Annotated in this window: 58 protein-coding genes and 1 riboswitch (1 of these 59 running past the window's edge); of the genes, 38 read left to right on the top strand and 20 right to left on the bottom strand. The window is 32.4% G+C overall.

The features are described 5' to 3' along the window. From gatA to QZ143_RS02045, 4 genes are all read left to right on the top strand, one after another. Positions 1–1289, top strand: the 3' portion of a protein-coding gene (gene gatA, locus QZ143_RS02060) for an Asp-tRNA(Asn)/Glu-tRNA(Gln) amidotransferase subunit GatA (RefSeq protein ID WP_292880742.1). The gene continues 82 nt to the left of window position 1, outside the view; 1289 of the gene's 1371 nt are visible here — the last part of the coding sequence; the start codon falls outside the window, past its left edge; the stop codon is at positions 1287–1289. A 60-nt stretch (positions 1290–1349) separates the two neighbouring features. After that, complete coding sequence (locus QZ143_RS02055; protein WP_292880739.1) at positions 1350–1751, top strand: hypothetical protein; 402 nt, start codon at positions 1350–1352, stop codon at positions 1749–1751. A gap of 124 nt (positions 1752–1875) precedes the next feature. Next, the gene (locus QZ143_RS02050) at positions 1876–3369 is read left to right on the top strand and encodes a DJ-1/PfpI family protein (protein ID WP_292880736.1); all 1494 of its coding nucleotides are present in this window, start codon (positions 1876–1878) and stop codon (positions 3367–3369) included. After that, positions 3369–3785, top strand: coding sequence for a hypothetical protein (locus QZ143_RS02045; protein WP_292609662.1), 417 nt, complete (start codon positions 3369–3371; stop codon positions 3783–3785). The genes QZ143_RS02050 and QZ143_RS02045 overlap by 1 nt, the downstream gene beginning before the upstream one ends. On the opposite strand, the gene ribB is transcribed toward QZ143_RS02045, so the two are convergent. Next, complete coding sequence (gene ribB / locus QZ143_RS02040) at positions 3786–4469, bottom strand: 3,4-dihydroxy-2-butanone-4-phosphate synthase (protein ID WP_292609664.1); 684 nt, start codon at positions 4467–4469, stop codon at positions 3786–3788. 50 nt (positions 4470–4519) lie between these two features. Further along, positions 4520–4653: riboswitch (FMN riboswitch) on the bottom strand. Positions 4654–4723: 70 nt separating this feature from the next. Next, positions 4724–5098 (bottom strand): DUF120 domain-containing protein, encoded by a 375-nt coding sequence (locus tag QZ143_RS02035; RefSeq protein ID WP_292880718.1) that lies wholly within the window; start codon positions 5096–5098, stop codon positions 4724–4726. 222 nt (positions 5099–5320) lie between these two features. On the opposite strand from QZ143_RS02035, the gene tfrA reads away from it, so the two are divergent. After that, entirely contained in the window at positions 5321–6967 is a 1647-nt protein-coding gene (tfrA, locus tag QZ143_RS02030) for a fumarate reductase (CoM/CoB) subunit TfrA (protein WP_292880715.1), read from the top strand. On the opposite strand, the gene QZ143_RS02025 is transcribed toward tfrA, so the two are convergent. After that, the gene (locus QZ143_RS02025; RefSeq protein WP_292880712.1) at positions 6957–8273 is read right to left on the bottom strand and encodes an amidohydrolase family protein; all 1317 of its coding nucleotides are present in this window, start codon (positions 8271–8273) and stop codon (positions 6957–6959) included. The genes tfrA and QZ143_RS02025 overlap by 11 nt on opposite strands. Before the next feature lie 42 nt (positions 8274–8315). Further along, positions 8316–8525, bottom strand: coding sequence for a histone family protein (locus QZ143_RS02020; RefSeq protein WP_330048216.1), 210 nt, complete (start codon positions 8523–8525; stop codon positions 8316–8318). A gap of 240 nt (positions 8526–8765) precedes the next feature. Between QZ143_RS02020 and hisG the strand changes: the two genes are divergently transcribed. Both hisG and pyrB read left to right on the top strand, forming a co-directional pair. Next, a complete protein-coding gene (gene hisG / locus QZ143_RS02015; protein ID WP_292609672.1) occupies positions 8766–9626 on the top strand; it encodes an ATP phosphoribosyltransferase in 861 nt (286 codons plus the stop codon). Between the two features lie 5 nt (positions 9627–9631). Then, positions 9632–10567, top strand: a complete 936-nt coding sequence (pyrB, locus tag QZ143_RS02010) for an aspartate carbamoyltransferase (protein ID WP_292880709.1) — start codon at positions 9632–9634, stop codon at positions 10565–10567. On the opposite strand, the gene QZ143_RS02005 is transcribed toward pyrB, so the two are convergent. Together QZ143_RS02005 and QZ143_RS02000 are read right to left on the bottom strand one after the other, a co-directional pair. Next, positions 10560–11723, bottom strand: a complete 1164-nt coding sequence (locus tag QZ143_RS02005) for an orc1/cdc6 family replication initiation protein (RefSeq protein WP_292609676.1) — start codon at positions 11721–11723, stop codon at positions 10560–10562. The genes pyrB and QZ143_RS02005 overlap by 8 nt on opposite strands. 626 nt (positions 11724–12349) lie before the next feature. Beyond that, complete coding sequence (locus QZ143_RS02000; protein WP_292609678.1) at positions 12350–12832, bottom strand: DUF2299 domain-containing protein; 483 nt, start codon at positions 12830–12832, stop codon at positions 12350–12352. 62 nt (positions 12833–12894) lie between these two features. Here QZ143_RS02000 and QZ143_RS01995 point away from each other — a divergent pair, with 62 nt between their 5' ends. Then, positions 12895–13932, top strand: a complete 1038-nt coding sequence (locus tag QZ143_RS01995; RefSeq protein ID WP_292880705.1) for a cobalamin biosynthesis protein — start codon at positions 12895–12897, stop codon at positions 13930–13932. Next, positions 13929–14945, top strand: a complete 1017-nt coding sequence (locus tag QZ143_RS01990; RefSeq protein ID WP_292880702.1) for a cobalt-precorrin 5A hydrolase — start codon at positions 13929–13931, stop codon at positions 14943–14945. The genes QZ143_RS01995 and QZ143_RS01990 overlap by 4 nt, the downstream gene beginning before the upstream one ends. A 17-nt stretch (positions 14946–14962) precedes the next feature. Here QZ143_RS01990 and QZ143_RS01985 read toward each other — a convergent pair whose 3' ends face one another. Further along, positions 14963–15211, bottom strand: a complete 249-nt coding sequence (locus QZ143_RS01985) for a UPF0147 family protein (RefSeq protein ID WP_292472567.1) — start codon at positions 15209–15211, stop codon at positions 14963–14965. A 158-nt stretch (positions 15212–15369) separates the two neighbouring features. Between QZ143_RS01985 and QZ143_RS01980 the strand changes: the two genes are divergently transcribed. Then, positions 15370–15537, top strand: coding sequence for a Met repressor (locus tag QZ143_RS01980; protein WP_292472566.1), 168 nt, complete (start codon positions 15370–15372; stop codon positions 15535–15537). Here the strand turns inward: QZ143_RS01980 and QZ143_RS01975 are convergent. Both QZ143_RS01975 and QZ143_RS01970 read right to left on the bottom strand, forming a co-directional pair. Beyond that, on the bottom strand, positions 15534–16121 hold the full coding sequence (locus tag QZ143_RS01975) for a class II aldolase/adducin family protein (protein ID WP_292880699.1): 588 nt from the start codon (positions 16119–16121) through the stop codon (positions 15534–15536). The genes QZ143_RS01980 and QZ143_RS01975 overlap by 4 nt on opposite strands. 12 nt (positions 16122–16133) lie before the next feature. Continuing rightward, positions 16134–17861, bottom strand: coding sequence for a DNA-directed DNA polymerase II small subunit (locus QZ143_RS01970; protein WP_292880696.1), 1728 nt, complete (start codon positions 17859–17861; stop codon positions 16134–16136). Between the two features lie 149 nt (positions 17862–18010). Here QZ143_RS01970 and QZ143_RS01965 point away from each other — a divergent pair, with 149 nt between their 5' ends. Genes QZ143_RS01965 through QZ143_RS01950 form a run of 4 tightly spaced genes read left to right on the top strand, consistent with a single transcriptional unit; the run spans position 18011 to position 21689 of the window. Next, a complete protein-coding gene (locus QZ143_RS01965) occupies positions 18011–18685 on the top strand; it encodes a hypothetical protein (protein WP_292880694.1) in 675 nt (224 codons plus the stop codon). Between the two features lie 18 nt (positions 18686–18703). Then, the gene (cobJ, locus tag QZ143_RS01960) at positions 18704–19777 is read left to right on the top strand and encodes a precorrin-3B C(17)-methyltransferase (RefSeq protein ID WP_292880692.1); all 1074 of its coding nucleotides are present in this window, start codon (positions 18704–18706) and stop codon (positions 19775–19777) included. Positions 19778–19787: 10 nt separating this feature from the next. Then, positions 19788–20381 carry a potassium channel family protein gene (locus tag QZ143_RS01955; protein ID WP_292609693.1) on the top strand — a complete coding sequence of 198 codons (594 nt, stop codon included), beginning with the start codon at positions 19788–19790 and terminating at the stop codon, positions 20379–20381. A gap of 45 nt (positions 20382–20426) precedes the next feature. Continuing rightward, complete coding sequence (locus QZ143_RS01950) at positions 20427–21689, top strand: magnesium transporter (RefSeq protein ID WP_292880689.1); 1263 nt, start codon at positions 20427–20429, stop codon at positions 21687–21689. Positions 21690–21695: 6 nt separating this feature from the next. Here QZ143_RS01950 and QZ143_RS01945 read toward each other — a convergent pair whose 3' ends face one another. After that, positions 21696–22562: a hypothetical protein gene (locus QZ143_RS01945; RefSeq protein ID WP_292880686.1), complete on the bottom strand. Its 867-nt coding sequence runs from the start codon at positions 22560–22562 to the stop codon at positions 21696–21698. Next, positions 22555–23499 carry a hypothetical protein gene (locus QZ143_RS01940; protein WP_292609699.1) on the bottom strand — a complete coding sequence of 315 codons (945 nt, stop codon included), beginning with the start codon at positions 23497–23499 and terminating at the stop codon, positions 22555–22557. Before QZ143_RS01940 ends, QZ143_RS01945 begins: the two co-directional genes overlap by 8 nt. Before the next feature lie 172 nt (positions 23500–23671). On the opposite strand from QZ143_RS01940, the gene QZ143_RS01935 reads away from it, so the two are divergent. From QZ143_RS01935 to amrS, 5 genes are all read left to right on the top strand, one after another. Continuing rightward, positions 23672–24070, top strand: coding sequence for a Zn-ribbon domain-containing OB-fold protein (locus QZ143_RS01935; RefSeq protein ID WP_292880683.1), 399 nt, complete (start codon positions 23672–23674; stop codon positions 24068–24070). Next, positions 24042–24950 (top strand): sirohydrochlorin nickelochelatase, encoded by a 909-nt coding sequence (cfbA, locus tag QZ143_RS01930; protein ID WP_292880680.1) that lies wholly within the window; start codon positions 24042–24044, stop codon positions 24948–24950. The genes QZ143_RS01935 and cfbA (QZ143_RS01930) overlap by 29 nt, the downstream gene beginning before the upstream one ends. Before the next feature lie 83 nt (positions 24951–25033). After that, on the top strand, positions 25034–25519 hold the full coding sequence (gene cfbA, locus QZ143_RS01925) for a sirohydrochlorin nickelochelatase (RefSeq protein ID WP_292880754.1): 486 nt from the start codon (positions 25034–25036) through the stop codon (positions 25517–25519). A 65-nt stretch (positions 25520–25584) separates the two neighbouring features. Continuing rightward, positions 25585–26508 carry a thiamine-phosphate kinase gene (gene thiL / locus QZ143_RS01920; protein ID WP_292609705.1) on the top strand — a complete coding sequence of 308 codons (924 nt, stop codon included), beginning with the start codon at positions 25585–25587 and terminating at the stop codon, positions 26506–26508. Further along, the gene (gene amrS, locus QZ143_RS01915) at positions 26495–27367 is read left to right on the top strand and encodes an AmmeMemoRadiSam system radical SAM enzyme (RefSeq protein ID WP_292880677.1); all 873 of its coding nucleotides are present in this window, start codon (positions 26495–26497) and stop codon (positions 27365–27367) included. Before thiL ends, amrS begins: the two co-directional genes overlap by 14 nt. A gap of 35 nt (positions 27368–27402) precedes the next feature. Here amrS and QZ143_RS01910 read toward each other — a convergent pair whose 3' ends face one another. From QZ143_RS01910 to QZ143_RS01900, 3 genes are read right to left on the bottom strand one after another with little or no spacing between them, the layout of a single operon-like run. After that, positions 27403–28659, bottom strand: coding sequence for a UbiD family decarboxylase (locus tag QZ143_RS01910; RefSeq protein WP_292880674.1), 1257 nt, complete (start codon positions 28657–28659; stop codon positions 27403–27405). A gap of 7 nt (positions 28660–28666) precedes the next feature. Continuing rightward, a complete protein-coding gene (gene purE, locus QZ143_RS01905) occupies positions 28667–29692 on the bottom strand; it encodes a 5-(carboxyamino)imidazole ribonucleotide mutase (RefSeq protein ID WP_292609710.1) in 1026 nt (341 codons plus the stop codon). A 60-nt stretch (positions 29693–29752) separates the two neighbouring features. Then, positions 29753–31906 (bottom strand): Tex family protein, encoded by a 2154-nt coding sequence (locus tag QZ143_RS01900; protein ID WP_292880671.1) that lies wholly within the window; start codon positions 31904–31906, stop codon positions 29753–29755. 158 nt (positions 31907–32064) lie between these two features. On the opposite strand from QZ143_RS01900, the gene QZ143_RS01895 reads away from it, so the two are divergent. Beyond that, on the top strand, positions 32065–33759 hold the full coding sequence (locus tag QZ143_RS01895) for a glycosyltransferase (protein WP_342765204.1): 1695 nt from the start codon (positions 32065–32067) through the stop codon (positions 33757–33759). Between the two features lie 35 nt (positions 33760–33794). Here QZ143_RS01895 and mmp11 read toward each other — a convergent pair whose 3' ends face one another. The 5 genes from mmp11 to hacA all read right to left on the bottom strand — a co-directional run bounded on the left by mmp11 (position 33795) and on the right by hacA (position 38007). After that, positions 33795–34733 carry a methanogenesis marker protein 11 gene (mmp11, locus tag QZ143_RS01890; protein ID WP_292880665.1) on the bottom strand — a complete coding sequence of 313 codons (939 nt, stop codon included), beginning with the start codon at positions 34731–34733 and terminating at the stop codon, positions 33795–33797. 7 nt (positions 34734–34740) lie between these two features. Further along, positions 34741–35157: a 6,7-dimethyl-8-ribityllumazine synthase gene (ribH, locus tag QZ143_RS01885; RefSeq protein WP_292609720.1), complete on the bottom strand. Its 417-nt coding sequence runs from the start codon at positions 35155–35157 to the stop codon at positions 34741–34743. A gap of 138 nt (positions 35158–35295) precedes the next feature. Continuing rightward, positions 35296–36303 carry an isocitrate/isopropylmalate family dehydrogenase gene (locus tag QZ143_RS01880; protein WP_292880663.1) on the bottom strand — a complete coding sequence of 336 codons (1008 nt, stop codon included), beginning with the start codon at positions 36301–36303 and terminating at the stop codon, positions 35296–35298. Further along, complete coding sequence (locus tag QZ143_RS01875) at positions 36278–36757, bottom strand: 3-isopropylmalate dehydratase small subunit (protein WP_292880661.1); 480 nt, start codon at positions 36755–36757, stop codon at positions 36278–36280. Before QZ143_RS01875 ends, QZ143_RS01880 begins: the two co-directional genes overlap by 26 nt. Before the next feature lie 5 nt (positions 36758–36762). Further along, a complete protein-coding gene (gene hacA, locus QZ143_RS01870) occupies positions 36763–38007 on the bottom strand; it encodes a homoaconitase large subunit (protein WP_292880659.1) in 1245 nt (414 codons plus the stop codon). A gap of 97 nt (positions 38008–38104) precedes the next feature. On the opposite strand from hacA, the gene QZ143_RS01865 reads away from it, so the two are divergent. Next, entirely contained in the window at positions 38105–39328 is a 1224-nt protein-coding gene (locus QZ143_RS01865) for a DUF2264 domain-containing protein (RefSeq protein ID WP_292880656.1), read from the top strand. Here the strand turns inward: QZ143_RS01865 and QZ143_RS01860 are convergent. Beyond that, on the bottom strand, positions 39325–40566 hold the full coding sequence (locus QZ143_RS01860) for a nucleotide sugar dehydrogenase (protein ID WP_292880653.1): 1242 nt from the start codon (positions 40564–40566) through the stop codon (positions 39325–39327). The two genes, QZ143_RS01865 and QZ143_RS01860, sit on opposite strands and share 4 nt — an antisense overlap. Before the next feature lie 75 nt (positions 40567–40641). Here QZ143_RS01860 and rfbD point away from each other — a divergent pair, with 75 nt between their 5' ends. The 17 genes from rfbD to QZ143_RS01775 form a co-directional block, all read left to right on the top strand. Then, positions 40642–41481 (top strand): dTDP-4-dehydrorhamnose reductase, encoded by an 840-nt coding sequence (rfbD, locus tag QZ143_RS01855; RefSeq protein ID WP_292607799.1) that lies wholly within the window; start codon positions 40642–40644, stop codon positions 41479–41481. Beyond that, the gene (locus tag QZ143_RS01850; protein ID WP_292880650.1) at positions 41478–41930 is read left to right on the top strand and encodes a ribonuclease domain-containing protein; all 453 of its coding nucleotides are present in this window, start codon (positions 41478–41480) and stop codon (positions 41928–41930) included. Before rfbD ends, QZ143_RS01850 begins: the two co-directional genes overlap by 4 nt. Before the next feature lie 4 nt (positions 41931–41934). Beyond that, positions 41935–42168 (top strand): barstar family protein, encoded by a 234-nt coding sequence (locus QZ143_RS01845; RefSeq protein ID WP_292607795.1) that lies wholly within the window; start codon positions 41935–41937, stop codon positions 42166–42168. 48 nt (positions 42169–42216) lie between these two features. After that, a complete protein-coding gene (gene rfbA / locus QZ143_RS01840) occupies positions 42217–43089 on the top strand; it encodes a glucose-1-phosphate thymidylyltransferase RfbA (RefSeq protein WP_292607792.1) in 873 nt (290 codons plus the stop codon). A 1-nt stretch (position 43090) separates the two neighbouring features. After that, positions 43091–43648 (top strand): dTDP-4-dehydrorhamnose 3,5-epimerase, encoded by a 558-nt coding sequence (gene rfbC, locus QZ143_RS01835; RefSeq protein WP_292607789.1) that lies wholly within the window; start codon positions 43091–43093, stop codon positions 43646–43648. An 11-nt stretch (positions 43649–43659) separates the two neighbouring features. After that, on the top strand, positions 43660–44667 hold the full coding sequence (gene rfbB, locus QZ143_RS01830; protein ID WP_292880647.1) for a dTDP-glucose 4,6-dehydratase: 1008 nt from the start codon (positions 43660–43662) through the stop codon (positions 44665–44667). 352 nt (positions 44668–45019) lie between these two features. Next, complete coding sequence (locus QZ143_RS01825) at positions 45020–45286, top strand: hypothetical protein (RefSeq protein ID WP_292880644.1); 267 nt, start codon at positions 45020–45022, stop codon at positions 45284–45286. Between the two features lie 10 nt (positions 45287–45296). Further along, positions 45297–45578: a hypothetical protein gene (locus QZ143_RS01820; protein ID WP_292880641.1), complete on the top strand. Its 282-nt coding sequence runs from the start codon at positions 45297–45299 to the stop codon at positions 45576–45578. 17 nt (positions 45579–45595) lie between these two features. Further along, a complete protein-coding gene (locus tag QZ143_RS01815) occupies positions 45596–46687 on the top strand; it encodes a CDP-glycerol glycerophosphotransferase family protein (protein WP_292880638.1) in 1092 nt (363 codons plus the stop codon). Between the two features lies 1 nt (position 46688). Continuing rightward, the gene (locus QZ143_RS01810; protein ID WP_292880634.1) at positions 46689–47648 is read left to right on the top strand and encodes a glycosyltransferase family 2 protein; all 960 of its coding nucleotides are present in this window, start codon (positions 46689–46691) and stop codon (positions 47646–47648) included. Position 47649: 1 nt separating this feature from the next. Beyond that, positions 47650–48609, top strand: a complete 960-nt coding sequence (locus QZ143_RS01805) for a glycosyltransferase family 2 protein (protein WP_292607443.1) — start codon at positions 47650–47652, stop codon at positions 48607–48609. Between the two features lie 13 nt (positions 48610–48622). Then, positions 48623–49480 (top strand): glycosyltransferase family 2 protein, encoded by an 858-nt coding sequence (locus tag QZ143_RS01800; RefSeq protein ID WP_292880631.1) that lies wholly within the window; start codon positions 48623–48625, stop codon positions 49478–49480. Between the two features lie 49 nt (positions 49481–49529). Continuing rightward, complete coding sequence (locus tag QZ143_RS01795; RefSeq protein WP_292880628.1) at positions 49530–50933, top strand: undecaprenyl-phosphate glucose phosphotransferase; 1404 nt, start codon at positions 49530–49532, stop codon at positions 50931–50933. Positions 50934–51086: 153 nt separating this feature from the next. Then, positions 51087–53708, top strand: a complete 2622-nt coding sequence (locus QZ143_RS01790; protein WP_292880625.1) for an OB-fold nucleic acid binding domain-containing protein — start codon at positions 51087–51089, stop codon at positions 53706–53708. A 23-nt stretch (positions 53709–53731) separates the two neighbouring features. Further along, entirely contained in the window at positions 53732–54667 is a 936-nt protein-coding gene (radA, locus tag QZ143_RS01785) for a DNA repair and recombination protein RadA (protein WP_292607441.1), read from the top strand. A gap of 59 nt (positions 54668–54726) precedes the next feature. Beyond that, positions 54727–55632, top strand: a complete 906-nt coding sequence (locus QZ143_RS01780; RefSeq protein WP_292880623.1) for an AEC family transporter — start codon at positions 54727–54729, stop codon at positions 55630–55632. A gap of 300 nt (positions 55633–55932) precedes the next feature. Then, positions 55933–57671: CoB--CoM heterodisulfide reductase iron-sulfur subunit A family protein (locus QZ143_RS01775; protein WP_292880621.1), on the top strand; the 1739-nt coding region annotated here is incomplete at its 3' end.

Raw genomic sequence — 57671 nt, 5'->3', positions numbered from 1 at the left:
TCGATGAAAAAAACGAAAGCATTAATGCATTTATTGAATTAAATTATGAAAATGCATTAAAACAAGCGGAAGCTATTGATGCGAAAATAGCAGACGGTGAAGAAGTTGGTGCTTTAGCTGGTCTAGTATTTGGTATTAAAGCAAACATTAATGTAGAAGATTTGATTATTTCTGCAGCTTCCAAAACCCTGGAAGATTACATTGGAAGCTATAATGCAACAGTGGTTGAAGAAATCCTTGCCGAAGATGGAATAATCATCGGTATTTTAAATATGGATGAATTTGCAGCAGGAAGTTCAACTGAAACTTCATACTATGGACCTACCCAAAACCCAGCGGCAATGGGAAGAATCCCTGGAGGTTCCTCCGGAGGTTGTGCAGCAGCTATTGCAGCGGAAATGTGTGACATTTCAATCGGTTCAGATACTGGTGGATCCATAAGAAACCCTGCATCCCACTGTGGTGTTGTTGGATTTAAACCAACATACGGTGCCGTTTCAAGACAAGGTTTACTTGATTTGTCCATGAGTCTAGACCAAATTGGACCGTTAGCTAACGATGTAAGTGGAATTGCGCTAGCTTTAAATACAATTGCAAAATATGATGAAACTGAATGTACCACTCTCGACTGGGATAAACCTGATTTCACCGAAGTTTTAGAAGACACAAGTTTGGAAGGCATGAAAATAGCTGTATGTAAAGAATTCATTGATGTTACAGACGAAGAAATTAACAAAACCGTCAACAAAGCTATTGATAAATTGGTTAATGCCGGAGCAGAACTTGTTGAAGTCAGTTTCGATTACATTGATTTATGTTTACCAACATATTACTTGATTAACTATGTCGAATTCTTCTCTGCAACCAGAAAATACGATGGAAGAGACTATGGTTATAGAATTGAAGAAGTATGTGGTGAAGAAGTTTTAAGAAGAATTAAAATAGGTTCACACATTGCAGAAGCTGAATTCAGTGGAAAATACTACAAACAAGCTTTAAAAGCAAGGTCTGTAATCAGAGGGGAAATCACCGCAATGCTTGAAAATGTGGACTTGATTGTGGGACCAACCGTGCCTAAACTTCCTCACGAAATTGGTTCTGAAATAGAACCTATGGAAATGTATGCCTACGACATATTAACAGTAATAGCTAACCTTGCAGGTATTCCAGCAGGAAGCATTAAAGCTGGTGAAGTGGACAATATTCCAGTAGGACTACAAATTCAAGCTAAACCATTAGATGATGAAAAAATTATCAAAGCTATGAGTGTTTTTGAAAACACTCAATAAATTATTTTTTTACACTGATTTTTATTTTATTAAATTGAAAAAAGGTTTGGAGCAATTAATATGATATTGGATTCAAAAAGTTATAGAAAGGAATTTGAATATTCAAGCCTTGAAAAGGTTTTGCAAGAAAGGGACAGAATAATTAAATTCATGAAAGACTTTGAAAATGATGAATTGCCGGAAAAATATTATGAACGTGACCCAAGTCCTGAAACAGTATATCTTTTAAACATTGATTATTTAAAGGAAATTTGCGATTTGATAAAAATAAAAATGCAAAAGAAAGAAGATCCAAAACCGAAATTAGCTCCATTTCTTGCAATTGAAAAAATCCTATCAAAACTGGATGATGAAAAACAAAAGCATTTCCTGGAAGATTTAAAAATAAAAGATGAACAATTATATTATGAATATAAGGAATGGAAAGAAGGGGAAAACCCCCTGGATGAACAATCCATGTAAATTTGAAATTCAAACCATCCCATTAAATAGTTTTCAAAACATCATCATCAAATTTTACACTTGAAATACACCTCTAAATTTTATACACTATAAAAAACAATAGAATATAAGAGAGGTTATTTTTATGACAAAAATAGGACTTGCTTATTTAAATGGGTCTGTTCCAGGATTTGAAGATTTTGGAAATCTACCTACAGATATAGTAAAAGAAAATGGTCTTGTTAATGGTATTAAAGCTTCACAAGAACTGGATGCATTAATCATTCCAGGCGGAACATTAATCGAATCCAATGACATAAACATGGGATTAAATACTGAAATTAAAAAAATGGCCCGTGACGGAAAACCGATTATTGGAATTTGTGCCGGCTTTCAGCTGCTTTCAAACCAGATAGATATCGGAAGAAAATCACCAGTACCAATCGTTAAAGAAGGACTTGGTTTAATTGACGTGAATTTTTCTCCATTAATTACAAGCGACCGAGTTAAGGCAAAAGTATTTGACAACTCATTTTTAGTAAAAAACCAGACAGAAGATGTTGACGGTTTTCACACTCATACCTATGGTAAAGTTGAAGGAGATGCCAAACCATTATTCTATTCAAAAGTTCAAAGAATGAATTATGGCGATACAAACGAAAAAGGGGATTATAACATCTTTTCCGGAGCATGTAACGATGATGGTAATGTCATCGGTACCATGATTCATGGCATCCTAGATGAAAACCCAATTCTTGTAGAAAACCTAAGGGAACAAATAGATATACAAGACCTCGATGATATTTACAATAGAAATATACAAGTCAAAAAATTCCTACAGCATGAAGTAGGAATCAACACAAACATAAAAATACCTGAAATTAAACCTCTCAAAAAACCCAAATACTTAATGATTGGAAGTAATGGCTCAGACTCAGGTAAAACTTTCATATTAACAGGCCTTGCAGGTGCAATCAGAAAAAGAGGTTATAAGGTTGCACTGCTAAAAGTAGGTCCTGACGTTCGTGATATCATACCTGGATTGTACCTGACAAAAGGAAAGATGGAAGATTTCGCATCCATAAAAATCGGTCATCTTGGATGGTGTGATATCGAATCTACAGTCGCGAAACTCAACTCATCTGACTATGATATCGTGCTTATTGAAGGTGTTATGAGTGTGTTTACAGGTCTTTTAAATGAAAAAGTACCATTTTCAGCTGCTGAAATTGCAATGTCATCAAACATTCCTATGATTTTAGCTACAGGTGTAAACAAAGGTGGAATTGAATCTGCAGCTATAGACATTGTTTCACATGCCAATATGCTTGAAAAATTTGGAGTTTCAGTTGAGGCAGTTTTGCTCAATAAAGTATATAATGATGATATATTCGAAAATGTAGTACCATATATTAGGAATAATTCCAATGTCGAAAAAGTTCTAAAACTTCCTAAATTAAAAAATGCTGATATGAGAGGATTTATTCCTGAAGTTGAAATTAGATATGAATTATTTACATCATATGCAATGGAATTAATTGAGAATAATTTAAATATTGATGAAATAATCGCAATGGCCCGTGAAGTCGAATTCAATAAAATTTATACATTTGATGAAATTAAAAGTAAAGTGATATAATGGCTCTTAATTTAAGTCCCGAAACAGGCGTTAAACTTACAAAAAAAGATCGTGCACATGTACTGAAAAAAATGAAACAGGGATGGAAAGCAACTTGTCTTATTCCTGACTATATCTTTGATGAAAATGGAGATATTCAGATTGCATCCGACATTAACAGACGTGTGGTAAAGACAGTCAGATTCAAGGATGACGGAATCCATATTGAAAAGGCTTTGAAAACTAAGACATTAAGGATTCCTTGGATAAAAATAATAGCTATAAATCAATCAAAAGAAGTTAAGGACGGTTTGGAAATACAAATGAATGACGGAAGATATGTTGCATTCAGCATTTACAATTCCTATAAAATAAAACAGATTACAGAATTTATAGCTAATTATATTGTAGATAAAAAAAAGAATAATTTAAATTAATTATTCTTCTAAATATTTATTAATGATATCTTCGCCTCTAAGCAAGATTAATCCATTCTCTTCAGCATATTTGCGAGCATCAGCGATTGAAGTAGCCTGTCCGGTTTCACCATCCATCATTTCACAAACTACACAGACCGGAGTAACACCTGCAAGTTCACATAATGCAAGACCTATTTCAGTGTGTCCCCTTCTATTTTTTACAAGTCCGTCCGCTCCTCTTAAAAGACAAACATGCCCAGGAGATCTAAAAGTAGCTCCGAATTCATCAAATCTTTCATCTTTCATCATTAAAGCCATTTCACTAATGGTCATTGCTCTGTCATGATCTGTTACACCTGTGAAAGATTTTCTGTGATTGGTCCAAATTGAAAAGGAAGACCTTTCATCATATGGAATATCATTTGGTGCAAGTTCAGCAAGTTCTGGATATTTTTCACATGCAGCTTGCATAATATCAACCATAAACGGTAATTTAATTGCTTCACAAAAATCAGAATGTAGACAGTTACAAATTAAACCACCAGCATCATTTCTCATGGTTGCAATTGATTTAGGGGTTACGAATTCGGAAGCGATAATCATGTCAACTTCGCCTTCCCTATCATCATCATCAAAAACAAGTACGAATTCACCGTTTCTAATAGCTTCTAAAGCTTTATCTAAGTTTGTTTCTTGATTCATAGTAATATCTCCTTATTTACTAGAACCAGGGCTAAAAATAACTACAATCTATTACTTCTCTTCCATCCGGACTATCACCGTCGGTTTTGGAATTTCACCAAATCAACACTTAGTTTGTGCTCGTGGACTTATTTTATCAAAATCACCACCGGTGGGGAATTGCACCCCGCCCTGAGAACGTATTATCAAATATATTAGTCATATATAAAAAACTTTTTGGTAAATCTGTAAAAATATAAAATTAATTAAAAAAATTAGAACTCCAAAGATACAATGTCTCCATCGGCAAGATTGTACTCATCCCTTAACTTCTTTTCACAAATGAATTCCAGATAATTTTCTTCATGAGTGGTCTTGGCAGGAAAGACAATAGCTCCATTAACATTATCATTTAATATTGCTTCAATATATTTTACAGCTCCAAATTCAGTATCTGGCTTTATTAAATTTTCACACTCATTTTTGATTTTATTAATCTCGCCAAGATATTCTTCACTAACTATGACATTTAAAGTTCCGGGATATGGAATAAAACCCAAATTTTTTTCAAACTCTTTAGTGTAAAATTCCTGTGATAGAAAATATGATCCTTTCCCCAAACCAGTTGCAACTTCACCATCTATTTTCATGAAAAAACCTCTAATTAAATTACATTTACTAATTGTTAATGTTAAAATATTTAATCATTTTTTTAATTTAGTTGAAATGTAAAATATTTTATTAAAACTTAATCTAACAAATATAGATACATAACTATAATTAACTCATTTTTGTTATAAATATTTTAAAGAAATTTATTTTAACTATCATGAATATAAATACTATCACAAATTATTTTACAGGGTAATATAATGGAAATAAAAACTATCTCATCGGATGTATTAATAATAGGATCTGGAGGGGCAGGTTCCAGAGCAGCAATAGAAGTTGATGATGCTGGTTTAAAACCCCTCATAGTTTCTAAAGGTCTTTCATTTAGATCTGGTTGTACTGGAATGGCTGAAGGCGGTTATAATGCTGTTTTCAAAACTGTAGACAAAGACGATTCAATAGAAGCTCACATGCACGACACCCTTAAGGGAGGAAGTTACCTCAACGATGAAAAACTTGTTGAAATATTAGTCAATGAATCACCAAAAAGATTGATAGATTTGGAAAATTATGGAGCTCTATTTGACCGTCAGGAATCAGGTGAAATTGATCAAAGACCATTCGGTGGGCAATCTTTTAGAAGAACATGTTATCAAGGAGACAGAACAGGCGCAGAATTGTTAAATGCACTTAAAGAAGAAATCATTAGAAGAGATATTGAATGTATTGAAGAAGTAATGATAACATCACTTGTATGCGAAGGCACACAGGTAATAGGTGCATGCGGATTTGATTTAAAAGATTCCAGTTTAATATATTTCCAAGCAAAATCAACAATATTGGCCAGTGGAGGAGCTGGTCAATTATACCCTGTAACATCAAACACATTCCAGAAAAATGGAGACGGATATGCAATAGCATTTAGAGCCGGAGCCAATTTGATTGATATGGAACAAATTCAATTCCACCCGACAGGTATGGTAAAACCAAAAACCAAAAGGGGAATTTTAGTAACCGAAGCAGTAAGAGCTGAAGGTGGAATCCTCCTAAACAAAGATGGTGAAAGATTCATGTCCAAATATGCTCCTGAAAAAATGGAACTAGCCACACGTGATGTTGTTGCTCGCTCAATATATCAGGAAATAATTGAAGGAAAAGGAACAGATGACGGAGGAGTCTATTTAGATATTTCTCATTTAGATGACGATTATATTGATGAAAAACTCGAAACAATGGTTTTGCAGTTCGAAAATGTTGGTGTAGACATTAAACATGAGCCAATAGAAGTGGCTCCTACCGCACATCACTTTATGGGTGGTTTGAAAATCAATACTGATGCATCAACATCCCTTGAAAACCTATTTGGAGCAGGGGAAGTTTGCGGAGGAGTTCATGGAGCAAACCGTTTGGGAGGTAATGCACTGGCAGATACACAAGTGTTTGGAAAAATAGCCGGTGAAAGTGCATCCAAAGCCGCCAAACAAACCGATTTAAAAACCAATGAAGAAATGGTTGAAAATGAAGCTTCAAGAATTGAAGGAATTATCAAAAAAGGTACTATCAAACCACAGGACTTTAAGAACAGAATTAAAAACTTAATGTGGGAAAAAGTAGCTATTGTAAGAGAAGAAAAAACCTTAAACGAAGCTTTAGGCGAACTTCTAGAAATGCAAAAGGAACTGGATAGCCTTGACGTAAGTGAGAAAAAACAGTATAATACCGAATTGGTAACAGCTCTTGAAGTAATCAATATGGTTGAAATCTGTATTTTAACTGTAAAATCAGCAATACTTCGTAGAGAAAGTAGGGGTGCTCATTTCAGATCTGATTTCCCTGAAAGTCTAGACGAATGGAAAAAAAGTATTGTAATAAATAAAAATAAAATAGAATTTGAAGCTAGATATTAGCTTCTTTTAATTCTTTTAATTCTTTTATAGCCTTTCTAGCTTTGTCATAAATTTCTTGTTCATCCAAAACAACTAATTTTTTATTTTCCATTAATATTTTACCATCACAAATGGTAGTGTCAACATTAGAACCATTAGCTGAGTAAATAATGTTTGAACTCAAATTGGAACTGTTTGGAACCATATTAGCTGAATCAGTATCAATCAAAATAATATCTGCCTTTTTGCCTACTTCAATGGAACCTATCTCATCTTCAAGTCCTAAAGCTTCTGCACCTTTAATGGTTCCCATAGTTAAAGCTTCATCTGAAGATAAGACTTTAGGGTCAAGTGTGGATACTTTCTGAAGCAAGCTTGCAGTCTTAAGCTCTTCAATCAAATCAAGATTATTATTTGAAGAAGCGCCATCAGTACCTATACTTACGCAAACATCATTTTCAATCAATTTTGAAATCGGAGCGATACCTGAAGCCAATTTCATATTACTGCATGGATTATGTGAAACTTTGACATTATTTTTCTTTATAATATCTATTTCATTATCGCTTAACCATACACAATGAGCGGCAACAACATCTGGACCTAAAAATCCTATTTTATCCAAGTATTCAAAAGGTCTTAATCCTTTTTCTTGAGAAACATCATTAATTTCTTTTTCAGTTTCAGAAACATGTATATGAATTCCCATATTGTATTCGTCTGCTAGTTGGCGAACTTTAATCAACAATTCCTCTGAAGCTGTGTAAGGGGAATGAGGTCCAAAGAATACTTTGATTCTTCCATTAGCCATTCCATTACAATTTTCATATAATTTAATATTTTCCTTAATTTCATTTTCCCTTCTTTCAGCATCTCCAAAATCAATCATTCCATATGATAAGACTGCCCTGATACCAGCTTCATCTACTGCACGGGCAACATCCTCCATATAAAAATACATATCACTGAAAGTTGTTGTACCTGATTTGATTAATTCAACGGCACCCAATAATGCCCCAATATAACAATATTCTCCATTAAGATTTGCTTCCATAGGCCATATATGATCATTCAGCCAACTGTCCAAACTTAAGTCATCGGCTAAACCTCTAAACAATGCCATTGATAAATGAGTATGAGTATTAATGAATCCAGGAAGTAATATTTTTCCGGTTGCATCGATTACCTTGTCAACATTTCCTTCATCGATTACATCAGAAATTTCAGAAATAACATCATTTTTTATTAAAAGGGATTGTTCCTTATTTTCAAAGTTATTCGGATTTAAAATTAATGCATTTTTAATCAATATAGTATTATCCTTCATAATAACACCTAAAAAAAATAAAAAAAGTAGTTAAAAACTTAATTATAAGTTTTTAATAGCTAATTTAATATCATCAGCTTTAATAGTTTTACGTTTTGCGATTTTAGCAACTTGAGTAGCTTCTTTAGCAACGTTACGAGCAACTTCTTCAACGTATGCAGCTAATTCTGCTTTTGCATCTTCACTGACTCTTTCAGCACCAGCTTCTTTGATGATTCTTGCAATAGGAGCTTTTGGTATTTCAGACATAATTTTCACCTCGTAAATTTTATTAAAACTTAAGACTAATTCAATTAATCTTAAGTTAGATATACATTATAATATGACTTAATATTTAAATATTTTGCTTAAATAGTTGACAAAACAAAAAAATAAGAATAAATATTTAAAAGTAGTAAGATTTATAATGATTAATAATACTAAAACCTAAAAAAAAGTATTAAATAACACGATTACAAAAATATAAACATATAAAAAATTGGAAAGATTATAATGAAAATAAAAATTGCTGTTCCTTCCAAAGGACGAATAAGTGAACCTTCAATAAATATTTTAGAAAAGGCAGGATTAGGATTAAAGGATAGAGAAAGCAGAAAACTAATTTCTAAAACTTTTAATAAAGATATTGATGTTTTATTTGCAAGAGCATCAGATATTCCTGAATTTGTTCAAGATGGAATAGCAGATATTGGAATAACAGGCATAGATTTAATAAAAGAAAGCGAAGCTGATGTTATCGAATTGCTTGATTTGAAATTTGGAAAAACAAATTTGGTCTTGGCGGCCCCTGAAGATTCAAACATCAAATCAATTGATGACATTACATCCGAAATGACATTAGCTACCGAATTTCCAACATTAACAAAAAAATATCTTGAAAAAAATAATCTAAATTTAAAAATCGTTAAATTAAGCGGATCTACAGAAGCGGCTCCATTTATAGGTGTTGCCGATTTAATAACTGATTTAACCAGTACTGGAACAACATTAAAAATGAATCACCTGGAAATTGTAGATACATTACTTAAAAGTTCAATAGTTCTTATCGCAAATAAAAAAAGTGTTGAAACTAAAAAGGATTTAATTGATTCAGTCAGTACCAGTATCAAAGGTGTATTGGATGCTGCACGTAAAAAATTATTAATGATGAATGTAAAAACAAAAGATTTGGAGTGTGTAAAAGAAGTTATGCCATCAATGGGTGGTTTAACAATATCTGAAGTATTGTCAGAAGAAGAAACTGTTGCAGCACAAGCAGTAATAGATGAAGATGAAGTTTTTGATCTAGTGAATAAATTAAGGAATGCAGGTGCAAAAGATATACTTGTTGTGCCTATAGAAAGAATAATATAGAAAAGGTGATTAGAATTTTTAAATTAAAAAATATAATTTCCATAAAGGATTTCGATAGGGAAGATATAGATTATATTCTTGAAGAAGCAAGCAAGTTAGAGGATATTGCTAAATCAAAAGAAATTTCTGAAGAATTAAAAGGAAAAATATTAGGTTTAATGTTCTTTGAACCATCAACAAGAACAAGAATGTCTTTTGAAACTGCCATGAAACGTTTAAATGGTGAATGCATTGGATTTGAAACTAGTGGTTCAAGTTCCGTGTCAAAAGGTGAAAGCATTGCAGATACAGCAAAAATGTTTGAAGGATATAGTGATGCTTTGGTAATCAGACATGAACTTGAAGGAGTTTCAAAGTTCATATCAGATATTGTTGATGTTCCAGTCATTAATGCCGGAGATGGTGCAGGTCAACACCCAACACAAACATTGCTAGATTTGTATACCATAAAAAAGGAAATTGGTGAAATCGACAATTTAAAAATAGCATTGATAGGTGATTTGAAATTCGGTCGTACAGTACATTCATTATCAAATGCATTATGTTTATACAATAACGTTAAAATATATTTAGTATCACCGGATAAGCTTAAAATGCCTCAGGAAGTTCTTCACGATATAGATAAGACCAATATTGTTTATGAAGAAGTGAATAACATTGAAAGTATAATTGATGATGTTGACGTGTTATATGTTACAAGAATTCAAAAGGAGCGTTTTGGTGATATCAACGATTATTTAAAAATAAAAGGAGCTTATATAGTAAATAAAAAAATGCTTGAAGGTAAAGATGTTATTGTAATGCATCCATTGCCTAGAATTGATGAAATAGATACTGATGTCGATGATACAAGATACAATAAATATTTCACTCAAGCATTCAATGCCGTTCCTGTAAGAATGGCTATTCTAAAAACATTAATTAAAAACAACCCTAAATAGAGAAAAGGGTTGTTTCAAGTAAATTTTCATCACACTGCAACTTGATGATATTGGTTCTGCCTTTTCCACGACCACGAGAAATTGTATTGGTAGAAATTATTCCCAATAATTCAAGTTCGTTAATAAAGTCGAATATCCTTCTGTATGTAACAGCATCCTGCTTGGATAATTCCTTATATTCATCATATAATTTTCCAGAGCTGATTTCATCACCTTGTTTAGTCAAATTCAATATTGCTTCCAAAACCCTTTGCTGTTGTAAAGGCAATGTTTGAATAATTTCAGTGACCTTATTATGCTCTATTCTATCTTTTGCGATTCTAACATGTTCGCTAGTGACTTTTTCCGCATTTTCATCAAAAGCCAATTCACCAGCATTTTTAAGTAAGTCAAGAGCATATCTTGCATCACCTTCTTCTTTAGCAGCCATAGCAGAACATAATGGAATAACATCACTATCTAAAACATCATCATTGAATGACAATTGAGCCCTTTCAGACAATATATCACTTAATTGATCTGCTCCATAAGGAGGAAATACAATTTCCTTATCGTTCAAACTGCTGGTTACTCTGGATTTGATTAAATTTTTAAAATCAAGATAATTACTAATGGATAAAACGGAAACATTATCTGTCCTTGTTAAAGTGTATAATATTCCATCACCGTCTTTATCGAGCAGGATATCAATTTCATCCAAAATAACAATTAAAATTAATTTTTTACCGAAAGCATTAGTTTTGAAAATATCCCTAAAGGTATTTACGATTTCTCCTTTTGTCCAACCCCTGTTAGGAACATCCCTTCCAAGTTTTTGGCATAATTGAGCAATGACCTGATATTCAGTAGTGTAATCAGTACATCTGATATATTCAACCTTAACAAATACATTTTTATGGCTTGCTGCATCAATCAGTTGTTCACGGGCAAATTTGGATGCTGCAGTTTTACCAGTACCAGTTTTACCATATAATGTTACATTCGAAGGCGTTACTTGATTTAGTGCATCAACCCAATATTTAGCTATCTGCCTTATCTGTTCTTCCCTGTGAACTAATTTTTCAGGTAAAAATCTGTGATCTAAAGGTTTTTTATCTTTAAAAATGATATTTAAATCAGTTTCATTTTGTTCCATTTCATCGAAAATATTTGCCATTATTAACACCAGTATAAAAAATTATAAGTCAATGTAAAAATTAGAAAAAAACTATAAGTATTAATTCCAGTGTTAATTTATTAAGCAATATCATAAATAAATGTTTTTATTACAATAGTTATTATAAAATAATAAAATTGAAAATTAAAATTCCTTAAAATAAAAAATAGATAACTAATAAATCTTAATTTAGAAAAATAACAAAATTTATCAGCTTAATTAATTAAAACGCTTATGATAATAATCTAAAATATAAAACATGAAATAGTAAAATTTCAAATATAAAATAACTATTTCAAGTGTAAAAAAATGACAAAAACAAAAAATATCAAAAGAGAAATTCCATAAAAAAGAAAATTTTAAAAAATTCTAAGAGAGTGAGAGATATGTTTCAAGTGTATCATATTTCATGCGAAAATCAATTTTCAAGACATGGGTTTCAAGTGTAAAGAAAATGAAAAATTGATTCAATATCATTAAATATAAAACTAAAGGTTAAAATTGATTTAAATTAAAAATAACGAAAAAATAGAAAAGATAAATTTCAAGTGTTTACAGATGAAATATACCTCTTCAATCTTAATATACCCTCAAAAAGTTTATACTTGAAATGCACCTCTCCCTCATTAAACGAACATATCGTTTTGATTGGAGGATGATACGTTTGGTGAAACTCCACCAAATGCTTTGTCAATTAAGAAAATACAATGTAATTTTGCTTTAAAAACACGTTTAATAGTTTTCATTAATTCGTTTTTTGTTAAACCATCTTCAAAAATAGTATCTGTTACAACAAATTGCTGCAAGAGATCCTGATTGATACTAAGTTCAAAATCAACCAGATAGCTGTTAAGTCCAAATTGTAAATCTAAAATAAAGTTCCTTCTCACTTCAGGTCTTGAAGCAACCATCAAATTGACATGTTCTTGAGCAACCTGAGTAGCACAAGCAATAATAATACAATCTTTTCCTACAGGTTTGACAACATCCATTATATTATCCTTAGGAAATTCAATGATATAGTGAAAATCTGCATTTTCATCAAATTTCTTTTCTATAAGACATTCTTCGTCCATTAACCAGTTTTTAATGTTTTCTTCAAAATCCATAGTATCATCTTTAAAAATTTAATAATAAATTATATATTTTTTTATTATATATAATATAAAGTATGATTGAATATAATAAATTTATTAATGATATTGTTTTTTCTAATGGAGGAAATATTAATTCATTAAATTTATTTTTATTTATTATATTGGCTTTATTGTTTTCACTTGCAATTGATGTCATATATGGTGAACTTCCAGGAAGAATTCATCCTGTTGTGATTTATGGATCAATAATAAATTTCTTCAAAAATATTTTCATAAAAATTAAAAACAGATTATCCGGTCTGTTATTGATATTGTCCACAACATTGGTTTCAAGTGTAATAATATTTTTATTTTATTTTATTGGAAAAATCAATCTGATATTATTATTTATTATATTTACAATATTATTATCTTCTTCATTTTCTGTTAATATGCTATTACAAACAGCTGTTAATGTTAAAAATGATTTAAATGAAAGTTTAGATAAAGCTAGACAATCAGTATCTTATTTAGTTAGCAGAAACACAGATGAATTAACAGAAAGTTTTATCGTTTCAGCAACTATTGAAAGTTTAACTGAAAACATTACAGATTCATATGTTGCACCAATTTTTTACTATTTCATATTTGGCATTATAATATTATTTTATCAGATAAATGATTCTTTATACTGGTTACTGCTTGTTCCAATGTTATATCGTCTGTACAATACACTTGATGCAATGGTTGGTTATGAAACTGATGAATTAAAAGACATTGGGTATTTTCCAGCAAAGATTGATGATATTCTAAATTATATTCCATCCAGAATAGCTGGTTTGTATGTTGTTTTATCGGCTTATATTCTTAATTTAAATGGAAAAAACAGTTTCAGGATAATGATGAGAGATGCAAGAAATTGTCCAAGTCCAAACTCTGGCTATACAATGGCATCCACTGCTGGAGCCCTTGATATTAAGCTTGTTAAAAAAGACACCTATGTTTTAGGTGATGAAAATAAGGAAATTAATGTTGAAGATATTGAAAAAGCAGTAAAATTGTCTAAATTAACAATTATTTTATTTACATTTACAATAATCTTATTATTAATATTGATGAAAGTGATATTATGAAAATCGCAATAATTTCAGTGTCAGATAAAGGTCAAAAATTGGCAGTCACATTAAAAAATAAATTAGATGCTGATTCAACAGTCATAAAAACTGATTTATATCATAAAAATGTAAAAAAGTATTTTTCAATACTATTCTATGAATATGATGCAATAATAGCAATAATGGCATCTGGAATTTTGATTAGATCCATTGCACCATTAATAGAATCAAAAGTATCTGATCCAGCAGTTTTAAACATAGATGACAATGGAAATTTTGTAATATCCACATTGTCAGGCCACTTGGGTGGTGCAAATGAATTGACCAAAAAGGTATCCAAATTGATTAATGCAACACCTGTGATTACCACTTCCACTGATGTTAACAAAAGGTTGGGAATTGATGTTTTGGCAAGAGATCTTTACCTGTCTATCGATAATACAGATGAAATTTTATTTTTCAATAAGTCAATTTTAGAAGGAAGACAAATTTCATTTATTGTCAATTCTGAAAAAAATTTAGATTATTTATATAAATATTTGAAAAATAATACACATGAAATTGATGTCTCTATTAATTATTCATCAAAAATAAATACAGATGAAATCCATGTATTGTTGCAAAATCATAAGATTATTTTAAAGGAGAGAAAAATTGTTGTTGGATTAGGATGTAAACGTGGAAAAGAATGCAATGATTTATATTATGGATTGAAAAAGTCATTGAATGATTTAAAAATGGATATATCAAGAATAAACATGTTTGCATCTGCTGAAATTAAAAAAGATGAAAAAGGTATGTTAGAATTATCAGATAAATTAAATGTTCCAATCAATTTCGTTGATTTGGATAAATTAAAATTATTCGAGTCAAATGATATACAAAAATCTGAATTTGTAAAATCTAAATTTGGAATCTATGGCGTTTGTGAACCTTCAGCTTTAATTACAGCAGGTTTTGATTCAAAATTGATTTATAAAAAAACTTCTTATGATGGTGTTACAATAGCAGTTGCTATTTCAAAATATTAATAAAATAAAAAAAGAAATTAGATTGATTCTAATTTTGATAAAACTTCCCAAATTAAAGTTCTAGCATGAACTGGAATATTTGGATCGTTACTTATTTCATCTAATTTTCCTAAAACTGTACTTATTCTTACAGATTGGTCTTGCTCTTCATCGTGTAAAAGTTCATTAGAATCTTTAGCTGCCTCTCTAATATTACGTGGTACAGTATTATTCTCAGTAATGTACTCAAGAATCTCGGATACTTCATCGATTGTTTGATTGCTCATAACTACTCCTCCCAAAAATATTATTAAAAACAAGTCAAATGTGTATTAAATACTATATATTTTATCCTACACTTAAATAGTTTTTGGTGTTATGAATTAATTTTTTAATGCGATGATTATAGTAAAATTTATATTAAATTAAATATCAATTATTATACATGTCAGATATAAGTAAAACTACTATAAATCTACCCGTTGATTTAAAAAAAGAATTAAAAAAAATTGCAATCGATGAAGATACTTCATTATCCGGATTAATCCTTAAAATGATTGAAGAAGGAATGGATAATAGAAAAAAATCTAATGTTTTTTCAGGTGAAGATTAAATTCTATCTTCAACTGAATTTAACATCAATGTTATAAACTGACTTTTTGCAATTTCCTCAACAAAAACTGCAAGCAGTTCCGCTTCTTTTAGATTATCGCTTACACAAATTACTCCATGATTTTTCAATACTAAAACGTCTTCAGTTCCAAGACCTTCACTGGCACTTTTAGCCAATTCGTCGCTTCCTGGTTTTTCATAATCTATTTCAGCTAAATATGGAGTTTTTATTTCACCAAAACCCTCATACCTTTTGATTTTTTTAGATGAATGGGCAAATCCTGTAGCATATGGAGAATGTGTATGGACAATACCATTAACGTCAGGTCTTTTTTTATAGATTTCCAAATGCATGTTGACTTCTGAGGAAGGTTTTCCTTTAGTCAATACATTTCCATCAAGATCAACCAATACTATGTCTTCTTCATTTAGTTTAGACAGAGATTTTAATGTAGGGGTTATGGCAATTATATCACCAATTTCTCCTTTAAATCTCACACTAATGTTTCCAGCTTTTCCTGAAACTAATCCTTTATCATAAATCTCATTTGAAATTTTAATTATTTCATCAATATTCTTTTTCATTAAAAAACCTCATCATAAAAATTTAAAATGCTTATATTTTCCTTTATGAAGTACAGGAACTTCAGCAGGAGTTGGTTCAATGTTATAAATTTTCTGGAACTCTGTTTGAGTCTGGAAAGTACCTGAATTAATCATATGTATTCCTTTAAATCTTCTATATGTATTAATGTGAACATGTCCTGTATGGAATACATCAGGTACTTCGTCAATAACTAAATAATCTTCAAGTTCTGAAGCTAATGGTGTTCTTTCTCCATAAATTGGAGCTAAATGTCTTTTTTGTAATAATTCTTCCATCAATAGGTCATTTCTTTCGTGAGTAAATTCTTTTACAGCCATTACCAAATCATCAAAACTACGTCCGTGGTATATTAGGACATTGATTCCATCCAATGAAACTACACCAGGATTTGAAATAAATTCAACATTATCCAATTCATATAATGCTTTAGCATATTCTTCAGGTACAGCAGGCTGAGGTTCAGCGACTCTTGATGCATCGTGGTTTCCAGGAGCAATAATGATTTTGATATCGCTTCTGACATTTCCCAAGAATCTGGCTGCTTCGTTGTATTGCTCTGTAATGTCTTTAATTGCAAGCTCTTTTTCCTGGTTTGGATATACACCAATTCCATCTACAATATCCCCACCGATAATAAGATATTTAACATCTTCAGCCACTCTTCTTTGTTCTTCAGTACCATAATCACAGTTAATCCAATCAATGAACCTTGTGAATGCGTCTTCAAGGAATGTTAGACTGCCGATGTGAACATCAGATAAGAATACAATTCCAAAGTCCATTTCCTTTTCGGGAACTCTTAATACACCCGGATTGATTATTTGTTGGCCAAAAGCGAAGTTATTGTCGTCACTTTTGTTTGCAATTACTCCTATTACTTCGTCCCTAACTAATTTTTCAGCTTCAGCAAACAATTCATCATTGTTGTTGGAGAATAACACGGATATGCTTCCGGTATCATCCTCGAAATCAACGATTTTATGGCCGTTTTTACTTGATCTGATTTCTTTAACCATTAAAATCATGCTCAAACTGTCTTGAGAATCATCAATATCAGCTACTTTAATAGGCTTTCTAAGTTCAGGTCTTTTGGATAATATGTTATATAATTTTTCATATCTGCTTTTGAAATATGAAATTAGGTTTTCAAGTTCTCCGCTGGTGTATGATTTTTTACTGGTATCCTGAATGATTTCGAAATCATATTCAACATTAGATTTCTCTAAGTTTCTTTTAAATTTAATTTTTTCATCTTTAACAGTTTCTGAAGCTTCTAAAATGGCTTCATTTACATGTTTTTGCTTAACATCACTATCTTTTTTCAAATTTTCCATTGAAACAGGTTTTTCTACTTGTGGTGTTTGTTCTGTTTTTGGTTTGCTTTGATTTTCTATTGGTTTTATAGGAGTTTTTTCTACTTGTGGTGTTTGTTTTTCTATTGGTTTTTCTGGTGTTTGTTGTGTTTTTGGTTTGGTTTGGTTTTCAATTAGTGTTTCCTGATTATCTTTTTCAGTTATAGGATTACCTGTAATTTCATCAACTATTTCACCACTGACTGATACTAAATCTTTTGATGTAAATTTATCGCTTTTTAATTTGACTATCAGTGAAGATGCAAAATCAATAGGATTTTCTGCATTAATAACTTTATTATAAGCTTCAGGTGATAGGTTGATTCCCTTTTTTGCAAATTTTAATAGAATTTTATTAGTTGACATATTAGTTAAAATTTTTATTTTCTATATTAATAAACTTTGAGAATTTTTAATCCTAATGTTTATTTTCATTCGTTATATTTATTATATATTAAAAATAAAATTTAAATTATTATAATGTACTTATTATAAGTAAAATGATTGTGATAAAAATGGCAAGTAAGGTACTTAGAATTATTTTAATTGTTGTATTATTTATTATATTCTTTGAAGTGGGACTTGTTAGTTCATATACCATTGTAACTTCCGAAGCTCCTAATGTTCAAGGGCTGATAGATATGCAAATTTCAAAAATAGCTGGAATGTTTACTCCAGAAAAAGTAAATAATATGTTAATTAAAGATCCAAGTCCTGTTAACATTACTAATAAAAAAGATGTAGCCTTGAAGATGGAGTCAATGTCGCAGGTCGATGGTGTTAATGTTGATTCTATGAATGTTACAACTTACGATGACACTAGTAAAGGCAATTTTACAGTAACTATAGAAGCTTTAGGTTATGCATCTCCTAATTCAAACTCAGGACAAATTGTTATTAGTAAAGTCCCATCCTATAAGATTATAGCAAAAGGAAATGCATCCTACAAGGAAAATGGACTTACAGTTGATGAAAGGACAATAGTAATAAATTCAATCTTAAAATTGCATAATAAAACTGGTGATACATCATACACTAATTATAACAGCAGTAACAGTTATAATACTGCATACACTGATTACAGCGGCAGCAGTAACAGTTATAATACTGCATATACTGATTATAGTAGTAGCGGCAGTAGTAGCAGTAGTAGCAGTAGTAGTGGCGGCAGCAGTAACAATAGCTATTAGTTATATTAGGTTGATACAATGATTAATGTAATTGGAATTGGTCAGAATAGGGATAACATGACCTTGGGGGCTATTAAAGCCATCGAGGAATCTGATGTTATTATAGGTTATAAAAAATATATTAATCAGATTGAGGATTTAATTTCCGGTAAGGAAGTTATCAAAAAAGGAATGGGCGATGAGATAGCGAGAGCTGAATTTGCCATTCAAAAAAGTCTTGATGGCCAAACAGTTTCATTAATTAGTTCTGGAGACCCTGGTGTTTTTGGAATGGCCAACGTATTGTATCAGATTGTTAGTAAATATGATGATGTTGAAATTAAGGTTTATCCTGGAGTATCCGCTTTGAATTATGCTTCCAGTCACTTAGGAGCACCGTTGCATGATTTTGCAGCTATCAGCTTAAGCAATATATTGACTCCACTTTCTGAAATAGAAAAGAAATTAAGGTATGCACTTGAGGCTAACTTAATAGTTGCTATATATAATCCTATTAGTAAAACACGTAAAGAACCATTCAGAAGATTTAAACAATGTGTTTTAGATATTAAAGGTGAAAATGCATTAATTGGTATTATTGATAGTACTTATGAGCCTCCAAAAGCAACAATCGTTAAACTTAAAGATTTAACAGAAGACATTGTTAACATGTCTTGTACATTAATAGTCGGAAACGATTTAACTTATGAGCAGGATGGAAAACTTGTAACACCTAGAGGATATGTTATAAGGTCTAAAATTCATCCATTATCACAAAATCATTATGAAAAATTTTTAAATGGCGAAATTGCACATGGACCTAACCGTGAATGTGAGTTCTATCCATGTCACTATGAAGGTCAGTACTGTGATTTCTGTTATTGTCCATTTTATCCATGCGGAGATTCTTCAACTGGCGGGGAATGGATTAAAGGCAAAGGCGTTTGGAACTGTAAGGAATGTATGTGGTTACACGATAAAGAGACAGTTGAATGCTTAAGAGAACCTTTAGAAAACATTTTAGAAGAAGTTGAAGATTTGAAATCAAAGAAAAAAACATTATTGAAACTTAGAAAAGCATGTTTATTGCATGTCAATCCAAACGACTTATGAGGTAATTTAATTGTCAATCAAAAATCTTTTAATTGAAATGAAGAACATGTCGGAATTAATGGTTGATTTAGCTTATTCCGCTGTATTGTTCAACAGTAAGACTGCTGCTGAGGAAGTCATTACATTAGAAAATGAAGTCAATGCAATGAATTATGAAATTAAAAAAGAATCATTAGTTGCTGCCAGATCATATGAAGATGCTGAAAAATTAACAGCATTACTTGAAATTGCCGAAGCTACAGAAAGTATGGCAAATGCAGCAAAAGATTTAGCTGATTTAGTATTAACTGGTTTTAAACCACATCCAGTATTTAAAATGGTTATGGAAGAATCCGATAAAAGTATTGTTAGAGTTACTATAGATGACTCATCAGAATTAGCTAATAATACATTAGGTGATTTGCTTTTAGTGAATCGTACAGGTATGAGAGTAATTTCTATTAGACGTGGCGTATCCTGGATTTACGGTCCTGATAAGAATACAATGCTTTTAGCTGGTGACACATTAATTTTAAAAGGAACAGATGAGGGCGCTGATTTGCTTGAAAAATTAGCTGCAGGAACTTGTTCATTAGATGACATTCCAGATGAATTAGAAGAATAATTATAGAATATTGAGTGATAAAAATGATTAAGGGTAGTGATATTTGTGAAAAGCAAACAGAAGAAGATTCGCAGTTCACTATCTACTCAAGCGTTCTCTGATTTTTACGGAGAACATAAATCTATTTTAAAAGAAGGATTAATCGCTCTTTTAATTTGTGCTATTGGTGATTTAATAGCAGGTATTATTTTAGGTAAAATGACCTTTTTCCTTGAAACATTTCCGGGATTGTTAGTAATGATTCCTGGTGCTATTGGGATGAGGGGAAATATTTTTGGTTCTTTTGCTTCAAGATTATCAACCAACCTCCACATTGGTATAATATCACCTAAGTTTGAAAGGTCAGAAGAATTAAATCACAACATATTTTCTTCTTTTGTATTAACTTTAGTTCTATCTTTATTTTTGGGTATCGTTGCTAATTTAATGTGTTTGTTATTACATTATCCTGCAATGTCATTGATAGATTTCATTTTGATTAGCGTAATTGCAGGTGTTATTTCAAATTTAATAATGTTGCCGATAACCATGTTCATATCATTTAAAAGCTTTCAGCATGGTTGGGATCCGGACAACATTACAAGTCCAATAATTGCTGCATTCGGTGATTTGTTTACTTTGCCAGCTATTATTATGTCTCTTTTTATATTGCAGCTGTTAAGTGTCAATTGGATTATAAAAGATGCAGCACTTATCGTTATATTTTTAATTGTAATAGTATCATTTATTTACTGCTACAGATTATCATATGAGACTAAAACAATTCTATCACAATCCACTCCTGTTTTGCTTTTATGCTCCTTTTTAGGATGTTCTGCAGGAGGAATATTAAATGGTGCGGTTGAAACATTGCTCTCCAATCCAAGTCTGTTGACATTGATACCATTGTTTTCAGGAGAATGCGGAAGCTTAATTAGTATTTTGGGAGCAAGACTATCATCAGGAATTCATTCCGGTCTAGTTGAACCAATTAGAAAACCTGAAGGAGAGGCTTTGCATAACTTTGCAGTCTGTTTTATTTTAGCTATTGTCATTTTCCCATTTATAGGAATACTCGCTGAAGGTTCATCTTTGGTATTTGGCGTTACTGGAGTCGGATTTGAAAAAATAATTCCAATTTCTGCATTGTCCGGACTTATTTTAGTCACTATAATGGTATTTTTAGTCTATTATATTTCAATAACCTCCTACAATCATAATTTAGACCCGGATAATATTGTAATTCCAATTTCAACAAGCGTTACAGATTCAATTTCAAGTCTGATTTTGATTTCCGTGTCACTGATGTTGTTAAGCATTTTTATTTAATTAAATCTAATACCAGGCCTTTAAGATAAATTCGCAGTCATTTGTTCTAAAGTAATCATAATTTATATTGTTTTCATCAAATCTTTTTGGAAGTTGAACAAGCACGGCCTTTGCATTGGGCTTGTCAAAGTGAATGAAGATTATGGCACTCGTATCGTCATAGAACTCAATTTTATTGTTCAAATAGATTTCATCATATCTTACCGGTTCCCATGATTTATCTTTAACGAGCCTTGTTGAACCCATAAAATAGTTTAAATCATATTTTTCATCTTCATCAATGAGTAAATAGTAGTCAAATGCTCTTAAATTTCCTTTGAATACTTTAAAATAATCACAGCTATGGGAATTTTGGTCATGATTGCGATTGCATTTACCGTCATTTTGAAAATCCTTTAAAACATATTTTTTGAAAAAGTCACATTTTACCATCCTATTTACTGAATGAATGTTATTTGAAGATTCATCATTTCCAATTTTTACACTTGAAATACTACTCTCCTTTGGAATCAGTTCAATCGATGTTTTGATTTTGGAGTTGAAGAGGGTTTTCGTTACAAACTTGTTGTAGTCACTTCCCATTGCAAGTAATTTAGCATAAGAAACACTATTTGGAATAACCTGTCCTTCTTCATTAACAATTGCAAGACCGGGAGTTCCTTTTTTATTTACTTCCCAATTTGGAGGAGTTCCTGGATTGTTTATTAGATTGACTACAGATTCTTCAAGCAGTGTTTGAATATGTTCGTTTTCACTTTGACTTACTATTTTTTCTGTACTGATTTCATTCAGTGAAAGAACGATTCCCATCACCATTAAAAGGATTATTATAATGACTCCTATTTCAAGTGTAACATTTCCCTTATTATCCATTCTCTTCACTCCCAAGACCGTATTTTTTCTTATGGGATGAATCTAAAATCAGGCTGTTCCAATCATCCGGGTTTATTTTTTCACCATTATAATGATCTGAAAAGACTACATGGTCACTACAGGATAATGATTCGTTTTTAAGTGGCGTATGTGTTTGAATAAATACTTCCATACCATAATGAGGACATTTTCCTTTTCCTTCAAGTCTACATAAATAACAGCTTCCGTCAGCACTTTCATGGAAATATCCTTTGTCTAAACAATCTTTCAATACTCCTGGGTCTCCATGATGAATATAAGGGTCATATGGGCATTTTTTGATATACAATGGTGCAGTTGCTTCAATGTATGATTCAGGTGATTTCAAATGATGCAAGACCATATATCCTGCTATTGCATTTTTGTAGTGAATTTTATTGTCATATGTTAAAATTCCGGAAGCTATTGTTAATTTTGCAAGTGGCAGTGGATCTCTTAAACCCTCTATCGATGCATTTTTTTCTATGGTATTTGAGTATTTAATGTCATCCTTTTTCACGTTTAATTTTACTTTGAAGAGTATTTTCCAGGGAGTTTCTGTGTTTTCAACTGATAATACTTCTGATGAGATATCCACTCCATATTTTTTTTCTAATTCCTTATTTTTTTCTTTTAATATATTATTCAAATTTTTTTTAATCTGATTTTTGCTGTTGAAAACGGGCAAACCGTTGTATACCTTTTGTGTAGCTTCAGCTATTGCATCCCTTCCAAGAACTTCCAGGTTTCTCGAATAGTCGTCAATAATATATTTGAAATTATTATTTGATTTTAATTCGATATTTCCATTTTCAATGTAATTTATACTCGTTATTATAAAAATTGATATTAATAACAAGGATACAATTAAAATGGCTACACTACCTACTAACATATTGCCTTTAGAGTCAATTTTCATAATATTTAACTTGACAATGTTTTTATAAATTTATTTCTCAACTGCGACTCTATGATTCTGCATAAATGTGTATTACATTTTTTGAAATTAAGTGAAAATAGTAATAAAAAAAATACTTATTTATATTATTGATTAGAAACTATACTTATTAGAAAATATATGGAGGATTTACATGTCAGATACTGTAAGAACATGGCGTCATATACAACAAAGATACAATCTTATTGGTACCAAATGTACCACCTGTGGAGAATTATTCTTCCCATCTCGTGTAGTTTGTCCTAATTGTAGAAGAAAAGGAAATCTTGAACCTTTCCAATTTTCAGGAAAAGGTAAAATTCACACATTTTCAGTAATCAGATCCGCACCTGATAACTTTAAAAAATCAGCTCCTTATGCTGTAGCTGTTGTTGAACTTGAAGAAGGTGCTAAATTAACTTCACAACTTGTCGACTGTGATGTTGAAGATATTGAAATCGGTGACGATGTGGAAATGGTATTTAGAAGAATCAGAGAAGATGGAGAGGATGGAGTAATCTCCTATGGATACAAATTCAAAGTTATCAAATAATACTGCTGTTATTTTAGTAAGTCATGGAAGTACATTGCCTTACGCAGAAGAAGTATTTGTTGAAATTAAAGAGAAATTTATCAAAAAAACCGGTCTTGCAACTGAAATTGGTTATATGAAGGTTTCAGAACCTACAATTGCAGGAGCTGTTGAAATTTTAAAAGATGAAGTTGATGATTTAGATAAAATCATAGCTTTACCTGTGTTTTTAGCTCCAGGAATTCATACCAATATTGACATTCCACAATTGTTGGGTCTCGATCCTTTGGAAGAAGATCCAAGATGTCCGGATGGAAACTATCCTCCAGAACATTACTTGTCCATTGCTGATGATGTTGACTTTGATGGGGAAATTGAATTATTAAGTTCAATTGGGCCTCGTGATGAACTTTTGGATATTATTGATAAAAGAATCAATGAAGCATTAGCGGAATCCAAATTAGATGACAATGCTAAAACTGGAATTTTGCTTGTAACTCATGGATCAAGATTAAATTATAATAAGGAGTTTGCCACTGCATTATACGATAAGTTTGAAAAGACTTGTGATATGCCTTCAAGTTTCGGATTCATGGAATTATGCGGTCCAAGCATTCCTGAATCAATCAATAAATTAGTTGATGAAAACGGATTGGAAAGATTGGTTGTTGTACCTGTCTTTATAGCTCCTGGAATGCACACAACTCATGATATTCCTCATATTTTAGGATTCTTGGATGACCATGAACACTCACATTCACATTCCCACGACCATGGTCATGACCACAGTCATGATTTGACTCCTGTGGAATTTGACGGTGAAATTCTTTATCCTGAGCCAATTAAAGCGGATGATATTTTAATAGATATTTTAGTTGATATGGCAAATGAAAAATTATAATAATTTTTCATATATTTTTTTGAAAAATTTTTTATTCAAGATAACTTAACTGAATTTAACTTAAAACTTATAACGGATGATTAATTATGTCTGATAAAAAAACAGGAATTTTATTATTATCCCATGGGTCTAGATTAGACGATGGTGAAGAAGTAATTAAAGCTTATAAAGATATGTATGCTGAAGAATTTCCAGACATGCCTATAGAGTATGGATTTATGGAAATTAGAAAACCAGGTATTCCCGAAACTATTAATAAATTAACTTCTGAAAACGATTTGGAAAAAATTATTGTTGTACCGGTATTTGTTGCTCATGGACTTCATACTAAAAGGGACATACCTGAATTATTAGGTATTGAAAGCGATTTTGATGAAGAATCAGTATCCGGCGGTCATCATCACCACCATCACGGACATGGCCACGACCACGGACATCATCATCACCACCATCATGACCATGATGAAGAGACATTTGAATTTGATGGTGAAATCGTATTGACAGACCCATTAGGCATCGATACACGTTTATACGAAATAATTAAAGACAGAGTTTCAGATAATTTATAGTTCTGAAACATTTTTTTACTTTTTTTTCTTAAGATTTATTTATATTGAAATAAATATTAATATTCATGTCCCTAAAAGTCTCTGATATCGGTGAAAAGGAACTCGTTAGATACATTATTGCTAATTCAAGAAGCATTACTCCGGATGACACTGCAATAACTGCTTTTAATAATACTAATTTGATTTCAACATGTGACATGCTGATTCAATCAAGGCACTTTCCTGAAAACATGTCCTATTATGATATGGGTTTTAAAGCTGTCACTGTTAATGTAAGTGACCTTGCAGCAATGGGAGCTGAACCGTTGGGTTTTCTACTGGCAATTGCTCTTCCCAAAGATTTGGACATAGATTCATTTAAGGAAATTCTTGAAGGAGTTTTGAAAGCTTGCGATTATTATGAAATCCCTTTAATTGGTGGGGATACTAATGAATCTTCGGAAATTATCATTACAGGCACGGCATTAGGATTGACTGAAAAGCCGATAATGAAAGATACTTATCAAAAAGGTGATTTGATAGCCGTAACCGGTGATATTGGATTAGCCGCATTGGGTTTTGAATTAAGTGATTTAGACAATATCTATTCTAAACATGCTCTAAAACCAAAAGCCAAAATAAAAGAAGGGATAATTCTTAAAGATTTTGCAACTTCTGCAACCGATATTACCGATGGGCTTGCAAGTGAACTATATGAGATTAAAAAGGATAATTATGGATTTATGATTTATGAGGAAATGTTGGGCATTTCCGATGAATATAAAAGATTGGCAGACAATTTAAATCTGGATTACCTTGATTTGATATTGCATGTCGGCGAGGATTTTGAATTGCTTTTTACCATATCAAAAGATAATATCGAAAAATTGCCGTTTGACTATAAAGTAATTGGTGAAGTAACAGATTCTGATGTAGTTGAACTCACTTTGGAAAATGGATTTGTTGAAAGAATAGAAAATAGAGGTTATGAGCATTATGTTAGTGAGTAATGATTTATTTAAAAAAAGTTCCAAAACACAAAAGATTCGCTGTGAGATTTGTGCCAACTACTGTAAAATAGCTGATGGTAATGTTGGAATCTGTAGACAGCATAAAAACATTAACGGAGAGTTATTCGATGAATCATATGGAATTGTTTCATCACTTTCACCTGATCCTGTTGAAAAAAAGCCTTTGAATCAATTTTTACCCGGCACATTTACCTACTCGATTGGAGGTTTTGGGTGTAACATGACATGTTTGCATTGCCAGAACTATATGATATCTCAGGAATATGATAAAAATTCAAGGGGTATTAAAATAACACCAGAGGCAATTGTGGAAAATGCACTTAACTATAATTGTAAGTCAATTGCTTGGACCTATAATGAACCTACGATACACTTACCTTTCTCCAAAAAAACTTCACTGCTTGCAAGGCAAAAAAACTTGAAGGTAATCTATGTAAGCAACGGGTATTATTCAGATAAATCTATAGAAGAAGTTTTGACATTTGTCGATGCATTCAATATAGACTTGAAATCCATGTCCAGTGATTTTTACAAAAAGGTCTGTGGTGCAGACTTGGACGTCGTTTTAGATAATCTAAGAAGAATATATCTGGAAGGTAAACACTTGGAAATCACCAATTTAATAATTAATGATTATAATGACTCAATCGATGAAATTACCCAGCTATGTGATTTTGTAGTTGGTGAACTTGGTCCCGAAGTCCCACTTCATTTTTCAAGGGCTTTTCCTTATTATAAAATGAATGATATTTCACCTACAAGGCCGGAGATTTTGTATAAAGCAAAAGAAATTGCACAGGAAAAAGGAATAAAAAATGTCTATTTAGGCAATATTTAAGTTTTTTTTTAAAAAAAGTAAAATTAAAAGTTAGTTTATTCTCCAAAACTAACTCTTTCGAATTTTTCTATTGTTTTAAGTGATTTTGTTGCATCAACACCGATTTTTGTAGTTGTTCCATCACTTTCAGCTACAGGATCTAAAGAAGAACCGCGCACATTCGGAACGATCATGATGTCACGGTCACCTTTAACACGTGTAGCTATTGCATATTCAACATCTTCAGCATCAAATATGTTCACATCAGTATCCACTGCAACACAATGTTTTAGTGAAGGGTGTGCAGATAATGCAGCCATAATAGCGTTTTTACCGTCACCTTCAGTCTGCTTGTTGATGGATACTACGGCATGCAACCAGCAGCAGCCTCCTTCAGTCAAAACAACATTTTCAACTGTTGGAACAGCATTTTTAACTGCTTTATATATTCTTGGCTCTTGTGGAAGGCCTTGCAACAATTTATGCTCAAATCCTGCAGGGATAATTGCATGATAACAAGGATTGTCTTTTTTAATATGCATTTTTTCCAGATTGATTATTGGCTGGTCACGGATAATGTCATAAGTATCGGTCAAGTCTACAAATGGACCTTCAGCAACGGTTTCGGTTACTGATATTTTACCCTCTAAGATAATGTCGGCTTGAGGAACTTCCAAGTCTCCGCATTTGATTAATTCAAGTTCACCATCCTTAAATGCATTGGCCACTTCCATTTCGTTGTAGTCAATTGGTATTGAAGTGGTACTTGCAAGCAAAATTGCAGGATCCATTCCAATTGCTATTGCAATATCCAAATCTTTTCCCGCTTTTTGAGCATTTTGGAAGTAAGTGTAGAGGTTTCTAGGCACGATTCTGATGACTAGTCTTTTGTTGTCAAGCACCATCATACGGTGGATTGAAGCATTTTGAATTCCTGTTTCAGGATCACGTGCAAATACAACACCTGCAGTGATATATGCTCCTCCATCACGTTTGTAATGAGTTAAAATAGGAATTTTATCCAAATCTACATCTAAATTATCATATTCTGAAAAGTCTGTAAATTTATCTACCTTAATCGGCTTTTCCATGGCTTTGATAATTTTTTCAGTAATTTCAGATACTTCACAATTAATTGATTTGGCTATTTTATCTCTGGTATTACAAATTCCTGTAATAACAGGCATATCATATCCTTTGACATTTTTTACTATGACTGTATCTTTAGGATATTGTCTTAATACTTTTGAAACTTCAAATTCACTGGAAAGTTCATCTGTAATTTCAATAATGTTGTCTCCTTCAAGTTTCATGTTATCACTATAAGTTAATTTTTTTGTCTTTTAATTTTCCTAAAAGTTCTGTAATATATGGATTGTCAATAGCAAGAATTTCACCTGCAAGGACTGCTGCGTTTTTACCGTTGTTAATTCCAACAGTTGCAACAGGAACTCCCGGAGGCATACTTACAGTTGTAAGCATATAATCTTTATTATTTTCATTAGTACATGGAACTCCAATAACCGGCCTGTCTGTCAGTCCCACAAGTCCTCCTGTTACCTGTGAGGAGGTTGAACTTATTCCAATGAAAATTTTTGCATTTTTCATGCATTTGACATAATTTGTGAATTTTTTAGTGGACCTTATCGGACAGACTACTTTAATATCATGCTTGATTTTAAGTCGGTCTAATATGGTTCCAACTTTTTTTGCAGTTCCAACATCGGTTTGCCTTCCAGCAATAATTACGACTTCAGCGTCCTGATTTTTTATACATGCGTCAGTGGTTTCATCTATTTCAACATCGTTGATTTCAAGGTTTTTAATTCTTAAAAAATCATTTTGAAGATACTTTCTTTCAATCTTTTGAACAATATCTTCATTGCTCTGCTTGACTTTTTCAGCATAATCCTTTCTTAACTCTATTACCTTTTGGCGAACCTTTTCATCATGAAGTCCGATATACTGAGCAGCTAAAATTGCGGCATTGTCTCCTCTATCGATTCCAACAGTTGAAATAGGAGAAGGATAAGGCATTTGAACAATGGATTCGAGCGCATCTATTCCATTGGTTTTAACATCCACTGGAACTCCTATAACAGGTCTTGGTGTATAGGCGGCTATTGAACCCGGTAAATGCGCTGCCAAACCGGCAATACCAATAAATACTTCAATTCCTGCATCAGTACCCTGACTAACAATTTCTCTAACTAGGTTAGGTGTTCTGTGGGCTGAAGCTATTTTCAAGCTATATGGTATTTCAAGCTTATCTAAAATATCCATACTTTTTTCAGCAATAGCAATGTCTGACCCACTTCCAAGAATAATCATTATTTTTGGTGTCATTCAAAAATCCCTTCTAAAATAAAAATTTATTTATGTATTATAATATTGTCTTTTAAATATTTAAATTATCATTGATAGGTTAATCCTTTTTCTTTTAATATCTACATCCAGAACTTTAACATCAACTATATCTCCAACACTAACAATATCTAACGGGTGCTTTACATATTTATCAGCTACCAATTGTGATATATGAACCAATCCGTCCTGATGGACTCCAATATCTACAAACGCTCCAAAATCAACAATGTTTCTAACAGTTCCCTGAGTTATCATTCCTATCTCCAAATCTTCAAGTGTCAATACGTTTTTTCTAAGAATAGGTTTTGGCATGTCCTCACGAGGGTCTCTGCCGGGCTTTTTAAGTTCGCTTATAATGTCCTTTAATGTTTCCATTCCAATGTCCAACTCTTCTGAAATTTCTTTTAAGTCAATTTTGTCAAATTTTAGGGATTTTGAGCCGATATCACTTGTGGAATAGTTTAATTTTTTCAATAATTTAAAAGTGGCGTCATAGGATTCCGGATGTATTGTGGTGTTGTCCAATGGGTATTCTGGATTGTCTATTTTTACAAACCCGGCGCACTGTTCATAAGTTTTTTTACCAAGTTTTTTAACATTCAATAATTCTTTCCTGTTTTCAAAGCTTCCGTTTTCTTCCCTATAGCTGATAATATTTTTGGCGGTTGTATTACCGATTCCAGATACATAATTAAGTAGACTTACAGAAGCGGTATTCAGGTCGACTCCAACTTCATTCACTACCTTTTCCACAACACCGCTCAGGGATTCGGACAATTGCTTCTGGTTCATGTCATGCTGATATTGTCCTACACCGATTGATTTTGGATCAATTTTAACAAGTTCAGCCAGCGGGTCTTGAAGTCTTCTTGCAATTGAAACGGCACTGCGTTCCCCTTCTGAAAATTTAGGAAATTCCTCATCAGCCAATTTTGATGCGGAATATACGGAAGCTCCAGCTTCATTAACAATGATATATTCAACATTAGTTCCTTTGATAATGTCTGAAACAATTTGTTCGGATTCTCTTGAAGCTGTTCCATTTCCAATTGCTATTACATTAATGCTGTATTTGTCGATTAAATCACGAACGGTTTTAATTGATTCTTTAACTTTATTTTGAGGTTCAGTTGGATAAATCAGTGCAGTATCTAAAACTTTTCCGGTTTCATCAATGATGGCAAGTTTACATCCTGTTCTAAATGCAGGGTCCCATCCTAAAATTGTTTTCCCAACAAGAGGACTTTCCATCAATAGCTGATTTAGGTTTTTGGCAAACACTTCAATTGATTTTTCTTCAGCCTTTTGTGTTAAAAAATTCCTGATTTCCCTTTCGATTGCAGGAGAAATCAATCTTTTATAAGAATCTTCCACTGATTCCTTTATTATTGGGGTGGTGTATCTGTTATATTCTATTTTTTCCGGAATGCTTGAGATATTTTTCAGCATATGTCTGTTGAGATATTTTATTATTTCATCAACTTCACATACAACTTTTCCTTTAATTATTCCCTCTTTTTCAGCCCTGTTAATTGCTAAAATCCTATGTGGAGGGATTTTTCTTAAATCTTCACTGTAATTGTAATAAATCTCATATTCTGATGATGAATCCTTATCTTTGGCTTTTGTTTCTATTTGTCCGGTGTAGAATGTGTTTTGCCTGATTTTTTTTCTGAATTGGGAGTTGTCTGAAATTATCTCGGCAATAATATCCTTTGCACCATCTATTGCATCTTCGGCAGTATTGATTTCTTTTTCAGGGTCAATGTATTTTTTAGCTATTTTTTTAATGCTTTCTTTAACGTCCTGTGCTAGAATTATTTGAGCCAATGGTTCCAATCCTTTTTCACGGGCAATTGTTGCTCTTGTTCTTTTTTTGCTTTTGAATGGTCTGTATAAATCATCAAGTTCAACTAATGTATTTGCATTTAAAATACTGCTTTTTAAGTCATCATCAAGTTTTCCAAGCTCATCGATTCGTTTTATGATTTTTTCCTTTTTGTCTTCCAGGTTTCTGAGATATTTCAGCCTTTCGTCAAATTTTCTTAAAGTTTCGTCATTCAGCGAACCGGTAACATCTTTTCTATATCTTGCAATGAAAGGTATTGTATTGCCGTCATCGATTAATTTGATTACTTTTTCAACTTGCCAGTTAGCTAAATTTAATTCATTTTGAAGTGTTTCTACTATCATCAAATAACTACCTTTTAAATGTGTACATTAAGATTAACCTTTAAAATGTATAGATAACTTTTAGGTTTTCGTATTATTTTAAGGTATGGTGTAAAACTAATATATTTATAGTACTTAAATGACATATTTATAAATAATTAAACTTTCAGGTGAATTTATTGTATTGGTTTTTTGTAATTATTGCATTTTTGCTTGCTAGTATAAAAACTGAAAAACCTAAGAAATACCAAAAGGTTTCAGTAATTATTCCTGCATATAATGAGGAAGATACTGTAGCTAAAGTTGTAGAAGTAGTTAGAAACGTGTCGTTTGTTGATGAAATCATTGTTGTTAATGATGGTTCATCTGATAAGACCGAAGAGGAAGCTATTAAGGCTGGAGCTATAGTTATTAATCATGAAACCAATAAAGGTAAGGGTGAAGCTTTATACACTGGTTATAAGCAAGCTGAATGTGATGTTATTGCATTCATTGATGCGGATATTTATAACTTAACTTCCAAAAAAGTAGAATCAATGATTATGCCAATTTTGCTTGGAGATGCTGAGATTACTAAAACTAAATTTTCACGTGTTAGCGGACGTGTAACTGAACTTACGGCTAAACCGTTGCTCAATTTCTTTTTCCCTGAAATTTCTTTTGAACAACCATTGAGCGGTCAGTTTGCAGCACGTAAAAATACATTAAGAAAAATTAATTTTGAAAAGGATTACGGTGTGGATGTAGGTATTGTTATTGATGCTGATGTGCTTGGAATTTCTATCATGGAAATTGACATTGGTGAAATTGAACATGACATGTCTCCACTTTCAGATTTAAATCTGATGGCTAATGAAGTTGTTAGAACAATTATAAGTCGTGCTAATAAGTATGGTAGAGTTTTAATGATTGATGAAATTGGTTATTTCATCCGTATGTCTGTTGTGGGTCTGTCTTTAATTATTCTTGGTTTATTTACTCTATTCTTTGTAAAAATGGTTCCTCTTGCAATTGGGGTCATTATTTCTGTTGTAGGAATTATAATAGCAATCTATTACCTTATTAAAGTTATTGTAAAATCTATTGTAATATTTAGAAAAACTCCTGGATTTAGCTTATTAAAATCTTTTGTTAAAATTCACTTTCCTCTGATTATTTCAATAATTGTATTGCTGTTAATGATTTCAACATTTATTGGTGCAGCACACTTTGAGAATGGTGTATTGTCAATCGAACCGAATTCCAGAAATTTAATTATCTATGCTGACAATGCCCGTGCTGATAACTCCATATCTGTTAGAGGTCCATTTACTGTTGATGTAGCAATTGAAAATGAATCGGAACAAATACGTATGCCTTCAGAGGCAATGATGACATTGGGAATTAAAGTCAATGACACGATTCAAATTGGTGGGGCCGAGTATATAGTTAACGAATCAAGAGATGGTGATGATGATATTATCAGAATGCCTAATCAAGCTAGAAAGGTTTTAAACCTCGAACCAGGTTATATAATTCAAAATAGTCGTTTAAAAGAAGTATTCGATCAGTCTATTGTAAGCCAGGTCAGTAAAAGTAAAAATATTTCCTGCACTGAAAAGTTCATTATTTCCCAGAAAGACTATAACTCTTCTGATTTTGAAGTATTCTTGGGTAATGTTTCAATAACTAATTCATCTGGTGTATTTAGAGGCAATAGCTCTTATTCAATTGCTGTTGATGGTGATATTGTTGGTACAATAAATAAACCTAAAAATACTACCTTAAATTATGGTGATTCAGAAATTGAGATAGTCTTTAAGGATTCGCAATATTCATCTACAAAACAGTTTGTAAAATCCAATCAAGGCAATTTCTTTAATATTGATATTTAAAAAATAGTAAGAAATCTAAGAATTATTTTCTTAGATTATTTTTTTCCATAAGCTTTAACAGCTTCTTCTACATCGTTGTAAAGTCCAAGCGCAGCCAGTGCACCAACTTTTCCCTGTTCGCCGGTTACTGCAATCAAAGGAATACCCAATTCTTCAGCAGTTGCTTGTGCTGTTTCAACATCCATCATACCGGATTTTGTTGCAATAGAATATTCTCTTAATTTTTCAGGAATTTCAAGACCTTCTAAGATAGCTATGGCTGTTTTATCAGATAAAGTATCTCTTTTAAGAATTTCAATAACTCTGCTTATTAATTCTTCTTTTTTGGATTCTTCAACAGCAAATGTAAGAGCAATTGAAACACAATTTTGAGTTTTATGAGGATTGTGAGGGTATAATTGAACAATTATATGGTCAAGGTATTCATAACCTTCACTTGCAAGCTCAACACCCAAATTATGTGCCATTGTCCAAGTAGCTCCAGCATCTTTAGTATCAGTATCATCAACACCAATAACTACTTTTTGAAGTTTAGGGGTTACAACAGTAGCTCTTCCTACTTTTGAACCTCCTCCAATGTCAAGAAGCTCAATGTATTTAACACCTTCTCCCATTCCTCTACACATTCCAGCACCTACACCGGCACCTGCAAGCCCCGCATGTGTTACTTTAACTTCATCACCGTCAATAACAATTTCATCTATTCCTGCAGCATTAAAACTAGCTTTCAAATCAATAGGACTTGAACCCACATGGCATGAATACACATGTTTGTTTCCGTCACGATAAGCGGAATCGATTAATTTTGAGTTATTGCGGTACTGATTTAACAACCAATGGGATCCGGAAATGCATGGATGATATTCGATAAGTTCAACCTTATCGCCATCCACCATAGTTAAAACCTTTTCATATGGTGCAATCCATGGATCTGAAAATTTTTCCTTTAATTCATTTGGTTTGAGAATTTCCATCCAATCACTAGATTTCTTTTAATCTGTCACACATTTTAATGGCTGCTTCAACTGCACTTTTTGCGTTTTTAACACGTCTGTGTGCATCCATTCTTGTCATTCCAGGACCAGTAATTCCTAAAGCAACAGGTGTGTCATATTCTAATGCCAAATCAGCAATTTTACGTGACGCATGTTGTGCAACGATTTGATCGTGGTCAGTTGCGCCTTCAATAACAGCACCTAAGGTGATTATTGCATCGAATTCTCCTTTTTGTAATAATTTTTTTATTACAAGTGGCATGTCAAACACGCCTGGAACGGCTACAACTTTTGTAATTTCACAGTCTCTATTTTTAGCTTCAGCTTTAGCTAACTCTAACATCATTTGAGTAATATCGTAATTAAATTCTGCTACAACAGCAGCGATTTCATATTTTACCATTTTTTCATCTCCTTAACCGCTAAATAATAAAAGCATAAATCCAGCGACCCCACTTAATACCATAATGAATATAATAAAAAGTGCAGCCCATTGCATTTTAGTTAGTTTTCTCATATTTTTCTTATCTCCATTTTTTATTTATAAATTATTTTTTATAGCTTCGGCTACTTCCATAGTGCTTGATGAACCACCTAAATCTCTTGTTAGGATTTTTCCATCATTAAGTACTTTTAGGATAGCGGCATCAAATTTGTCCGCTTCCTCGTTTTCACCGATATATCTAAGCATCATAATTGCTGAAAGCATCATTGCTATTGGATTTGCCTTACCTTCACCTGCAATATCTGGAGCAGAACCATGAACAGGTTCAAATAAAGCACCATCTTCACCAATATTTGCTGATGGTATTACTCCTAGTCCTCCAACGAGTCCTGCGCCTTCATCGGATAAGATATCACCGAATAAGTTTGTAGTCACAATTACTTCAAAGCTTTGAGGTTGTGTTATAAGATACATTGCTGTTGCATCTACATAAAAGTCTTCGGTTTCAATCTCAGGATACCTTTCAGCCACTTCATAGAACACATCCTTGAATAATCCGTCACTTTTTTTAAGCACATTTGCTTTGTGAACTCCTGTGACTTTACTTTTATTATTTTCCTTAGCATAATTAAAAGCATAATCAATAATGCGTTCTTCTGCTTTTCTTGTAATAATACGTTTTGCAATAGCACCATCTTCAGTTAATTCTTCTTGATCTGCGATGTACAACCCTTCAGTATTTTCCCGCACAATCATGAAGTCAACATCATCAAATAATGCATTAGTATTAGGATAAGTTTTAACAGGCCTTAGATTTGCATACATTTTCATTTCTTGGCGTATTTTAACAATAACATCGGCAGCAGTTTCTCCTGCAGCACCAAATAAACATGCATCTGCATTTCTTATGATATCTAAGGTTTCTTCTGGAAGTGGATTTCCATTCTTTTGGCCACATTCATCTCCAGCTTCGCCATAAACATAATCGAAATCAATATCCAATTCGTCTAATACGAATAGTGTCGCTTCCATTACTTCTTTACCGATTCCATCTCCTGGAACAACGGCAATTTGATATTTATTTTTTGTTTTTGAGGTATTCAATTAATCCACCTTGTTCTAGTATTTCTAACATGAATGGAGGTAATTTTTTAAAGTTAATTGATTCTCCATTAGCGGAGGTTATGATTCCTTTTTCCATATCAACATCAATTTCTTCTCCATCATTTACAAGCTGTGTAATTCCGGGAGCTTCAAGAAGTGGAACTCCAACATTTGTAGCATTTCTATAAAATATTCTTGCAAAAGACTCTGCAATTACTGCAGATATTCCAACACCTTTAAGAGCAATAGGGGCATGTTCTCTTGAAGACCCACAACCGAAATTCCTTCCAGCTACTATAAAATCTCCTTTTTTACATTTTTCATTGAATTCTGCATCCAAACCTTCCATACAATGTTGGGATAATCTTTCCTCATCAGTATAAATTAAATATCTTCCCGGAAGAATTATGTCAGTGTCAATGTCATTTCCAAATTTCCATGCAGTTCCTTTCATAATAATCACTCTGGTGCCACGATTCTACCTTCAATTGCTGAAGCTGCAGCAACAGCAGCAGAAGATAAGTAAACTTTTCCATCAGGGGAACCTTGTCTACCTTTAAAGTTTCTGTTTGAAGTGGAGAGGCTTACTTCTCCAGGTCCAATAATTCCTGTGTGCCCTCCAAGACAAGGGCCGCAACATGGGGCTGATACAAGTGCACCTGCATCAACGAATATTTTTATCAAACCTTCTTCAAGGGCTTTTGAATAGATTTCTTTGGATGCTGGTATTACTAACATTCTAGTTCCATTAGCTATTTTATTTCCTTTAAGGATTTTAGCAGCATCCCTTAAATCATCAAGCCTACCATTAGTACAAGAACCTAAAAATACTTGGTCAATTTCTTGATCAACTTCACTAACCGCTTTTACATTGTCTACGTTGTGAGGACAAGCTACTTGAGGTTCTAAATCACTTACATCAATATCAATAATATTAAGAGAGGATGAATCCAAATCAGTTTTGAATACTTTATATGGCTTATTGGAACGTTTTTCAACATATGCAACGGTTTTTTTATCAGGTTCGACCAAACCAGTTTTACCGCCCATTTCAATTGCCATGTTACATAAAACCATCCTATCTGAAACGCTCATATCTGAAACTGTATCGCCTGCAAATTCACAGGCCTTATATGTTGAGCCATCAGCGCCAACTTGACCGATGATATTTAAAATTACATCTTTTGCATAAACATTTTCTTTTAATTCACCGGTAATATTGAACCTATTTGTTTCAGGTACCTTAAACCATAAATTACCTTCTGAAAATACCATGGCCATATCTGTAGAACCAATGCCTGTTGAAAATGCACCTAAAGCTCCATGAGTACAAGTATGTGAATCAGCACCTACAATAACTTCTCCAGGCACAACATGACCTAATTCCGGAAGAATTTGGTGACATACTCCAGCATATACATCGTAGAAATTTTCAATTTTTTGTTCTTTCACGAAATTTCTCATAATAATATGATTATTTGCTGAATCAATAGAATCTGCTGGAACTTGATGGTCAAATGGAATAACAATCTTTGAGGAATCCCATACTTTTTCAGTACCAATCTTTTCAAAGGATTCTACTGAAAGAGGTCCAGTTAAGTCGTGAGCCATTGCTACATCAATATTTGCTATAACAATATCTCCCGCTTCAACTTTATCTTTACAGGATGCTTTTGCTAATATTTTTTCAGACATTGTTGGCATATTTTCAACCTCTTAATAATGATAAATATTTTGTATTTATCAATATATAAACTCTTTTTTTATTATTAAAAATGTAATTTTCTAATATTTATATAATATGTTAAACAAAACTATCCATATGGGTATATTATTTAACAGACACAAAAAAGATGAAACTCATATTGAAGAGGAACCTTCAATTTGGGAAGATAGGATTTTTTGGGTTTCAACATTACAAAAAATAGTCCTTCCTGTTTTGGGTAATGTAGCAAAAAGCTCTCTTCGCAAAAAAATGCCTAACGAATCTGTTAGTGCTGATACTAAAAAATTTACATATCTTGAAGCTTTTGCACGTGTTTTTAATGGAATCGCTCCTTGGCTAGAATTGGGGCCTGACAGTTCAGAAGAAGGTCAAATTAGAGAAAAATATTTACGATTAACATTAAAAGCTATTATGAATGCTGTTAATCCAAACAATAATGATTATATCTTCTTTGTAGAACCTAAACAATCTTTAGTAGATTTGGCTTTATTCGCTCAAGGGTTACTCAGATCAAAAAATCAAGTTTGGCTTAATTTGCCAATGGATGTACAGGCTAAGATTATTCATGAACTTAAAAATTCAAGAGTAATTGCTCCATATGAAAATCATTGGTTATTATATACTGCTATAATTGAAGCTACACTTTTAGAATTTACTGGAGAATGTGATAAAGAACGTTTGTCTTACGGTATCCATAAATTCAGAGATGAATTTTATATGGGAGATGCTATTTATTCAGATGGCGAATCATTTGATTTAGATTATTACAATAGTATAATAATTCATCCAATGCTTAACGATATCTTATCCGTAATGAGAAAATACGGCATTTCAGATGGTGAATTTTTAGATATACAGTTAATGAGATCTTCAAGATTGGCTGCTCAACTCGAGAGGTTAATTTCACCTGAAGGTACATATCCTCTAGTTGGAAGCTCTTTAACATATCGTTGCGGTATTTTCCATTTATTATCTCAAGCAGCTTTACTTAAGATTTTGCCGAGAAATATTAATCCTGCTCAAGTCCGATCAGCTTTAACAAAAGTTTTAAAAAGACAATTTGGAGGCACTCAAAATTTTTCTTCTGAAGGCTGGCTGCTAATAGGATTAAATGGTTATCAAGCTGAATTGTCTGAAAAAGATATTAATTCAGGCAGTATTTATTTCTGCTGTGCAATATTTTTAGCTTTAGGTTTAGAATTAGAGGATGAGTTTTGGACAAATCCTGCCTGTGAATGGACTACTGTAAAAGCATGGAATGCTCAAGACGCTCCAAAAGATCAATCTATTAATTTTTAATTCAATTTGTATAAGTTCCCGTAATTATATAATTTAATTCCGTCTGGAACTTTACTTATTATATTTTTTGTATCAAATATTATAGGATTTTTCATATTTTTTGAAATTAGATTATAATTAGGGTTTTTGAATTCGTTGTGGTCACATAATATTAAGATTAAATCTGCATCTTTTGTTGCTTCATCAAAACTTACAAAATCATCATTTTTAATATGCGGATCATGTATGGCTATTTTGTATCCGTCTCTTTTTAATCTGGCAATAATTTCATATGCAGGACTTTCCCTGTCATCTCCAGTATTTCCCTTATATGAGACTCCAAATATTGCGATTTTACCGGAAGGTATGATTTTTTTGGTATATTCGCAAACGAATTCGGGCATTGAATTGTTTGTATCACGTGCCAATTTGATAATCTTTGCAGTTTCCGGAGCTTTTGCATAAATAAAATAAGGGTCAATGGCAAGGCAATGACCTCCCACACCAGGTCCTGGGGAGTGTAAATTCACTCTTGGATGTTTATTTGCCATTTTTATAACGTCTAATGCATTCACTCCAATTTCAGCACAAATTTTAGCAAGTTCATTGGCAAGAGCTATATTGACGTCTCTAAATGTATTTTCCATACATTTTGATAATTCAGCAGTTTTTGCTTCAGTCAACATCAAATATCCTTCAACAAACTGACCATATACTTCACGAGCTTTTTTAGCACATTGAGGTGTAATTCCACCAATTATTCTATCATTGTGAACTAATTCTTCTAAAATTTTACCTGGAAGTACTCTTTCAGGACAATGTGCGAGATATAAGTCTTCTCCAATTGTAAAACCTGCATTTTCAAAAATTGGTTTAATTGTTTCATCAGTTGACATAGGAGCTATTGTTGATTCAATAATGACAATGTTTCCTTTTTCCAAATATGGAAGTATTGATTCACATGCACTAACAACATAACTCAAGTCACAGCTGTAATTTTCAATGATGTAGGGTGTAGGTACTGTAATAATAAAAGCATCTGCTTTTTGAGGAGTTAGGGAAGCTGTATATACTTCATTTTTAACTGCGTTTTTAATTATGTCGGATATTCCCGGTTCTTCAATGTGCACGATTCCTTTGTTTAAATTATTCACTATTTCTTCATTGACATCCACTCCAACAACTTCGCAGTGGTGTCTTGTAAAAAGTGCGGCTGTTGGAAGACCGATATATCCTTGACCCATAATACATACTTTCATAAAATCTAACTCCCTTCTTTTTAAATATAAAGTATAATATATATCTTAACATATTAAAAGTTTTAAGTGGTTTATATGAAAATTTTGATTACAGGTTCAAATGGAATGTTAGGGCATGATTTGATTGATGTTTTAAAAGATAAGCATGAATTAATCCTTACAACTTCCAAATCATTAGATATTACTGATAAAGATAAGGTTATTGAGTTTATCAGTGAAAAAAATCCTGATGTCGTAATTAATTCGGCAGCCTATACTGATGTTGATGGCTGTGAAGAAAATCAGGATATCGCATATGCCGTTAATGGGGAAGGCGTTAGAAACTTGGCTTTGGGATGCAGTAAAATTGATTGCCCATTGGTGCATGTAAGTACAGATTATGTTTTTGATGGTACTGCAAGAGATCCAATCACTGAAGATGGTGAAATAGGTCCTATCAGTGTTTATGGTAAAAGTAAACTTATGGGAGAGGAAGCTATTCTGGATATTCTGGATAAATTTTTCATCATACGAACTGCATGGCTATATGGGATAAATGGAGGTAACTTCCCTAAAACAATGTTGGAATTAGCTAAAAATCATTCAGAAATCACTGTTGTTTATGATGAAGTGGGAACTCCAACATATACTCCTGATTTAGCTTATGGGATTTCACAATTAATTGAAACTGATTATTATGGAATTTATCATTTGACTAATTCTGGAAGCTGTTCCTGGTGTGAATTTGCAAGATATATCTTTGAGGTGGCTGATGCTGACGTTAAAGTCATCCCGGTTACAGCATCCGAGTTTGCAAGACCTGCTCCAAGGCCACATTACTCCGTATTGGAAAATAAAAAATGGGTTGATAATGGTTTTGAACCGCTTAGAGATTATAAGGAAGCTGCAAAAGAATATATTGAGTTGATTAGATGAATAAAAAGTTAGCATTGATTTTGGCATTAATTCTCACTTTATTTTTGATGGGATCTGTAAGTGCCGGCTTTTTTGATTTTTTAAATTTTGGAGGCGATTCTCATAGCAACAGCAATGTTGTTGAAGATGGCCAATACTGTACCGCTGATGAGGTAGCTGCATATATTAAGGAATTTCATAAGCTGCCAAGCAATTACATTACAAAAAGCGAGGCACGGAATTTAGGCTGGCAGGGAGGGCCACTTAAAAACTATGCTCCCGGCAAAAGCATTGGAGGAGATACCTTCACTAATCGTCAGCATGTTCTCCCCGACAGCGATTCAAAATATATTGAATGCGACATTAATGCAAATGGAACCAATAGGGGAGCAGAAAGAATAGTATACAATTCAGGAAATTATAAAGTTTATTATACTGCTGACCATTACAATACCTTTAAAGAAATATGATACTATGGAATTAGATGGCAAATTGATTAAAAAGGAAGGGCATGATTATTTAAAAGAGGCGTTGAATTTTCCGGATTATTATGGAAAGAATTTGGATGCATTATATGACTGTCTGTGTGAAATAGGCATTGAAACTCAAATTGTTTTAGTAAACAGCAGTGAAGTTTCAAAGGATGTGATTGATACATTTGTTGATGCCTCCGCTGAAAACGAGCTTTTGGATTTTAAGTGCGATTAATGAAATTTTTAAATCTTATTAAAATAAATAACAATATAAGTGATAATTATGAAAGGAATAATTCTAGCAGGAGGCTCTGGAACTCGTCTTTATCCGATTACCAAGGCGATTTCAAAACAGTTATTGCCTTTATATGATAAACCGATGATTTATTATCCTATTTCTGTTCTGATGCTTTCAGGAATTAAAGAGATATTAATTATTTCAACTCCTAGGGATTTACCGATGTATAAGGATTTGCTTGGTGATGGGAGTAGGTTAGGTATTAAATTTGAGTATGCAGTTCAGGAAAATCCTAATGGTCTTGCCGAAGCATTCATTATCGGTGAAGAATTCATCGGGGATGAAAATGTTGCACTTATCTTGGGAGACAATATATTTCATGGACACAGGTTCACAGAAATATTGAAAAGAGCAACTTCTCTGGAGGAAGGAGCCGTTATTTTCGGGTATTATACAAACAATCCCGAAGCTTTTGGTGTAGTTGAGTTTGATGAAGATTGGAATGTTTTATCAATTGAAGAAAAACCGGAACATCCTAAATCCAACTATATTGTACCTGGACTTTATTTTTATGATAATGATGTAATTGAAATAGCTAAAAATGTCAAACCTTCCCAAAGGGGTGAAGTTGAAATCACTTCTGTTAATGATGAATATCTTAAGCGTGGAAAGCTTAAGGTTGAGCTTCTTGGAAGGGGAATGGCTTGGCTTGATACTGGAACTCATGAAGGGCTTTTAGAGGCATCAAACTTCATTGAAACAGTTCAAAAAAGACAAGGTTTATACATAGCATGTTTGGAAGAAATTGCTTACCTAAAAGGTTATATTTCTGAAGAAACTTTATTAAAAACCGCTGAAGAACTTAAAAAAACTGATTATGGACAATATTTATTTAATTTAGCAAAAAGAGGAAAATAATATGGGAAAGTTTAAATTTACAGAAACAGGCATTGAGGGAATGTTTGTTGTGGAACCTACAGTTTTTGAAGATAATCGTGGATACTTTATGGAAACATACCAGGAAAATGATTTTAAAGAGGCAGGATACGATTTGAAATTCGTACAGGATAATCAGTCAAAATCCTCAAAAGGAGTTTTAAGAGGACTTCACCTACAGTTAAAATACCCTCAAGGCAAGTTGGTACGCGTAATTAAAGGAGAAGTATTTGATGTTGGTGTGGATTTGCGTGGAGACTCACCGACATACGGAAAATGGTATGGAGAAATACTGTCCGAAGAAAACAAAAAACAATTGTACATTCCACCTAAATTCGCACATGGTTTTGTAGTGCTTTCCGATGAAGCGGAATTCCAATATAAATGCACAGAATTCTACCATGGAGAAGATGAAAGCGGCATAAAATGGGACGATGAAGACATAGGAATAGACTGGCCATTAGATGGAATCGATGAAATAATACTATCAGATAAAGATAAGGAATGGAAATCATTCAAAGAATCTCAAATCAAATACTAACGTGATTTATTATGACAAATATTTTAGTTACAGGTGGAGCAGGGTTTATAGGAAGTAACTTCGTAAGATATATGGTCAACAAGTATCCTGAATACAATATAATTAATCTTGATGCGCTTACATACTGCGGAAACCTTGAAAATTTAAAAGACATTGAAAATGAGGATAACTATTCATTCGTTAAGGGAGATATCAGGGACAAATCTGTTGTGGATGATCTTGTAAAAAAATCAGACTATGTAATCAACTTTGCAGCGGAAAGCCATGTGGACAGAAGCATAACCGACCCGGAAATATTCATCAAATCAAATGTGCTGGGAACACAGGTACTGCTCAATGCGGCTAAAGAATATGGAGTTGAAAAGTACATTCAAATTTCAACCGATGAAGTATATGGAACATTAGGTAAAGAAGGATATTTCACCGAAACCACTCCATTACAACCAAACAGTCCATATTCCGCATCAAAAGCAGGTGGAGACTTAATTACAAGAGCATACTTCGAAACATTTGACCTGCCGATTAATATTACCCGCTGCTCAAACAATTATGGACCGTACCAATTCCCTGAAAAGCTAATACCTCTAATGATATCAAACGCTTTGGAAGATAAAAAATTGCCGGTTTACGGAGACGGAAAAAACATACGTGACTGGTTACATGTACACGACCACTGCACAGCAATTGATCTGGTATTGCACGAAGGAAAACTTGGAGAAGTCTACAATATTGGTGGAAACAACGAAAAAGAAAATATCTACATAGTAAAACTTATATTGAAAGAACTTGGCAAGGATGAATCGTTAATAGAGTTTGTTACTGATAGATTAGGGCATGATAGACGATATGCAATTGATTCATCTAAAATACAAAAAGAACTTGGATGGAGTCCATATTACACCTTTGAAACAGGTATAAAAGAGACAATTCAATGGTATTTGGATAATCTTGATTGGATTGAACAAGTTAAAAGTGGAGAATATCAGGAATATTACAATAAGATGTATTCCAATAGGTAAATTTACTTGAAATTTACCTCTTTTTTTAATTTTAAAATCAATAATTTAATTGTCATTTCAAAATCTAATTGACTATAATTTTAACAGTTCATTTAAAAATTTAGTCAAGAGTTTTGAGATTTATCAAATTAAATTAAATTAATTTTCTTTAATTGTATAAATTCAACTTAAAATTATTTTTCAATCGTTTATACTTATATACGGCTTTTTATATTTTAAATTATCTAATTTAATCAGTTATTAGATTAAAAAAAGATACTTTTATATATAATAATTTGTTAATTTTTAATAGTGTAAATATTAATTATGAAAAAATATTGTTTCTAATTAATATGGGGAAATGGTGATTTGGATGTTAGAACAATATTTGCCCTTTGTAGGATTAATAATATTTGGAAATATTGAAAATTTAGTTTTATCTTCACAGGGTGTTGTTGCAGGGGTTAATCCCTTAAAATTGGCTATTGCAAGTATTATTTGTGTTTCTTGTTGGCTTATAATAGGAACATTTGGAACTCAAATTTTAATTAATTATGTTGATTTTATCGATTTTTTCGGAGGATTTATAATATTTGCTTTAGGTTTCCAAGCAATGTATGCATCAGTATTTAACAAATAGGGATGATTAGATGATTGATGAATTAAAACCATTTTTAATATTGCTTGTCTTTGGAAATATTGAAAATTTAATTTTGGCAGCACAGGGTGTTGCAGCTTCTGTAAATCCTTTAGGACTTGCAATTTTGAGTTTGACTGCTGCTTCTTGCTGGTTATTGATTGGAACATTTGGAACTAGATTTGCAATAAAATATGCAAGATTTATAAACTTTATTGGCGGGCTGGCCATTTTTATATTGGGTATCCAGGCAATGATAGAGTCCATTCCGGGAATGTTAGCATTTTTCCATTAATTTAAATTCTGATTTTTATGAAATATATAAAACATAAAGTTTATGGTCATTTATTTAATTTATTCAAGGCTTTTCCTGTTGTTAATAATAGGATTTCTTTTATTATTGACTCAAGGGAGTCTTTTAAAGGTAATCTTGATTATATTAAAAAAGAATTTGAAAAAAGAGGAAATTTTGAATTTAGCTTTTTTTATAAGGATAAACTTTCATTATCCAGTTTCAAAAAATTGGCAACATCCAAATATGTTTTTTTAAATGACAATTTTTTCCCCCTTGCTTTCATGAATTTTAAAAGCGATACTGAAGTCATTCAATTATGGCATGCTCCGGGAGCTTCTAAGAAATTCGGAGGATCTGTTGCAAGTCCTGATGAAATTGAAATGCTTTTAAAAATTGGTGAAAATACAGATTATTTAATATCTTCCTCTAAAAATATTGAAGATTATTATTCTGAAGCTTTTCAAATAGATAAAGAAAAAATTAAGGCTCTTGGGCTTCCAAGACTGGATTATTATTTTGAAAATCATGATTTAAACAAAATTAAATCAGATTTCTGTAAAAAATACAATGTCGAATCCAATAAGAAAATTATTTTATACGCCCCTACTTTCCGTGATGAAAAAAAGTACAATAATGTCCTTAATTTCCTGGATTTAAAGAAATTCAATGATGTTTTGGGTGATGAGTATATCCTTGCTTTGAGGCTGCACCCAAAGATAAGGGATTTTTATGATGATGCTATTGAATCCAGTGAAAACTACATTGATTGCAGCAATTATCCGTCAGAACAGGAACTGATGATGATTAGCGATGTTTTGATTACTGATTATTCATCAATAATGATTGAATTTGCAATTTTAGATAAGCCTATTTTATTTTTTGTTTACGATTTGGATAATTATTTAACTACTGAGAGAGGATTCTATTACGATTTCAAAAAGACGGTTCCAGGTAAATTAGTTTATAATTCAGATGAATTAATCGATGCAATTAATAATGAGGATTTTGATAAAGATAAAATGACAAGTTTTGTCAAGACACAATTTGATGTGATTGATGGCAAATCATCCAAAAGAGTCGTTGATTTTCTTTTAAATAATGGTAGGTAATATGAATAATATTAAAGTTAGTGTTGTAGTGCCGGTTTTTAATAATGCAGAGTATATAGGTACAGCGCTCGATTCAATAATTTCTCAGGATTTTGATGCTTTTGAGATTATCGTGGTTGATGACGGTTCAAGCGACAACAGCTTAGAACTTATAACTGATAAGTTAAAAGGTATAGATATTCCAAACACTATCATTCACCAGGAAAATCAAGGCGTCAGTGCTGCAAGAAACAAGGGTATTGAAGCTTCAAACGGTGATTATTTAGTTTTTGTGGATGGGGATGATTACATATCACCAAATCATCTGTCAAGTTTATATAATGGCGAAACTGATTTTAGTTTAACACAATTGGTAAAAAAAGAAGGAGACACTGTATCCAATCCTCATATTTTCTCACAAAACTGCATTTCAACAAAAGAGTTCATTGAAATGGAACTTAAAATGCAAATTCCTTTTAATTTTGTACAGCTAATGTATAAATCAGATATAATCAAGGGAAACTCCATTAAATTTTCCAGCGATTTTGTTTATGGAGAAGATACATATTTTGCCCTAATCGCATTAAGTTACGGTGAAAAAATAGCTATTTCCAACGAAGCAACTTACTATTATATACAGCATCAAAAATCAGCTATAAGGACATCCGAATTTCGACGTTTTGAGATTGTAACTGCATTTGAGCAATTGGCAGATTTCTATAAAAAACAAGGATGGGACGATTTATCCGATTTAATAATAACATCCAGAATTCCCAAAGCCATTTTTGGGAATATGAACTATTTCTTTTATAATTCCTATGATGTCGATGAAGTAATTGATAAAATGAAGGAGATGGATTTATTCACCAAATTATCAAAGTTTGAAGGAGACAATAAATTCAAGCTTAAGATTAGATTATTTTTATTAAATCCTAAGATATATTATAAAATGTGGAAAAGATTAAAAAATTCAATTGATTAGTATGCAAGTTTCTGTTGTTACTCCAAATTATAATGGTGAAAAGTTTTTAAAGGCATTCTTTGATTCCCTGAATCAGGATTGTGAATTTATCGGGGAGCTAATAATAGTTGACAATGGGTCTAGTGATGGAAGCAGGGATTATATTAAAAATTACTCATTTAACTTTCCGGTCAACCTTATTGAAAACAGTGAAAATTTAGGATTTGCTCCAGCAGTCAATCAGGCAATCAGGCAGTCCAAATATGATTATATTTTTTCCATAAATAACGATACAGAAATCAAAAAAGGTTCCATTAAGGCATTAATTGATTTAATCACATCTTCTGAAGATATTTTTTCAGTTCAGGCTAAAATGCTTCAATATGATAATAAGGAACTGATTGATGATGTCGGTGATGAATATAATCTGCTTGCATGGACCAAAAAAACCGGTGAAAATCATAAATCAAGCGATTATGTCGAAGTTAAGGATATATTTTCATCATGCGCCGGAGCTGCAATGTATAAGAAGTCTGTTTTAAATGAAATTGGAATGTTTGATGATAACTTCTTTGCATATATGGAAGATGTGGACTTGGCTATCAGATCAAGAATCTATGGCTATAGAAATTTGTTGTGTCCGCAGGCTATTGTATATCATATCGGAAGTGCAACAAGCGGAAGCAGACATAATGATTTTAAAGTGAAGTTGGCGGCGCGCAATAACGTTTGGGTTGTTTATAAGAATCTTCCGATACCATTAAAAATCCTGAATTTTATCTTTTTGTTTTTAGGTTTTTTAATCAAATACATTTTCTTTTTAAAGAAAGGCTTCGGTTCAACTTATTTGGCTGGAATTAAAGAGGGTTTAAATACGAGAAGCAAAATAAATAAAGTAAAATTTAATTCCAAGAATACAAAAAATTATTTTAAAATAGAGTACAGATTAATAATAAATACACTAAAATTTTTAAAAAAGTAAATAGTTGAGTTTTATGGACCTTTCAATAGTAATTTTGAATTATCAAACATTTGAATTAACTAAAAATACAATAAATTCCATTTTTGAATATGAATATCCTTTTAGTTATGAAGTTCTTTTGGTTGATAATGCATCTGGTGACGATAGCTTATCCAGACTGAAGGATTACTTTAAAGACAATGTCATATTCATAGAATCCAGTGAAAATAATGGATTTGCAGCCGGGAACAACCAGGCATTGAAGATTGCCAAGGGCAAATATCAGCTTCTGTTGAATTCAGACACAATCGTTTGGGAAAATACTCTCGAAAGCATATATTATTATATGGAAAAGCACACTGATGTGGGCGCTACAGGATGTAGGGTTCTTTTAGAAAATGGTGATTTGGATAAGGCCTGTAAAAGAAGCTTTCCAAACGTTAAAAACTCATTTTTCAGATTATTCCATATTCCAACAAAAAGCAAGGACGATAATTATAATTTGGACAGTCTTCCTGATGATGGAGTATACGAAATTGACTGCTTAACCGGTGCATTCATGTTCATCCGAAAGGAAGCTTTAGATGAAGTTGGATTTTTGGATGAAACATTTTTCATGTATGGTGAGGATATTGATTTGTGTTTTAGAATAAAGCAGGCCGGATGGAAAATAGTTTACTATGGAAAATCAAAAATCACTCACTTTAAGGGAGCAAGCAGTAAAAAACAAAAATCCAAATTGATATATGAATTTTACCGTGCAATGTATGTATATTATAAAAAGCATCATGCTCATGAATCTTTTTTCATTACAAATTTCATTGTATACTTTGGAATTGCTCTTTTATGCATTTTAAAGCTATTTTTAAATTTATTTAAAAAGAAAAGTTAAATAATATAACTACCTAATATAAATTAACACTAATTTTTTGGTAGTTAGCATGATAAAGGAAAATCAAAGATTATTGAATATCAGTTTAGTATTAATTGACGTACTAGTTATTGTAGTGTCATTATGGTCTTCAATATTGTTAAGATTTCATACAACTCTTTTTGGTCCGATAGGGGACCATTTGGGCTATGAAACTTATGCACTTTTCATGTTTATCGCTGTCATACCTGTTTATTTAATTCTGTATTTTGCTTTTGGATTATACAAGCCGCGCAGAACCTATAAAAATATTTTCTCGGAAGCAACTCAAATTATTAAAGTAAATATCGTTGCATTTTTTGTATTGGTATCCATTTTATTCATTATCAATCAGCCGGACTTTTCAAGAATAATGCTATTCTTACTTGCGATTATTGCAACATTCTTAGGAATCATCGAAAGGTTCATTATTAGAAGCATTTTAATCAATATGAGAGTTAACAATAAGAATCTAAAGCATATTCTCATTGTCGGTGATAATGATTTGGCTTTTACCTTTGCCCGTAGAATTAAGGAAAATCCTTATCTTGGCTTTTCAATTGGTGGAATATTGGGAAGGCCTGAGCACATTGGTCAAAGCGTAAATGGAGTTAGGTTTATTGGATCTTTTAAAGATTTGGATAGAATTCTTGAAAGACATAGATTTGACAGGGTTGTTTTGGCAATTCCATTAAGATATTATTACCGTATCAATGAATTAGTGCAAAGCTGCGAAAAAGTAGGAATTAAAGCAGAAATCATTCCAGATTATATTAGATATTTCCCAGCACAGCCATCTGTGGACATGATTGAGGATATTCCTATAATTAATATTCGCTACGTTCCGTTGGACGATGATTTTAATAAGTTCATAAAAGGACTTTCTGATTATTTGATTGCTATTATAGCCATCATTATAACATCTCCGATAATGATAGTCACTGCAATTGCTGTTAAAATTACATCACCAGGTCCTATAATATTTAAACAAGTGAGAATAGGACATAACAGTAAACCATTTCAGATGTATAAGTTCCGTAGTATGAGAGTACAGGATCCTAGGAAAGAAAGATCTGAATGGACTACAAAAAACGATCCAAGAAAAACTTTAGTTGGAGACTTTATTAGAAGAACAAGCATTGATGAGTTACCTCAATTTTTCAATGTACTGAAAGGGGATATGAGTGTTGTTGGTCCTAGGCCTGAAAGACCATATTTTGTTGAACAGTTCAAAAAATCAATTCCAAAATATATGGTTAAACATCAAGTAAAACCGGGTTTGACTGGTTGGGCTCAAATTCATGGATGCCGTGGAGATACTTCTATTAATAAACGTATTGAATACGATATTGAGTACGTAGAGAATTGGCACATGGGTTTGGATTTAGGAATAATGATTAAAACAGTATTGAAGAAAAATCCGAATGCATATTAGTTTTTTCACATTTTCACATTTGTGCATTTCAACAATTTTTATATTAAATTTTTTTTAATATTGACATGTCGATTACTTTTCAGATGCTCTCTCTAATACTTTATATACATTCTAAATTAAAATTATAATTAACTTTTCTATGAGGGGTTTGGTATGCAAGAAGAAATTTTAAAATTATATGAAAAAGTTCAAGATAAACTTTCACAAGAAGAGTTTTTAGCAGAAATGAACCAAATTAGTAAAACTAATTTTAAAGATGTTCCATTTGTTGACGAAGTCAATTTGGCGCATGAAGTTTTGAAAAATCATGGTGTCACTGACTTTGAGACCATTCCTGCCGAAACCGATTCAAGTGATGATAACGATGATGAAGTAACCTTTGAAATGACTGAAGATCTTTTAGAGAAATATGACAAGGTAAAAGATAAAATTACTCAAGAAGAATTTCTTTCCAGAATGGCAGAATTCAAAAAACAAGAATCTTCAAATCCATTCATGAACGATTCAGGATTTGCAGATATGGTTGTTGGTGAATTGGTCGATGAAGAAGTTGAAGTTGTATCAGAAAAACCGGAATTTGCTGTAAAAACCATTAGTCAACTTGAAAAAGGCAGCAAAGATGCAACCATTGAAGGAAGAGTAATATCCATATCAAATAAAAGGTCATTCAAAACTCGTAAAGGTGGAAAAGGTGAAGTCTGTAATGTGGAATTGCAGGACAATACCGGAAAGATGAGAACCGTATTCTGGACTCAAAACATGCCACTTTTAAAGAAATTCCATGAAGGAGACATTATTCAGATTAAAGGTGTAGATATTAAAGAGGGTTATTCAGGTCTTGAAGCTAATCTAAGGCCAAGAACATCAATTGTTAAATTAGAAGAAAATCCTTCTAAATTCCCAGTTTATGAAGAAGAAATCACTAACATTGCTGATATTGAACCTGATACAAAAGTTAATATTATTGCAAGAATTGTTAGAATTCCAACTGTAAGAAGTTATGAAAAAAATGGAAAAGAAGGAAAAGTCGCATCACTTGATTTGCAAGACGCTTCTGGAAAAATCACCTATACATTATGGAATAAAAATGTTGAGTTAATTGATGATTTAAAATTGGAAGATGGAGATACCGTAAAAATTCTTGCAGCTCAATCCCGTGAAAGAACAAACAGAGACGGCATATCTGAAATATCCTTAAGTCATTGGGATGGAAGAATAATCAAAGGTGACTTTGATGTGCCGGAAGTAGAACAGGAATTCACTAAAATCGGGGATTTGAATGAAGGAACTGATCTCTCAATTAAAGGTGTTGTTGTAAGACTTCAAGATATTAAAACCTTTATTAGAAAAACTGACAATACCGAAGGTAAATTAAGAAACTTTGATGTAGGAGATTCCTCAGGTTCTATTAGAGTTACTGTTTGGGGCGATGACACTGAATTGCCAATTAATAAAGGAGATATTGTTAAAATTATTGGAGGTAATGTTCGTTTTGATGAATACACTCAAAGCGGATACTCAATGAATACTAACTTTAACACACAAATCACTATTAACCCTGAAAATTTATCCATGGAAGAGTTTGAAGAGTTTGAACAATTAAAAGAACAATTAAGACCAACTCCTATTGGAAATATTCCTGAAATTGATGATGATGGAATCGAAATTGATATTCAAGGAAGATTCCTTTCAGTTAATGATACAAATGAGTTCCAAAGGGATGACGGTTCAGTAGGTATTGTTCGCTCAGCAATTTTCGCTGATGAATCTGGAAAAGTTCAATTATCCTTATGGAATGAACGTGCTGAAGAAGAATATGAAGTTGGTGATGCATACCAAATTGAAAATGCCAGAACTAGGCTCGGCATGTATGATGTTGATTTAAACATTGGCAGTGGTTCTAGATTAATTAAGTTATCAGAAGAACAAGCTTCCGCAATGTTTATTCCTGAATTATCCACATTAGAAAAAGCACTTTATGACTATAAGAAAATTTCTGATGTTGATGAAGATGAAGAAGACATAATACTCCTCGGTAGAGTAATAGAATTGAATGATATCCGTAATTTTGATAGGGATAATGGTGATACTGGTAGTGTTAGAAATATAGAAATTGCTGATGACACAGGTTCTATTAGAGTCGTATTGTGGAATGATGATGCAAAAATTGATTTGGAAGTTGGAATGCCAATTAAATTACAAAATCCACGTATGACAATCGGTATGGATAATCGTATTGAAGCAGTTGTCGGTAGAGGTACCACAATTCTGGAACCAAGTGAAGATGAATTAAGCAAGTTACCAACTTATGATGAATTAAAAGAAGCTATATATGTTCCAAAAACTATTGAAGCTTTATTGGAAGATGACACTAATATTCGTGTCACCGGTACAATTAAGGAAGTTGGCACTGATAAAAATATTCTCAAAAAATGCCCTAACTGCAGATCCAATGTTGAGACAACTATTGAAGAAAATGTTTGTGACAATTGTGGACATGCGTTTGATGAACCAAATTACACATTGATGATACCTACAAGAATCGAAGATGATACTGGTGATATTCCGGCTACATTTTTCGATAAATTAGCTGAAGAGTTAATTGAAATGAAAAAAGAAGATGTTATCAATTATGTTGAAGATGGATTAGGTATTGAAGATAAACTTCAAGATTTAAACGGGTTGACAGTAGAGATTATTGCTAATGTTAGCTTTGATGAATACAATGAAGAAAGTAGGTTAAATCCTAAAAAAATTATATCAAAATATTATTAAACAACTAAAAAGGAATGATTGTTATGGTAGAATTAGCAGATTTGCCAGGTGTTGGTGAAAAAACAGCAGAAAAATTAAAAGATGCAGGTTTTGCTGATATGATGAGATTAGCTACAGCTACTCCAAAAGAATTGTCTGTTAAAGCAGAAATTGGAGAAGGTGTTGCTGAAAAAGTTATTGAAGCTGCACGTAGAGCTGAAAATATTACTTTTGAAACAGCTTTGGAAGTTGATGAAAGAAGAAAAGATGTAGGCCACATTACTGTAGGTAGTCAAGAATTCAACGATTTGATTGGAGGAGGAATCGAAACCCAATCCATCACAGAAGTATTTGGTGAATTTGGATCAGGTAAAAGTCAAATTTCTCATGAATTAGCAGTTACTGTTCAATTACCAGAAGAACTTGGAGGTCTTGACGGAGAATGCGTATTTGTAGATACTGAAAATACTTTCCGTCCAGAAAGGATTAGACAAATTGCAGAAGGTTTTGAATTAGATAGCGAAGAGGTTTTAAGTAGAATTCATGTTGCCCGTGCATTCAATTCAGCTCACCAAATTTTAATGGTTGATAAAATTAATGAACTTATTCAAAGTGGGAATAATGTTAGATTAGTTATTGTTGATTCATTAATGGCTCACTTTAGGGCAGAATATGTTGGAAGGGAGTCCTTAGCTGTAAGACAACAAAAATTAAACCAACATTTACATTCACTCCAGCAAATTGCTAATACATATAACGTAGCAGTATTCTTAACTAACCAAGTACAAGCTAAGCCTGATTCATTCTTTGGAAGTCCTACCAAAGCTATTGGTGGACACGTATTAGGTCACGCTTCCACTTATAGAATTTGGCTTAAAAAAGGATTGGCAGGTAAAAGAATTGCTCGTTTAGTTGACAGTCCTCATTTGCCTGAAGGTGAATGTGTATTTAAAATTACTAGCGAAGGTATCGTTAGTTAATTTTTCCTTTTCTTTTTTTTTTAATTAATTTTTTATATTAAATCGTTTAATTATTATATATGAATGAAATTGAAATTACTATTTTATCAATTATTTTAATGATTGGTATTGGCTATGTTTTAAAAAGGATAGATTTTTTATCCGAAAAAGATATCAATCCTTTAAATAAAATTGTAATGAATATTTTATTGCCCTGCATGATTTTTTCTGCACTTTATTCTTCAGATTTATCATTAATTCCCAAATTAGGTATTCTGCCTTTTGTTATTTTAATCAGTTCATTTGTCACAGGATTGGTTTCATTTTTAATATTGAAAAAATTGGGCTATGATGATAAGAAGTTATGGAGTGTTCTCGTTACAGTAATGATTGCAAATACTGCATTTATGGGATATCCAGTAAATTTGGGCATTTTTGGTCATGAAGGCTTTTTAAGAGCAATATTTTGTGATATAGCAACAATGTGTATCTTTTTGATACTGTCATTTGTTTTAGTTATTAAATTTGGGGGAACTGTTAAGAAGGCCATTCGTAAAATTGCTCTTTTTCCACCGTTATGGGCTATCGTTTTTGGTTTGGGGCTAAATATTTTAAATGTTCCTATAGGACCTGTCTTAAATAATACTGTTAATTATTTGGGTAATGGTGCCATTCCTTTAATTATGATTTCATTGGGTTTATCAATTGATCTAGCTGGTCTTTCAAGAAGCAAATCCATGGTGGCTTTTACTTCTATAATGAAATTGCTGTTTTTCCCAGCAATCGCATTTATTGTTGTATTATTTTTAGGGCTTTCAGATTTGCAGTATACAGTTGCAATTGTTGAGGCCGCAATGCCTTCTGGAATGTTGTCATTGATACTTGCAATTACTTATAATCTTGATTATCAATTGACATCGGATTGCATATTAATCAACACTGTAATCTCTTTGATTACACTACCTGTAATTATCATGATTTTATAGTAAAAATTTTAATAAATTATTTTAATTAAAATTCTTTATTTTTAATTTAATTTATTAAAATATTTTATTTATACTTATAAATGTATAATAATTTGTTTTTTAATTCCAATTGAGTTTTTATTCAGAATTTATTTTCTAGTATATAAACATTACTCTACAAATTCTTTAGAAAGCTTTATAAATGTGGACTTACTACATTAGTATATCTAATACTATGTAAAATTTCACTACTTGTTTTAAAAATTGCAATTTTTATATATATTAGATATTTTTCACGACTTGTACAAGGAGAAAAATAAAATGGCAGAAGAAAATAATAACGAAGAATTAAGGATAGGAGTTTACGTCTGTCACTGTGGTGTAAACGTCGGTGGAGTCGTAGACTGTCCTAGTGTAGCTGAATATGCTAAGACCTTACCTGGTGTAGTTCACGCAACTGATTACAAATACATGTGTTCTGACCCTGGTCAAGCAATGATTCAAGAAGACATCAAAGAGAAAAACTTAAACAGAATTGTTGTAGCAGCTTGTTCCCCTCGTCTTCACGAACCTACTTTCCGTAGATGCGTAGAAGAAGCTGGATTAAACAAATTCTTATTTGAATTTGCTAACTTAAGAGAACAAGACTCCTGGGTACACATGAACCAACCAGAAGAAGCTACCGAAAAAGCAAAAGACTTAACCCGTATGGCTGTTGCTAAAGCAAGATTACTCGAACCATTAGAAGCTACCAAAGTAGCTGTAGATAACAAAGCATTAGTTATCGGTGGTGGAGTAGCTGGTATCCAAACAGCATTAGATTTAGGTGACATGGGCTTCAAAACCTACATGGTAGAAAGAAACCCAACCATTGGTGGAAGAATGGGACAATTAGATAAAACATTCCCAACTCTCGACTGTTCAATGTGTATTTTAGCACCTAAAATGGTAGACTGTTCCAAACACGAAAACATCGAATTGATCTCTTACGCTGAAGTAACTGAAGTAGACGGATACATCGGAAACTTCAAAGTAACCGTAGAGAAAAAAGCAAGATACGTAGATGAAGATTTATGTACTGGATGTGGTGCATGTCAAGAAGCTTGTCCTATTGAAATACCTAACTACTACGACGAAGGTGTAGGTATGGTAAAAGCTGCTTACATTCCATTCCCTCAAGCTGTACCATTATGTGCAACTATCGATAAAGATTACTGTATCGAATGTAACTTATGTGTACAAGCATGTGGACCAGACGCAATCGACCACAACCAACAACCTACTGAAATTGAATTAGAAGTTGGTACTATTGTAGCTGCTATCGGTTACGACCCATTCGATCCTTCAAGCATTTACCAATACGGATACGGACGTTTCTCAAACGTTATTACCGCTATGGAAATTGAAAGGATGATTAACGCATCCGGACCTACCGGTGGTCACGTAATCAAACCTTCCGACGGTATCGAACCTAAACGTGTAGCATTCATCCACTGTGTCGGTTCAAGAGATGAACAAATCGGTAAACCATACTGTTCCAGAGTATGTTGTATGTACTCCATGAAAAACGCTCAATTATGTATTGACCACGAACCTGATACCGAAGTAACCTGTTACTACATGGATATCCGTTCATTCGGTAAAGGATACGAAGAGTTCTACAAAACATCTCAAGAAAAATACGGTATTGAATTTATCAGAGGTAAACCTGCACAAATCTTCGAAAACGATGACTTAACCTTAACTATCAGAGCAGAAGACACTTTACTCGGTAAAGTAACCGAATACACTTACGACCTCGTTGTATTAAGTGTAGGTCTCGAACACTCTGCAGGATCTGACGAACTCAGACAAACCTTAGGTCTCTCCAGATCTGCAGACGGATTCTACATGGAAGCTCACCCTAAACTCAGACCTGTTGACACCTTAACTGATGGTGTTTACATTGCTGGTGTAGCACAAGGTCCTAAAGATATTCCTGACTCCGTAGCACAAGGTTCAGCTGCAGCATCCAGAGCAGCAATCCCAATGGCTAAAGGAGAAGTAGAAATCGAACCTAT

The sequence above is a fragment of the Methanobrevibacter sp. UBA188 genome, from assembly GCF_905234905.1.
GTDB lineage: Archaea > Methanobacteriota > Methanobacteria > Methanobacteriales > Methanobacteriaceae > Methanocatella.
This window is presented reverse-complemented; position numbering and strand designations above follow the sequence as displayed.

What these genes read in the sequence shown, in the direction of transcription:
- rfbC (WP_292607789.1), top strand. Translation starts at nt 43,091, where the DNA reads ATGGGAAAGTTTAAATTTACAGAAACAGGCATTGAGGGAATGTTTGTT.
- tfrA (WP_292880715.1), top strand. Translation starts at nt 5,321, where the DNA reads ATGGAAATAAAAACTATCTCATCGGATGTATTAATAATAGGATCTGGA.
- QZ143_RS01800 (WP_292880631.1), top strand. Translation starts at nt 48,623, where the DNA reads ATGGACCTTTCAATAGTAATTTTGAATTATCAAACATTTGAATTAACT.
- QZ143_RS01845 (WP_292607795.1), top strand. Translation starts at nt 41,935, where the DNA reads ATGGAATTAGATGGCAAATTGATTAAAAAGGAAGGGCATGATTATTTA.
- QZ143_RS01815 (WP_292880638.1), top strand. Translation starts at nt 45,596, where the DNA reads ATGAAATATATAAAACATAAAGTTTATGGTCATTTATTTAATTTATTC.
- QZ143_RS01780 (WP_292880623.1), top strand. Translation starts at nt 54,727, where the DNA reads ATGAATGAAATTGAAATTACTATTTTATCAATTATTTTAATGATTGGT.
- QZ143_RS01945 (WP_292880686.1), bottom strand. Translation starts at nt 22,562, where the DNA reads ATGGATAATAAGGGAAATGTTACACTTGAAATAGGAGTCATTATAATA.
- QZ143_RS01805 (WP_292607443.1), top strand. Translation starts at nt 47,650, where the DNA reads ATGCAAGTTTCTGTTGTTACTCCAAATTATAATGGTGAAAAGTTTTTA.
- rfbA (WP_292607792.1), top strand. Translation starts at nt 42,217, where the DNA reads ATGAAAGGAATAATTCTAGCAGGAGGCTCTGGAACTCGTCTTTATCCG.
- QZ143_RS02000 (WP_292609678.1), bottom strand. Translation starts at nt 12,832, where the DNA reads ATGGATTTTGAAGAAAACATTAAAAACTGGTTAATGGACGAAGAATGT.
- QZ143_RS02025 (WP_292880712.1), bottom strand. Translation starts at nt 8,273, where the DNA reads ATGAAGGATAATACTATATTGATTAAAAATGCATTAATTTTAAATCCG.
- QZ143_RS01850 (WP_292880650.1), top strand. Translation starts at nt 41,478, where the DNA reads ATGAATAAAAAGTTAGCATTGATTTTGGCATTAATTCTCACTTTATTT.
- QZ143_RS02050 (WP_292880736.1), top strand. Translation starts at nt 1,876, where the DNA reads ATGACAAAAATAGGACTTGCTTATTTAAATGGGTCTGTTCCAGGATTT.
- QZ143_RS01975 (WP_292880699.1), bottom strand. Translation starts at nt 16,121, where the DNA reads ATGAAAAAGAATATTGATGAAATAATTAAAATTTCAAATGAGATTTAT.
- QZ143_RS01995 (WP_292880705.1), top strand. Translation starts at nt 12,895, where the DNA reads ATGATTGAATATAATAAATTTATTAATGATATTGTTTTTTCTAATGGA.
- hacA (WP_292880659.1), bottom strand. Translation starts at nt 38,007, where the DNA reads ATGCCAACAATGTCTGAAAAAATATTAGCAAAAGCATCCTGTAAAGAT.
- cobJ (WP_292880692.1), top strand. Translation starts at nt 18,704, where the DNA reads ATGATTAATGTAATTGGAATTGGTCAGAATAGGGATAACATGACCTTG.
- QZ143_RS01990 (WP_292880702.1), top strand. Translation starts at nt 13,929, where the DNA reads ATGAAAATCGCAATAATTTCAGTGTCAGATAAAGGTCAAAAATTGGCA.
- purE (WP_292609710.1), bottom strand. Translation starts at nt 29,692, where the DNA reads ATGACACCAAAAATAATGATTATTCTTGGAAGTGGGTCAGACATTGCT.
- QZ143_RS01795 (WP_292880628.1), top strand. Translation starts at nt 49,530, where the DNA reads ATGATAAAGGAAAATCAAAGATTATTGAATATCAGTTTAGTATTAATT.
- mmp11 (WP_292880665.1), bottom strand. Translation starts at nt 34,733, where the DNA reads ATGGAAATTCTCAAACCAAATGAATTAAAGGAAAAATTTTCAGATCCA.
- QZ143_RS01810 (WP_292880634.1), top strand. Translation starts at nt 46,689, where the DNA reads ATGAATAATATTAAAGTTAGTGTTGTAGTGCCGGTTTTTAATAATGCA.
- QZ143_RS01825 (WP_292880644.1), top strand. Translation starts at nt 45,020, where the DNA reads ATGTTAGAACAATATTTGCCCTTTGTAGGATTAATAATATTTGGAAAT.
- QZ143_RS01865 (WP_292880656.1), top strand. Translation starts at nt 38,105, where the DNA reads ATGTTAAACAAAACTATCCATATGGGTATATTATTTAACAGACACAAA.
- QZ143_RS01875 (WP_292880661.1), bottom strand. Translation starts at nt 36,757, where the DNA reads ATGAAAGGAACTGCATGGAAATTTGGAAATGACATTGACACTGACATA.
- QZ143_RS01820 (WP_292880641.1), top strand. Translation starts at nt 45,297, where the DNA reads ATGATTGATGAATTAAAACCATTTTTAATATTGCTTGTCTTTGGAAAT.
- hisG (WP_292609672.1), top strand. Translation starts at nt 8,766, where the DNA reads ATGAAAATAAAAATTGCTGTTCCTTCCAAAGGACGAATAAGTGAACCT.
- cfbA (WP_292880680.1), top strand. Translation starts at nt 24,042, where the DNA reads ATGGATACAAATTCAAAGTTATCAAATAATACTGCTGTTATTTTAGTA.
- QZ143_RS01910 (WP_292880674.1), bottom strand. Translation starts at nt 28,659, where the DNA reads ATGAAACTTGAAGGAGACAACATTATTGAAATTACAGATGAACTTTCC.
- thiL (WP_292609705.1), top strand. Translation starts at nt 25,585, where the DNA reads ATGTCCCTAAAAGTCTCTGATATCGGTGAAAAGGAACTCGTTAGATAC.
- QZ143_RS01860 (WP_292880653.1), bottom strand. Translation starts at nt 40,566, where the DNA reads ATGAAAGTATGTATTATGGGTCAAGGATATATCGGTCTTCCAACAGCC.
- radA (WP_292607441.1), top strand. Translation starts at nt 53,732, where the DNA reads ATGGTAGAATTAGCAGATTTGCCAGGTGTTGGTGAAAAAACAGCAGAA.
- ribH (WP_292609720.1), bottom strand. Translation starts at nt 35,157, where the DNA reads ATGGTAAAATATGAAATCGCTGCTGTTGTAGCAGAATTTAATTACGAT.
- rfbB (WP_292880647.1), top strand. Translation starts at nt 43,660, where the DNA reads ATGACAAATATTTTAGTTACAGGTGGAGCAGGGTTTATAGGAAGTAAC.
- QZ143_RS01985 (WP_292472567.1), bottom strand. Translation starts at nt 15,211, where the DNA reads ATGAGCAATCAAACAATCGATGAAGTATCCGAGATTCTTGAGTACATT.
- QZ143_RS01980 (WP_292472566.1), top strand. Translation starts at nt 15,370, where the DNA reads ATGTCAGATATAAGTAAAACTACTATAAATCTACCCGTTGATTTAAAA.
- QZ143_RS01790 (WP_292880625.1), top strand. Translation starts at nt 51,087, where the DNA reads ATGCAAGAAGAAATTTTAAAATTATATGAAAAAGTTCAAGATAAACTT.
- QZ143_RS01970 (WP_292880696.1), bottom strand. Translation starts at nt 17,861, where the DNA reads ATGTCAACTAATAAAATTCTATTAAAATTTGCAAAAAAGGGAATCAAC.
- QZ143_RS02055 (WP_292880739.1), top strand. Translation starts at nt 1,350, where the DNA reads ATGATATTGGATTCAAAAAGTTATAGAAAGGAATTTGAATATTCAAGC.
- rfbD (WP_292607799.1), top strand. Translation starts at nt 40,642, where the DNA reads ATGAAAATTTTGATTACAGGTTCAAATGGAATGTTAGGGCATGATTTG.
- QZ143_RS01900 (WP_292880671.1), bottom strand. Translation starts at nt 31,906, where the DNA reads ATGATAGTAGAAACACTTCAAAATGAATTAAATTTAGCTAACTGGCAA.
- QZ143_RS02045 (WP_292609662.1), top strand. Translation starts at nt 3,369, where the DNA reads ATGGCTCTTAATTTAAGTCCCGAAACAGGCGTTAAACTTACAAAAAAA.
- QZ143_RS01935 (WP_292880683.1), top strand. Translation starts at nt 23,672, where the DNA reads ATGTCAGATACTGTAAGAACATGGCGTCATATACAACAAAGATACAAT.
- amrS (WP_292880677.1), top strand. Translation starts at nt 26,495, where the DNA reads ATGTTAGTGAGTAATGATTTATTTAAAAAAAGTTCCAAAACACAAAAG.
- QZ143_RS01940 (WP_292609699.1), bottom strand. Translation starts at nt 23,499, where the DNA reads ATGAAAATTGACTCTAAAGGCAATATGTTAGTAGGTAGTGTAGCCATT.
- ribB (WP_292609664.1), bottom strand. Translation starts at nt 4,469, where the DNA reads ATGAATCAAGAAACAAACTTAGATAAAGCTTTAGAAGCTATTAGAAAC.
- QZ143_RS02005 (WP_292609676.1), bottom strand. Translation starts at nt 11,723, where the DNA reads ATGGCAAATATTTTCGATGAAATGGAACAAAATGAAACTGATTTAAAT.
- QZ143_RS01965 (WP_292880694.1), top strand. Translation starts at nt 18,011, where the DNA reads ATGGCAAGTAAGGTACTTAGAATTATTTTAATTGTTGTATTATTTATT.
- QZ143_RS02035 (WP_292880718.1), bottom strand. Translation starts at nt 5,098, where the DNA reads ATGAAAATAGATGGTGAAGTTGCAACTGGTTTGGGGAAAGGATCATAT.